The 55,968-nt window shown below is 70.0% G+C and carries 52 protein-coding genes, 2 tRNA genes and 5 pseudogenes (1 of these 59 only partly in view); 29 read left to right on the forward strand and 30 right to left on the reverse strand.

All coding sequences use genetic code 11. From position 1 onward, the window contains the following. Nucleotides 1–71: 71 nt before the first annotated feature. Both ABZV38_RS12245 and ABZV38_RS12250 read right to left on the reverse strand, forming a co-directional pair. Nucleotides 72–284, reverse strand: coding sequence for a hypothetical protein (locus tag ABZV38_RS12245; RefSeq protein WP_356326713.1), 213 nt, complete (start codon nt 282–284; stop codon nt 72–74). Beyond that, nucleotides 281–505, reverse strand: a complete 225-nt coding sequence (locus tag ABZV38_RS12250) for a hypothetical protein (protein ID WP_356326714.1) — start codon at nt 503–505, stop codon at nt 281–283. Before ABZV38_RS12250 ends, ABZV38_RS12245 begins: the two co-directional genes overlap by 4 nt. A gap of 224 nt (nt 506–729) precedes the next feature. On the opposite strand from ABZV38_RS12250, the gene ABZV38_RS12255 reads away from it, so the two are divergent. Both ABZV38_RS12255 and ABZV38_RS12260 read left to right on the forward strand, forming a co-directional pair. Next, nucleotides 730–1,296, forward strand: coding sequence for a SigE family RNA polymerase sigma factor (locus ABZV38_RS12255; RefSeq protein WP_356326715.1), 567 nt, complete (start codon nt 730–732; stop codon nt 1,294–1,296). Continuing rightward, entirely contained in the window at nt 1,293–2,507 is a 1,215-nt protein-coding gene (locus ABZV38_RS12260; protein ID WP_356326717.1) for a WD40 repeat domain-containing protein, read from the forward strand. Before ABZV38_RS12255 ends, ABZV38_RS12260 begins: the two co-directional genes overlap by 4 nt. Here ABZV38_RS12260 and ABZV38_RS12265 read toward each other — a convergent pair. Together ABZV38_RS12265 and ABZV38_RS12270 are read right to left on the reverse strand one after the other, a co-directional pair. Further along, a pseudogene (locus tag ABZV38_RS12265) lies at nt 2,508–2,723 on the reverse strand (4-hydroxy-tetrahydrodipicolinate synthase); the annotation flags it as partial. Beyond that, nucleotides 2,716–2,850 carry a hypothetical protein gene (locus tag ABZV38_RS12270; RefSeq protein ID WP_356326718.1) on the reverse strand — a complete coding sequence of 45 codons (135 nt, stop codon included), beginning with the start codon at nt 2,848–2,850 and terminating at the stop codon, nt 2,716–2,718. The pseudogene ABZV38_RS12265 and the gene ABZV38_RS12270, both read right to left, overlap by 8 nt. Nucleotides 2,851–3,143: 293 nt before the next feature. On the opposite strand from ABZV38_RS12270, the gene ABZV38_RS12275 reads away from it, so the two are divergent. The 5 genes from ABZV38_RS12275 (at nt 3,144) to ABZV38_RS12295 (ending at nt 4,977) form a co-directional block, all read left to right on the forward strand. Then, a complete protein-coding gene (locus ABZV38_RS12275) occupies nt 3,144–3,428 on the forward strand; it encodes a hypothetical protein (RefSeq protein WP_356326719.1) in 285 nt (94 codons plus the stop codon). 292 nt (nt 3,429–3,720) lie between these two features. Further along, a complete protein-coding gene (locus tag ABZV38_RS12280; RefSeq protein ID WP_356326720.1) occupies nt 3,721–3,918 on the forward strand; it encodes a DUF6233 domain-containing protein in 198 nt (65 codons plus the stop codon). Between the two features lie 63 nt (nt 3,919–3,981). Beyond that, entirely contained in the window at nt 3,982–4,206 is a 225-nt protein-coding gene (locus ABZV38_RS12285; RefSeq protein WP_356326721.1) for a hypothetical protein, read from the forward strand. Nucleotides 4,207–4,368: 162 nt separating this feature from the next. Beyond that, nucleotides 4,369–4,581, forward strand: a complete 213-nt coding sequence (locus ABZV38_RS12290; RefSeq protein ID WP_356326723.1) for a hypothetical protein — start codon at nt 4,369–4,371, stop codon at nt 4,579–4,581. Nucleotides 4,582–4,894: 313 nt separating this feature from the next. Continuing rightward, a tRNA-Arg gene (locus ABZV38_RS12295) sits at nt 4,895–4,977 on the forward strand. Between the two features lie 198 nt (nt 4,978–5,175). Here the strand turns inward: ABZV38_RS12295 and ABZV38_RS12300 are convergent. After that, nucleotides 5,176–5,502, reverse strand: a pseudogene (locus tag ABZV38_RS12300) (site-specific integrase); the annotation flags it as partial. Between the two features lie 88 nt (nt 5,503–5,590). Here ABZV38_RS12300 and ABZV38_RS12305 point away from each other — a divergent pair. After that, on the forward strand, nt 5,591–6,070 hold the full coding sequence (locus ABZV38_RS12305) for a hypothetical protein (protein WP_356326724.1): 480 nt from the start codon (nt 5,591–5,593) through the stop codon (nt 6,068–6,070). A 146-nt stretch (nt 6,071–6,216) separates the two neighbouring features. On the opposite strand, the gene ABZV38_RS12310 is transcribed toward ABZV38_RS12305, so the two are convergent. Then, a complete protein-coding gene (locus ABZV38_RS12310) occupies nt 6,217–6,465 on the reverse strand; it encodes a hypothetical protein (protein WP_356326726.1) in 249 nt (82 codons plus the stop codon). Between the two features lie 515 nt (nt 6,466–6,980). Here ABZV38_RS12310 and ABZV38_RS12315 point away from each other — a divergent pair. Beyond that, nucleotides 6,981–7,193 (forward strand): hypothetical protein, encoded by a 213-nt coding sequence (locus ABZV38_RS12315; protein WP_356326727.1) that lies wholly within the window; start codon nt 6,981–6,983, stop codon nt 7,191–7,193. 79 nt (nt 7,194–7,272) lie between these two features. Here ABZV38_RS12315 and ABZV38_RS12320 read toward each other — a convergent pair whose 3' ends face one another. Next, nucleotides 7,273–7,698, reverse strand: a complete 426-nt coding sequence (locus ABZV38_RS12320) for a hypothetical protein (protein ID WP_356326728.1) — start codon at nt 7,696–7,698, stop codon at nt 7,273–7,275. A 673-nt stretch (nt 7,699–8,371) separates the two neighbouring features. Further along, nucleotides 8,372–8,812 carry a PPOX class F420-dependent oxidoreductase gene (locus ABZV38_RS12325; RefSeq protein WP_356326825.1) on the reverse strand — a complete coding sequence of 147 codons (441 nt, stop codon included), beginning with the start codon at nt 8,810–8,812 and terminating at the stop codon, nt 8,372–8,374. 1,139 nt (nt 8,813–9,951) lie between these two features. On the opposite strand from ABZV38_RS12325, the gene ABZV38_RS12330 reads away from it, so the two are divergent. Next, a complete protein-coding gene (locus tag ABZV38_RS12330; RefSeq protein WP_356326729.1) occupies nt 9,952–10,347 on the forward strand; it encodes a helix-turn-helix transcriptional regulator in 396 nt (131 codons plus the stop codon). A gap of 30 nt (nt 10,348–10,377) precedes the next feature. Here the strand turns inward: ABZV38_RS12330 and ABZV38_RS12335 are convergent. Further along, a pseudogene (locus ABZV38_RS12335) lies at nt 10,378–10,931 on the reverse strand (molybdopterin-dependent oxidoreductase). Nucleotides 10,932–11,235: 304 nt separating this feature from the next. Between ABZV38_RS12335 and modA the strand changes: the two are divergent. The 4 genes from modA (at nt 11,236) to ABZV38_RS12355 (ending at nt 14,356) form a co-directional block, all read left to right on the forward strand. Further along, the gene (gene modA, locus ABZV38_RS12340; RefSeq protein ID WP_356326826.1) at nt 11,236–12,066 is read left to right on the forward strand and encodes a molybdate ABC transporter substrate-binding protein; all 831 of its coding nucleotides are present in this window, start codon (nt 11,236–11,238) and stop codon (nt 12,064–12,066) included. Next, on the forward strand, nt 12,063–12,920 hold the full coding sequence (gene modB, locus ABZV38_RS12345) for a molybdate ABC transporter permease subunit (protein ID WP_356326730.1): 858 nt from the start codon (nt 12,063–12,065) through the stop codon (nt 12,918–12,920). The genes modA and modB overlap by 4 nt, the downstream gene beginning before the upstream one ends. Beyond that, the gene (locus ABZV38_RS12350) at nt 12,917–14,008 is read left to right on the forward strand and encodes an ABC transporter ATP-binding protein (protein WP_356326731.1); all 1,092 of its coding nucleotides are present in this window, start codon (nt 12,917–12,919) and stop codon (nt 14,006–14,008) included. The genes modB and ABZV38_RS12350 overlap by 4 nt, the downstream gene beginning before the upstream one ends. A 174-nt stretch (nt 14,009–14,182) precedes the next feature. Beyond that, complete coding sequence (locus ABZV38_RS12355) at nt 14,183–14,356, forward strand: hypothetical protein (protein WP_356326732.1); 174 nt, start codon at nt 14,183–14,185, stop codon at nt 14,354–14,356. 121 nt (nt 14,357–14,477) lie between these two features. Here the strand turns inward: ABZV38_RS12355 and ABZV38_RS12360 are convergent, their stop codons facing one another. The 8 genes and pseudogenes from ABZV38_RS12360 to ABZV38_RS12395 form a co-directional block, all read right to left on the reverse strand. Then, nucleotides 14,478–17,507 carry a SpoIIE family protein phosphatase gene (locus tag ABZV38_RS12360; protein WP_356326733.1) on the reverse strand — a complete coding sequence of 1,010 codons (3,030 nt, stop codon included), beginning with the start codon at nt 17,505–17,507 and terminating at the stop codon, nt 14,478–14,480. A gap of 183 nt (nt 17,508–17,690) precedes the next feature. After that, nucleotides 17,691–18,893 carry a sensor domain-containing protein gene (locus ABZV38_RS12365; RefSeq protein ID WP_356326734.1) on the reverse strand — a complete coding sequence of 401 codons (1,203 nt, stop codon included), beginning with the start codon at nt 18,891–18,893 and terminating at the stop codon, nt 17,691–17,693. A gap of 169 nt (nt 18,894–19,062) precedes the next feature. Further along, on the reverse strand, nt 19,063–19,521 hold the full coding sequence (locus tag ABZV38_RS12370; RefSeq protein WP_356326735.1) for a DUF1772 domain-containing protein: 459 nt from the start codon (nt 19,519–19,521) through the stop codon (nt 19,063–19,065). Nucleotides 19,522–19,621: 100 nt separating this feature from the next. Continuing rightward, entirely contained in the window at nt 19,622–21,235 is a 1,614-nt protein-coding gene (locus tag ABZV38_RS12375; RefSeq protein ID WP_356326736.1) for a von Willebrand factor type A domain-containing protein, read from the reverse strand. A gap of 139 nt (nt 21,236–21,374) precedes the next feature. After that, nucleotides 21,375–22,250: an ABC transporter permease gene (locus ABZV38_RS12380; protein WP_356326737.1), complete on the reverse strand. Its 876-nt coding sequence runs from the start codon at nt 22,248–22,250 to the stop codon at nt 21,375–21,377. Continuing rightward, nucleotides 22,247–25,003: an alpha/beta fold hydrolase gene (locus ABZV38_RS12385; protein WP_356326738.1), complete on the reverse strand. Its 2,757-nt coding sequence runs from the start codon at nt 25,001–25,003 to the stop codon at nt 22,247–22,249. Before ABZV38_RS12385 ends, ABZV38_RS12380 begins: the two co-directional genes overlap by 4 nt. A gap of 123 nt (nt 25,004–25,126) precedes the next feature. Next, entirely contained in the window at nt 25,127–25,945 is an 819-nt protein-coding gene (locus ABZV38_RS12390; RefSeq protein ID WP_356326739.1) for a maleylpyruvate isomerase family mycothiol-dependent enzyme, read from the reverse strand. Between the two features lie 130 nt (nt 25,946–26,075). Continuing rightward, nucleotides 26,076–26,510, reverse strand: a pseudogene (locus tag ABZV38_RS12395) (DUF4291 domain-containing protein); the annotation flags it as partial. Here ABZV38_RS12395 and ABZV38_RS12400 point away from each other — a divergent pair. Further along, on the forward strand, nt 26,507–27,289 hold the full coding sequence (locus tag ABZV38_RS12400; RefSeq protein ID WP_356326740.1) for a helix-turn-helix transcriptional regulator: 783 nt from the start codon (nt 26,507–26,509) through the stop codon (nt 27,287–27,289). The pseudogene ABZV38_RS12395 and the gene ABZV38_RS12400 overlap by 4 nt on opposite strands. A gap of 296 nt (nt 27,290–27,585) precedes the next feature. On the opposite strand, the gene ABZV38_RS12405 is transcribed toward ABZV38_RS12400, so the two are convergent. Then, on the reverse strand, nt 27,586–28,215 hold the full coding sequence (locus tag ABZV38_RS12405; RefSeq protein WP_356326741.1) for a cysteine hydrolase: 630 nt from the start codon (nt 28,213–28,215) through the stop codon (nt 27,586–27,588). A 36-nt stretch (nt 28,216–28,251) separates the two neighbouring features. Between ABZV38_RS12405 and ABZV38_RS12410 the strand changes: the two genes are divergently transcribed. From ABZV38_RS12410 to ABZV38_RS12425, 4 genes are all read left to right on the forward strand, one after another. After that, nucleotides 28,252–28,410 carry a hypothetical protein gene (locus tag ABZV38_RS12410; RefSeq protein WP_356326742.1) on the forward strand — a complete coding sequence of 53 codons (159 nt, stop codon included), beginning with the start codon at nt 28,252–28,254 and terminating at the stop codon, nt 28,408–28,410. A gap of 216 nt (nt 28,411–28,626) precedes the next feature. After that, nucleotides 28,627–28,721, forward strand: a tRNA-OTHER gene (locus ABZV38_RS12415). 641 nt (nt 28,722–29,362) lie between these two features. Continuing rightward, nucleotides 29,363–30,082 (forward strand): RNA polymerase sigma factor, encoded by a 720-nt coding sequence (locus ABZV38_RS12420; protein WP_356326743.1) that lies wholly within the window; start codon nt 29,363–29,365, stop codon nt 30,080–30,082. Continuing rightward, nucleotides 30,043–30,642 carry a CU044_5270 family protein gene (locus ABZV38_RS12425; protein ID WP_356326744.1) on the forward strand — a complete coding sequence of 200 codons (600 nt, stop codon included), beginning with the start codon at nt 30,043–30,045 and terminating at the stop codon, nt 30,640–30,642. The genes ABZV38_RS12420 and ABZV38_RS12425 overlap by 40 nt, the downstream gene beginning before the upstream one ends. Before the next feature lie 67 nt (nt 30,643–30,709). On the opposite strand, the gene mmsA is transcribed toward ABZV38_RS12425, so the two are convergent. The 5 genes from mmsA to iolC are packed head-to-tail and all read right to left on the reverse strand — an operon-like array spanning nt 30,710 to nt 37,048. Further along, nucleotides 30,710–32,209: a CoA-acylating methylmalonate-semialdehyde dehydrogenase gene (gene mmsA / locus ABZV38_RS12430; RefSeq protein ID WP_356326745.1), complete on the reverse strand. Its 1,500-nt coding sequence runs from the start codon at nt 32,207–32,209 to the stop codon at nt 30,710–30,712. A gap of 19 nt (nt 32,210–32,228) precedes the next feature. Then, nucleotides 32,229–34,139, reverse strand: a complete 1,911-nt coding sequence (iolD, locus tag ABZV38_RS12435) for a 3D-(3,5/4)-trihydroxycyclohexane-1,2-dione acylhydrolase (decyclizing) (RefSeq protein ID WP_356326746.1) — start codon at nt 34,137–34,139, stop codon at nt 32,229–32,231. Beyond that, nucleotides 34,136–35,080 carry a 5-deoxy-glucuronate isomerase gene (gene iolB, locus ABZV38_RS12440; protein WP_356326747.1) on the reverse strand — a complete coding sequence of 315 codons (945 nt, stop codon included), beginning with the start codon at nt 35,078–35,080 and terminating at the stop codon, nt 34,136–34,138. The genes iolD and iolB overlap by 4 nt, the downstream gene beginning before the upstream one ends. A 31-nt stretch (nt 35,081–35,111) precedes the next feature. After that, nucleotides 35,112–35,999 (reverse strand): deoxyribose-phosphate aldolase, encoded by an 888-nt coding sequence (locus ABZV38_RS12445; protein ID WP_356326748.1) that lies wholly within the window; start codon nt 35,997–35,999, stop codon nt 35,112–35,114. After that, the gene (gene iolC, locus ABZV38_RS12450; protein ID WP_356326749.1) at nt 35,996–37,048 is read right to left on the reverse strand and encodes a 5-dehydro-2-deoxygluconokinase; all 1,053 of its coding nucleotides are present in this window, start codon (nt 37,046–37,048) and stop codon (nt 35,996–35,998) included. Before iolC ends, ABZV38_RS12445 begins: the two co-directional genes overlap by 4 nt. A gap of 134 nt (nt 37,049–37,182) precedes the next feature. Between iolC and ABZV38_RS12455 the strand changes: the two genes are divergently transcribed. From ABZV38_RS12455 to ABZV38_RS12465, 3 genes are all read left to right on the forward strand, one after another. Further along, on the forward strand, nt 37,183–38,133 hold the full coding sequence (locus tag ABZV38_RS12455) for a sugar phosphate isomerase/epimerase (protein ID WP_356326750.1): 951 nt from the start codon (nt 37,183–37,185) through the stop codon (nt 38,131–38,133). Nucleotides 38,134–38,218: 85 nt separating this feature from the next. After that, nucleotides 38,219–38,602, forward strand: coding sequence for a peptidoglycan-binding protein (locus ABZV38_RS12460; RefSeq protein ID WP_356326751.1), 384 nt, complete (start codon nt 38,219–38,221; stop codon nt 38,600–38,602). 215 nt (nt 38,603–38,817) lie between these two features. Continuing rightward, nucleotides 38,818–39,015: a MarR family transcriptional regulator gene (locus ABZV38_RS12465; RefSeq protein ID WP_030935124.1), complete on the forward strand. Its 198-nt coding sequence runs from the start codon at nt 38,818–38,820 to the stop codon at nt 39,013–39,015. Nucleotides 39,016–39,127: 112 nt separating this feature from the next. Here ABZV38_RS12465 and ABZV38_RS12470 read toward each other — a convergent pair. Beyond that, nucleotides 39,128–39,499: pseudogene (locus ABZV38_RS12470) on the reverse strand (zinc-binding dehydrogenase); the annotation flags it as partial. A 285-nt stretch (nt 39,500–39,784) separates the two neighbouring features. Here ABZV38_RS12470 and ABZV38_RS12475 point away from each other — a divergent pair. After that, nucleotides 39,785–40,093 carry a heavy-metal-associated domain-containing protein gene (locus ABZV38_RS12475; RefSeq protein WP_356326752.1) on the forward strand — a complete coding sequence of 103 codons (309 nt, stop codon included), beginning with the start codon at nt 39,785–39,787 and terminating at the stop codon, nt 40,091–40,093. A gap of 145 nt (nt 40,094–40,238) precedes the next feature. After that, entirely contained in the window at nt 40,239–42,638 is a 2,400-nt protein-coding gene (locus ABZV38_RS12480; protein ID WP_356326754.1) for a heavy metal translocating P-type ATPase, read from the forward strand. A 521-nt stretch (nt 42,639–43,159) separates the two neighbouring features. Here the strand turns inward: ABZV38_RS12480 and ABZV38_RS12485 are convergent. Together ABZV38_RS12485 and ABZV38_RS12490 are read right to left on the reverse strand one after the other, a co-directional pair. Next, nucleotides 43,160–44,449, reverse strand: a complete 1,290-nt coding sequence (locus tag ABZV38_RS12485) for a citrate synthase (protein ID WP_356326755.1) — start codon at nt 44,447–44,449, stop codon at nt 43,160–43,162. 129 nt (nt 44,450–44,578) lie between these two features. Next, a complete protein-coding gene (locus ABZV38_RS12490; RefSeq protein ID WP_356326756.1) occupies nt 44,579–46,879 on the reverse strand; it encodes an ATP-dependent RecD-like DNA helicase in 2,301 nt (766 codons plus the stop codon). Between the two features lie 503 nt (nt 46,880–47,382). Here ABZV38_RS12490 and ABZV38_RS12495 point away from each other — a divergent pair. Then, entirely contained in the window at nt 47,383–47,835 is a 453-nt protein-coding gene (locus ABZV38_RS12495; protein ID WP_356326757.1) for a transglycosylase SLT domain-containing protein, read from the forward strand. Between the two features lie 259 nt (nt 47,836–48,094). Here ABZV38_RS12495 and ABZV38_RS12500 read toward each other — a convergent pair whose 3' ends face one another. From ABZV38_RS12500 to ABZV38_RS12510, 3 genes are read right to left on the reverse strand one after another with little or no spacing between them, the layout of a single operon-like run. Continuing rightward, on the reverse strand, nt 48,095–48,925 hold the full coding sequence (locus tag ABZV38_RS12500; RefSeq protein WP_356326758.1) for a sugar phosphate isomerase/epimerase family protein: 831 nt from the start codon (nt 48,923–48,925) through the stop codon (nt 48,095–48,097). Further along, nucleotides 48,922–50,067, reverse strand: coding sequence for a dihydrodipicolinate synthase family protein (locus tag ABZV38_RS12505; RefSeq protein WP_356326759.1), 1,146 nt, complete (start codon nt 50,065–50,067; stop codon nt 48,922–48,924). The genes ABZV38_RS12500 and ABZV38_RS12505 overlap by 4 nt, the downstream gene beginning before the upstream one ends. Next, on the reverse strand, nt 50,064–51,215 hold the full coding sequence (locus ABZV38_RS12510) for a Gfo/Idh/MocA family oxidoreductase (RefSeq protein ID WP_356326760.1): 1,152 nt from the start codon (nt 51,213–51,215) through the stop codon (nt 50,064–50,066). Before ABZV38_RS12510 ends, ABZV38_RS12505 begins: the two co-directional genes overlap by 4 nt. A gap of 108 nt (nt 51,216–51,323) precedes the next feature. Here ABZV38_RS12510 and ABZV38_RS12515 point away from each other — a divergent pair, with 108 nt between their 5' ends. Further along, nucleotides 51,324–52,388: a LacI family DNA-binding transcriptional regulator gene (locus tag ABZV38_RS12515; protein ID WP_356326761.1), complete on the forward strand. Its 1,065-nt coding sequence runs from the start codon at nt 51,324–51,326 to the stop codon at nt 52,386–52,388. Nucleotides 52,389–52,509: 121 nt separating this feature from the next. Continuing rightward, nucleotides 52,510–53,298, forward strand: coding sequence for a sugar phosphate isomerase/epimerase family protein (locus ABZV38_RS12520; protein WP_356326762.1), 789 nt, complete (start codon nt 52,510–52,512; stop codon nt 53,296–53,298). Between the two features lie 10 nt (nt 53,299–53,308). On the opposite strand, the gene ABZV38_RS12525 is transcribed toward ABZV38_RS12520, so the two are convergent. Continuing rightward, entirely contained in the window at nt 53,309–54,217 is a 909-nt protein-coding gene (locus ABZV38_RS12525; RefSeq protein ID WP_356326763.1) for an EamA family transporter, read from the reverse strand. Nucleotides 54,218–54,317: 100 nt separating this feature from the next. On the opposite strand from ABZV38_RS12525, the gene ABZV38_RS12530 reads away from it, so the two are divergent. Both ABZV38_RS12530 and ABZV38_RS12535 read left to right on the forward strand, forming a co-directional pair. Beyond that, a complete protein-coding gene (locus tag ABZV38_RS12530; protein WP_356326764.1) occupies nt 54,318–55,226 on the forward strand; it encodes a LysR family transcriptional regulator in 909 nt (302 codons plus the stop codon). 187 nt (nt 55,227–55,413) lie between these two features. Then, nucleotides 55,414–55,968, forward strand: partial view of a glycoside hydrolase family 3 protein gene (locus tag ABZV38_RS12535; protein ID WP_356326766.1) — the beginning only. The gene runs 1,275 nt beyond the window's last position; only the first 555 of its 1,830 coding nucleotides appear in the window; it begins with the start codon at nt 55,414–55,416; its stop codon lies beyond the right edge, outside the window.

Below are 55,968 nucleotides of genomic sequence, written 5' to 3' on the forward strand. Positions count from 1 at the left end.
ATCGGCACGTCGAACCCAACGAGCCACATCCCGCCGAGGTACCGGCCACATCATCAGTTCATCCGAACCGGTCATGTGCGGAGGATGGGACTAGCGAGGACAACGACCGCCTGCGGGTTCTTGAGCAGGGTGGTGGCGCGGCGGGTGAAGCCGTCGCGGGTGCGGAGCCCGGTGAGCGGGTCACGGCGGGCGGTGTGCAGGCGGCGGCGCATCCACACCGTGTGGACCGACCAACCAGCCGCAAGCGGACCAGCGGCGGCAATGGTGGCTAAGAGGCTGCTCATGCCGCCACCGCCTCGGTGCCGTCGTCGTTGTTGTCCCGCTCGGTGTCGGGGTCGACGCTGTTCGGGTCGTCACTCGGGAAGCTCCTGGGCATGCCCGGCACGTCGATGGTGCGCCGGTACACGCCGGCCAGGAACTCCACGGCACCGACCGGGAACTCCGACCAGTCGCCGTTGGCCCCACGCACCACCACCGGCCAGGTGTCCGGGTCGGGAGAGCTCATCCTTCAGTAGAACCCAGAAACACGACGACGGCCTGCACAACCCCAACGGGCTTGTGCAGGCCGTCGTCACGCAGGCCCCGGATTTACCAACAGCGTCCGGATCCCGGTGCGGGCCGCCCGCTTATTCTTTGCCTGCACACAGGCATAGCGGGGGGCCGCCGCGGACGTCATCAAGGACAGCAAGCCCGCCGAGGAAGATCCCAGAACAACAAGAGAAGGTGACGATGGATGCCGAGGGCCAGGAAAACTTCCGGGAGTTCGTGGAGAACAGGTCGTCCGCGCTGCTGAAGACCGCCGTCTTGCTCAGCGGCGGCGACCGGCACGCGGCCGAGGATCTGCTGCAGAACGCACTGATCAAGGCCGCGGGACGCTGGCACCGCATCGACGAGCCCGAGGCGTACGTACGGCAGATCCTCTACCGGCAGCAGGTGAACCGCTGGCGGCTGAAGTGGCCGCGGCGCGAACTGAGCGTCCCCGAGCCGCTGGAGAGCCCCGCGCACAAAGGCGCCGACGACGGGCCTGGCGCGGCCGACCTGCGCATCGTCATGCGCGCCGCACTGGCCCGGCTCACCGCCCGTCAGCGCACCGTCCTCGTCCTGCGCTACTTCGAGGACCTGCCCGAGGCCGACGTCGCCCGTCTCCTCGGCTGCTCGGTCGGCACGGTGCGGTCCACCACGCACCGCTCCCTCGCCCGGCTGCGGGGCCTCGCCCCCGAACTGGCCGCACTCGGCCCCGCGGACGCCGAGCAGCAGCCGTCCCGTGACTTCTCGCCTGTGGAGGTGCGTCCGTGAACGCCGACGAGCTGGTGCGCGACTCGCTGCGCGAACAGGCCGCCGAACAGCCGACACTGGGGCCGGGCTTCGCCGAGCGGGTGCTGACGGTCCGACGGCGCCGTCGGTCCCGGGCGCTCGCGTCCGCCGCCGCGGCCACCGCCGCCGTGGTCGCAGTCGCGGTGGCGGTCCCGCTCCTGGACTCCGGCAAGGACGACGTGCGCCTCGCGAGCGAGATGAACCCGAGCGACATCATCGCCCACCCGGACCAGACACCGCCGGGCGACCTGATCGCGGCGGGGGACGTCGCGCTGGTCGCGTACTACACCTGGAGCAACGTCAAGCAGACGGACGACCGCGCTGTCGCCGTCCGCACCTACCGGCTCCTCGACCAGAAGACCGGCAAGTACGTGAAGACGACCAAGTGGTCCTTCATCGACGTCGCTCCCGGCATGCGGACCGCCGCCGTCCTGGAAAAGGACCTGCCCGCCAAGCGGATCGGCCTGCTCAACCTGCTCACCGGCGAGGTCGAGCGCTGGATCCCGGTCGACCGCGGCGTCGCGGGCGTCGAGTTCTCGCCCGACGGCAGCAAGCTCGTCGCGACGACGTACAGCAAGAACCCCGACCTGCGGTACAAGGCGGACTACGACAGCGACGGCGACGGCAAGAAGAACGACTGGATGTCGCAGCTCGGCCAGTCGAGCCGGACCGGCTTCTACGTCCTCGACGTGGACTCCGGGAAGGGATCCTGGAGCGAGGTCACCGACGTCGACGAGCACAACGTCCGCCAGGACTTCGCCTTCAGCCACGACGGCAAGCTGGTCTACTCCGGGCTCAGTTCGGCTCCCCACATGCAGTACTACGACTTCGCGGGCAAGAAGGTCGCCAAGCCCGCGAACGAGGAGTACGTGCTCTGGTTCAACGACGCGGGGCTGTCCCCGGACGGCAAGCTCGTCGGGGGCGGCTACGCGGGCAACAACAAGCAGAGTGCCTCCGTGCTCCTCGACCCCTACACCGGCAAGTGGGTCACCAAGGTGCGCGGGCAGCAGTTGCTCGCCTGGGCCGACAACAAGCGGCTGATCGCCTGGGACATCACGCCGGGCTCGAACGAGTTCCACAACCGGCTCGTGCTCGTCACGGTCGGCAGCGACAAGGTCGTACCGCTGAGCGGCTTCCGCAAGGGAAACGACGGTGCGGCCGGGCGCTGGACGCCGATCTTCGCCGAACGCTGATCAGGCGGCCGCCAGCCGCTCGTACGGCGCCAGCATCCCGTCGGCCGCCTCCCGGCCGGCGGGCCGCAGCGGTGCGCGGACCGGGCCCGCGGGCAGCCCGAGCGACCCGAGCAGCGCCTTCGCTGTGACCGTGCCGGGCAGCCCGGACGTCATCATCAACTCGATGAGCGGGAGGGCCTGTTGCTGCCGCAGCGCGGCGCCCGCGGTGTCACCTGCCGCCGGCCACGAGCCGCTCGGCCAGCTGCTGGGCCCCGTCCAGGTCCAGGGCACCGGATTCGCTGAACGGCGTGATCATCGCGCACAGGGCGCGGCCGAAGGGAGCGGTATCGCGTGACGTCGTCATGGCTGAAGTGTCGGCTCCTGCTCGCCCTCCTGGAGGTGGGTGATCCTGAGTACCCGGCCTACCTGACGTTCAGGAGGGATCCGGAGCCAGGGATCGACACGTCTGCTTACCGGCGGCCGTAGCGCAGTCGGGCCGAGGAACTGACATCTACCGCTGACATCAACGGCGGTGGATCACAGCAGCCATGCACGCCCCCTCGCAGCACCGGCAGCCATGGGAGCGCCAGCAGCAGAGGACGTCCGGGCGAACTTGTAAAGCGGCGGCCGGCACCTGGCGGATGAGATCATCCTTGGGTGGCAGACGCACAGCTTCCTCCGGGGTGGACCCTTCAGCAGATCCGCGACGCATCCGGGGACCAAGAGGCTGTCGTCCTAGATCCAAACAGGGCGGTGAAGTGGGTCGCCTTCGTCGAAGCCGACGAGGTGCTGCAACCAGAAATCGTGCTCGGGTTCCACAGTCTGTGCCTCGTGAAGCCCGTCCGTGACGACGACTGGTACATGGGCAGCCTGTGCAAAGACGGCAGCGTCGACTGTTGGACAGCCTACGACGACCTATACGAAGCACTACGCGGCCTGTAGGGGCACGGGCTGAGTGTCTGACTGCGCTACACCGACCCCACACCGAGGCGGACGTCCACGGACTCTGGCGAACAGTCCTCACAGGTCAAGGACAGTTGAGCCGCAGGTCATGGGGTCGGTCGCATTGCTTCGGGACGAAGAAGTCAGGGAGGAGGGAGACGCTGTCTCGCCCCCCCGAACGGATGGGCGAGATTACGTGGCAGTCGGTGATTGCTCGGGGTGATCCTCGGGCCCTGCCGAGCCGCTCCCAGGGGGACCCGGCAGCCGAGCGCTCAGAGGCTCAGGGCGCCCGGTGGGACGCCGTACGCGACCCCGTACGACGTCAGCGCCAGCAGCCCGCTGCCCTGGCGTCTACATCGACGACTGCACGATGACCAGCAACAACACGCATCCCGTCTCGGCGCAGGATGCTCGGATGGCGCTCACGGACGCGCAATTGGAGGCGTGCGTGTTCTGCCGACCGGACACCGAGCTAGGGATCCTCGACTGAGCCCCCGCACGAGCGAGTGTGGGGGCTCGATCCATATTCGGATGGCCGGAGCACACTGGGAGTATGTCCGGACAAGCGCCCGTGATCGTTCACCCGCCGCAGCCGGACGGCGGACGGCGGGTGACGATCCGCGATGATTACGTCGGCACGGCGTACCACCTGCTCGACGTGGTGGAGTTCCTACGCCTCGCAGGCCTGCCCGAGGCTGATACGAAGATCGACGACCCGGAGCTGCTCGAATGGCACGGCGGGGGACCGTCCTACTGGGCTCCGGAGGCGCGCGGCTGAGGTTGTGCGGTTGGGTATACGTGAGCCCCCGCACGAGCGTGTGCGGGGGCTTCGCTGTGCCCCTGTACATGCCCGGACGAGCCGAGAGACCCTGGATGATAGGCAGGCCCATCCGGGCTGGGGGCTGTGCCGTGCAACGCTGCTCCTGCCATGGGGTGCGCAATGCGAGTGGAATTGATCAAACGCGCCGCCGACGTGCTGCTGGACGTCCCCGCCGACGCGCGCAAGGAGATCATCATGCTCATTAGCGCCGCAGCCGAGGCTCCGTTCCCGCCGCCAGGGGCGAAAGCGGCAGCGTTCGGCAATCAGTGCTGGGTCGAGTACATGGCCCGGGGCAACGTGATCGAAGTGATTGACGTCGGGTGTCTCTGCTGACGGAGCTACGCGGCGGCGCTCTGCTCGGTCCAGATGCGTCCGCACCTGGTGCAGCGGGCGACGGGGTCCGTGGACCGAGGTCTACCTCCTCAACCCCTGCGTGGTTACGCCAGACGGCGAGTGGGAAGCCTGGCCCGTCGCCCACTGGCTGCCCGGCGCACTCCGCTACCAGTCCTTCTGGGACTTGATGAACGACGAGTACCGACATTTCCGAGGCGAATGGTGACGCCCAGAGCGCTGCAACGCTGGTAACAGAGCGCTTGTCGAATGCGTGTCGACGTTCCCAGCCACACCTCCCTGAGCCTCCCTCCTTGCCCAGGTCAGAGGCCGATCACCCGTCGAAGCACCCAGCGCCTTCTAAGCGCTTGGCCGCAGGTTCGAGTCCTGCCGGGGGCACACAGTCCGCACGCCATCAGGCCCTCCCTCGGGAGGGCCATTTCTGCAGGTCACCGCACCGTAGCGAGGGTGACGTAGAGAACGCACAAGCGCCGGACCGCCCCCAGGTCTGGCGGGGAGAGTCCGGCGCTGTCCGGCTGTCACCGGGTTTCTACGGGTGGCCACGGTGGATACACGGTGGCGCTCCCGGAGCCGCGCTCAACGCTCTGGCAGATCGGGTAGGTCCCCTCCGGCCTCGATGCGCTTCTTGAGATCCGGCAGGTGACCGACGATGCACCGGGCGTAGATCGCGAGCAGTACCGGGACACTGTTGCCCGCCCACTCCGCCACTTGTGCCGGCGGGACGCCATCGTTGAGCCAGTTCGTCAAACAGGTGTGCCGAAGGTCGTACACCCGCTTGCCGAGCGGAGAGGCGCACTCCTGAGGGTCGAGGACCTCGCGCCGTGCGCTCCCCCAGGCGCGCCGGATGACAGACCCGGCGAGCATCTCCCCCTTCTCCCACGGGAAGAGAAGATCACCGGGCTTTGTCAGTGCCAGGACGTACCGTGTGCGTTCCTGTACGAGCGTCACCTGCGAGTGATCGCTGGGGACTAACTGTCCGAGGAGTCTGACCGTGAATCCTGCCGTGCCCGCCGACGGGCGCTCTGATTTCAACTTCATCTTCGCCCGCTGGCGGGTGCGCAACCGCAAGCTGGTGGACGTCACCGATCCGTCCTGCGAGGAGTGGATCGAGTTCGACGCTACCTCTGAGGCTGAACCGATCCTGGGCGGGCTGGGCCACATCGACCGGATATGGACCGACAACTTCGAAGGCTTCACACTTCGCCAGTTCGATCCCGAAGCCAAGGTCTGGCGGATCTGGTGGGCCTCCAGCACCAGGCCCGGACACCTTGACCCACCCGTCGAGGGACGCTTCACCGATGGCCGCGGCGAGTTCCTATGCGAAGACGTGCTGGGCGGGCACGCCGTGCAGGTCCGGTTCGTGTGGAGCTTCCCCGCCCCGGACACTCCCCGGTGGGAGCAGGCGTTCTCCTACGACGACGGAGCCACGTGGCGAACCAACTGGACCATGGACCTCATCCGGATCCCGTAGGGATGGCACACCAGAAACCACGCTGGGACGCTTGCCAGGCATCGCCATGACACTCAGTGACTGCTGACGGCCAGTTACCTCCCCAGTAACTGGCCGCCGGTGGAAAACTCCACATGGCCGCTGTCACGGTTGTCACCCGGTGCCTATCAGGGTGTGTGCTGCCGCTGCCGCGGCATGACTCGGACCTTGGCCGCGGCAGCATCTCGGCCCGAGAGGGCAGCGTAGAACGAGCTGCTCTGTACTCGACCTGGGTTCTCGGGGTCGGTGACGCGCCAGAAGAAGAACTCCTCCGCATCATCCTCGACGGCTTCCCACCGGTTGATCCCTGAGGGCAGAGGGTAGTTGAGCCAGACTCCGACCGAGTACGTGTAGTCACGGCTTGTGCGCTCGCGCATGTTTCGCCACTTCGGTGACCCGAGACACACGTTGATGCGGAGGTCCGGCCGGCCGTCAGGCCCGATGAAGAATCGTTGCCCGTCTCTACCGCGCAGGGCATGCGTCCACGACGCCAGGTCGGGAGCAACTGATGAGCTTCCGCTTACCCCCGTCAAGATCCGCCAAGTTGACGATCGGCGACACCTGAACGAAAGGTTTCAGTGGGAGCGATGCGTCAGCCTCGGCAAGGTCGCAGGTGCCAGAGGTGATCAGTGCCCACCTCGACATGTCCTCTGCATGGATCTGCATGGGGATGTCACCCGTGTATTCGACAGCATGGTCCCGGCCTGTCGTCGTGATGAGAGGCGCAGCTCCCGTGAAAGACAAGTTGAGGACAGGCGACTACGCCGCCCTGCGTGAACTCTTCGAGAGCATCCAACACTCCGGCGGGCCAGTGCTCGCGCGAAGGCGCCGGCCCATCATCGACGAAGCTGGTATCTGGTGGAGGGGCGCAAGCGCCTGCCATGATCACCCTGTGACCGACTCGACTGCCACGAGATTGAGCAGAGCCCTCGACTGGGCAGGGCTGATCCCGTCCGCCCTCCTCCTTGCGGGCGGCATCAGGGACTACCGCGACGACGGGTCCGTGGGCTGGCCGATCAGCGGAGCGTTGTTGGTTCTGGTCAGCCTCTGGGTGATCTATCGCGGGAGTCCTCGCCGGGTCGACAAGACCGCCGAGTTGCCCTAGACGTACAGCACAGTCGTACCGCAACCCCAGCAACCGTCCAGCAGCGTCCTTCCAGGCCGTGACGCCACCGGTATGACCGTCACTGACCGATCCGGCCAGAGCTACGGATCAGAAGGTGCCCGTGCCCGACGTATTCGGGCGTTCCGACAACGCAGCCGCCCGTGGTGATCGGCGCGGCGGCCACCGCAAAGTCGTAAGGCAGTACGAGCGCGGGCTTCGGGAAGCGCTGGGCCATCTCTTCCCGGCTACCGACCCATACCAGGCGCCGCTCGCGTACAGCCTCGGCCACCGGGATCCGGGCCGCCAGTCCCACCTGCGCCCAGGGGGCGGCGATCTGCAGCGGAATCCCCGTCAGCAACGCCAGCCGCAGTACCGTCTCGCCTGACGGCAGCAGGTACACGACACCCACAGACGCACCGGCCTCCAGCATCACCCGGACCAGAGCAGGGTCCAGCAGCTCCAGGCCGGAGCCCGCAGCAGGGAAAGGAGCTCCAGCTTCCCGCACGTTCTCACCCTCCCTGGGTGACACCGGGCCGGGGTCCCCTCACGCGCCCGTAGCGATTCCGGGCGGCTGCAGCGCCGATGTCGCGAGCAGCGTCGATCCGTGCCCGGCCGACCCCGCCTCGCCCCGTAGGCCGGCACCGCCCCGTGCACCGGAGCCCGGGCGGCCCAGGCACCTCCGGCACAGCGGCGCAAGGGCGGTTTCGCGCCGAGGGAAGGTCACCCACCTGCTGCGCGACTTCCCGTACCCGTTCCAGCAGCTCCGCGCCGAGGACCAGCGTCACCTACCGCACCTTCGCGGCCTCCCGCCAACGGCGCCGGGTCCGCCAGGCCACTTGCCGGGGTACCGGATGGCAGTGCCGTCGGCCACGACTCGCCGGCGCCGGTGCGTCGCACCAGCCACACCGAACGTCGCGCATATAGGGACAATACGCTCGCCTTGTCGTAAGGGCACTCGACGTCGGCACGTCACGGACGGTCGCCGCCCAAGTTCGCAGAGTCCCCAGGATCAGCTCAGCCGGCCGGGGAATGCGCTTGCTCGTGCTCGGGGCCGGCGAGGCGGCAGGCGTCGGTGACGGTCTTGGTCCAGCCGCCCCGGAGGAGTCCAGGGCGACACGCGGCTGCACCGGACGTAGGCCACCGGACCCTCGTGTCAACAGCGCTCGTGATCAATACAGCTAGTCCGCGATGCCGGTGAAGGCGGTCACCCGGTCGACCGTGGCACGGATCAGGTACTCCCCCGGGACCGAGTTTCGCTGTCCGTACCGGTCGGCCCGGTCGGCGCCCATGTAGCGGGCGCCGATCCTGGTGGCCCAGTGGCGGAGGTCGGCCGGGTCCTCGGTGAAGGTGGCGGTGCATTCGAGCATGACGTACGCATAGGGCGGCTCCTGATCGTCGATGCAGAGCGCGAACCGGGGGTTCCTGCGCAGGGACTTCGCCTTGAGGGATTCGTGCCACGTGGTGAAGAGAACCTGCGGCCGGCCGGCCTCGGCACCCTCGGTCTCGTCGAGTAGGAACCACACCGGTGTGACATGGGGGCGGCCGTCCTTGCGGTGGGTCGCCAGCTTCGCCGTTCGGGTGCCGGAGAGAGCGAAGGCACGCCACTCGGCCTCGGACATGGGCTGCATGGATGGGACGCTCCTCTGCTGTCCTGCGCTGTTCGTTCCGGCGCTCTCCTCGGGGGTGGCGCAGAACTTGACGCCGTCATTGCCCGCGCTCTTGAGCGGCTTGACCACGACGCGGGTGCCCAGCTCCTGGTGCCACTGCGCAAGTTCGTCGGCGCTTGTGGCGAGCAGTTGCCTGGCGCCGCGCACCCCGGCGGACTTGATCGTCTCGATCATCGTGAACTTGTCGCGGCGGGCGGCGCTGAGCTCCGTGCCGTTGGTCGGCAGGCCCATGGCCTCGCTGAGCCGGTCGGCGAAATGAAGGAGAGAAGGAGGTGCCCGCCGTCAGGCGGCGGCGTCGGCGAGGACCGGCGCGCTCTGCGGCTCGGCGGCCGTCCTGCGAGCAACGGCGGCTCAGTTGGAGAGATACTCGGTGTCCTAAGCTGGCCGGACCGGAAGAGGATCTCGACATATGGCGTGTTCAGGGACACAACGCGGCGCCTCGGCGCTCATTCTCGAGCCAGTCCCGCTGTCCGTCCATGAATGGGCGCTACGGAACGGCTCGCTCCGCAACGCCAACGATGCTGCGACCGAATTGGGCCTGTCTGTGGGCGAGTTGGCTCATGCGCGGGACAACCTGGTGGAACTCGGGTTGCTTGTATCCAGTACCGACGGCGGCGGGGGTCGAGAGCCGCTTCCAAGCAGGCTATCGCGCTTGGCAATTGGGGATTCCGCTGGGAGAGAGCGACGAGCCCGGCGCATCCGGGACGGATTGACGCACCAGCGGTTCCGGGCGGGCCGACGCGATCGCGGCCTCGCCCCCGGACCGGGCATCGGACGGTTATTGACATATCTGTGAATCAGGCGCGTTCTGTTCACCACCCGGCGGGCGAACAAGGCACAATGCCCAGGCAGCAGGCGCACAACCCTGCCCTGTCGGCGACGGATTCGGCTTACTATCGGCAACCGGGCCATGGGGCTGGACGCCGCCTCCTTCTGCGTCACCTCCGACCGAGGCGGACCCTTCACGAACCGGGAGGAACCCATGGCGGAGCAGAGGGTGACGCTCACCCCGCGCCGCAGATCCGGCGCGCGACCGGGCCTCCCCGGGGCCTGTTTGGGTACCGCAGGTGAGTGCACCTATCTTGGCGCACATGCAGTCCTACACAATCGGCCAGGCCGCCCGGCTGCTGGGCGTGAGCCCGGACACCGCGCGGCGATGGGCAGATGCCGGCCGGATGGCGACCCACCGTGACGAGGGTGGACGGCGGCTCATCGACGGCCAGGATCTGGCCGCCTTCTCCGTGGAGCTTGCCAGGACCGGCAGTGGCGAGGAGGACGCCTCGTACACCTCGGTCCGCAACGCCTTCCCTGGCATCGTCACCGCCGTGAAGCTCGGCGATGTCGCGGCGCAGGTGGAGATCCAGGCCGGTCCGCACCGACTGGTCTCGCTGCTGACCCGGGAGGCCGTGGAGGAACTGGGCCTGGAGGTCGGCATGGAGGCAACTGCCCGCGTGAAGTCGACGAACGTGCACATCGACCGCACCTGACCCGGCGCTCATGGGCGGCGGCCCCGTGGATCACGCTCCTGCGGGATGTGCTCCGCGACCGGGGCGCCCATCGGATCCGCCGGGCTCACCGAGTTCCTTTCCGCGGTGTGCCGTCCACGAGGTGTATCCACCGTCCACGCGTATCTCGCTGATGCCGCTGATGTGGCGGGCACCGCAGCGGTCCTGGGGCAGCACGACCTGAGGTCCGGCGCGGTCGAGCGGGCTGTCGTCGATGCTGACCGCGAGCAGGACGGCGGCACGGCCGAAGTCCGGGTCGATCTCCGCCCAGGAGAGGAGGGCGTGGTGGCCGTCCGCGCCCGTCACGGCGACCAGGAAGCGAAGCCGGTCCTTGCGCCGAGCGGGGTCGAAGGCGGGCCGGCGGCGGACAGGACGTCGTGCAGCAGCGGTCCCGTGAACCCGTGGTGCTGGACGCCGCTGGTGGCGCACTCGAAGCTGACCCGCACGCGATGCTGGGGCCAGGCGAGCAGGTCGGACGCGGTCAGCCGGCCCGGGCGCGCGAGGTCCCCGGTCAGGGCGAGCTCCGCCACCGGATCGGCAGCCCGTTCCGTCAAGGGCCGGCTCACTGGCAACCACCTCCCGGATGACGCTACCCGGACCGCAGCCCCGTACAAACGCACATGCCCACCTTGCCCAACAACTGTCCAGCTCATGCAATGCAACAGAAGACTTCCCCCTTGCATCTGCGGCAGTATCATCCCCGTGGTGCATACCCACCGGACCGGGGAGGCGGCTGCATTGACGGGCGTCGGTGTCGACGCGCTTGGGCGCCGGGTCGGCGGCGGCAGGCTGCACGCCGAGCGCGACGAGCCGGACCGCCGGGTCGTCCTCGGACCGGACAGAGAAGAATTCAGAGGGAGTAGACCCGTGATGACCCGTTCCGCACGCCGGACCCGCCGGACTCTGCAGGTGGCCGTTGCAGGTACTGCTGCGCTGCTGGCACTGAGCGCCTGTTCCTCGTCCGACGACTCGTCGTCCAAGTCGGACTCGCCCGCCTCGGCGCCCACGGACTCGCCGAAGAAGCTGTCCGGCACGGTGACCGTGTTCGCGGCCGCCTCGCTCAAGGAGAGCTTCACGGCCCTGGGCAAGGAGTTCGAGAAGGAACACCCCGGTACGAAGGTCACCTTCAACTTCGGCGGCAGCGACACCCTCGCCGCCGGCATCACCGGTGGCGCCCCGGCAGACGTCTTCGCCGCGGCCAGCCCCAAGACCATGGCGATCGTCACCGACGCGAAGGACGCGTCCGGCACCCCCTCCACCTTCGTGCGCAACCAGCTGGAGATCGCCACCCTGCCGGGCAACCCCGACAAGGTTTCCTCCCTCAAGGACCTCACCAAGTCCGGTCTCAAGGTCGTCCTGTGCGACAAGACCGTGCCGTGCGGCGCCGCCGCGCAGAAGGCCCTCGATGCCAGCAGCCTGAAGCTCACCCCCGTCTCGTACGAGCAGGACGTCAAGAGCGCCCTGACCAAGGTCGAGCTGAAGGAGGCCGACGCCGCGGTCGTCTACAAGACGGACGTGAAGGCGGCAGGTGACAAGGTGGAGGGCGTGGAGTTCCCCGAGTCGGCCGACGCCATCAACGATTACCCGATCGCCCTGCTCAAGGATGCGCCCAACGCGGACGCGGCAAAGGCCTTCATCGAACTGGTGCAGTCCACCGAGGGCCAGAAGGTCCTGACCGAGGCCGGGTTCCTCAAGCCGTGACCTCGCTCGACAAGTCCGACGCCGCGACCGAGCCCGTCCCGGGCAGGCCGCGGCGCGAGCGCGTCCGGGGCCGCCGCGCGGGGGTTCCGCTCCCGCTGCTGGTGCCCGCGCTGATCGGCCTGGTGTTCCTGCTGCTGCCCCTGGTCGCGTTGCTCGTACGGGCGCCGTGGCGCAGCCTGCCGGACCAGCTGACCAGCACGGAGGTCTGGCAGTCGCTGCAGCTGTCGCTGGTCTGCGCCACCGCGGCCACCGCGGTGAGCCTGGTCATCGGTGTGCCGCTGGCCTGGTTGCTGGCCCGTACGGACTTCCCCGGACGCGGCCTCGTACGCGCCCTGGTGACCCTGCCGCTCGTTCTGCCTCCGGTGGTGGGCGGTGTGGCACTGCTGATGGCTCTCGGCCGCAACGGCGTCGTGGGACAGTGGCTGGACTCCTGGTTCGGGATCACGCTGCCGTTCACCACGGCGGGGGTCGTGGTCGCGGAGGCGTTCGTTGCCATGCCGTTCCTCGTCATCAGCGTGGAGGGCACGCTGCGGGCCGCCGATCCTCGCTACGAGGAGGCCGCCATGACCCTGGGCGCCTCCCGTTTCACCGCTTTCCGCCGGGTCACTCTGCCGCTGATCGCCCCCGGCATCGCGGCCGGCTCCGTGCTGGCATGGGCACGCGCCCTGGGCGAGTTCGGCGCGACGATCACCTTCGCGGGCAACTTCCCGGGACGTACGCAGACGATGCCGCTGGCCGTCTACCTGGCGCTGCAGAGCGACCCGGCCGCGGCGATCGCGCTCAGTCTGGTGCTGCTGGCCGTGTCGATCGCGGTGCTGGCCGGGCTGCGGGACCGTTGGATGACAGTGTCATGACCCACATCGACAGCAGCGCCGCCACCACCGTCTCCGCAGCCGCACGCGGCGACGGCCTCGACGCCCGTCTCGTCGTGGAGCGCGGTTCCTTCCGACTCGACGTGGCACTGACCGCCGCGCCCGGTGACGTCGTCGCGCTGCTCGGGCCCAACGGCGCCGGAAAGACCACCGCGCTGCGCGCGCTGGCCGGGCTCACCCCGCTCACCGGCGGTCATCTGAGCCTCGACGGCGCCTCGTTGGACCGTACGCCGCCCGAGTCCCGTCCGGTCGGCGTCGTCTTCCAGGACTATCTGCTCTTCCCGCACCTGTCCGCCCTGGACAACGTCGCCTTCGGCCCCCGCTGCCAGGGCGCGTCCAAGGCCGAGTCCCGCGCGCAGGCCGCACAGTGGCTGGACCGCATGGGCCTCGCCGACCACGCCGCCGTCAGACCCCGCCGTCTCTCCGGCGGCCAGGCACAGCGCGTCGCCCTCGCTCGCGCCCTGGCCACCCACCCCCGGCTGCTGCTGCTCGACGAACCGCTCGCCGCCCTGGACGCCCGCACCCGTCTGGAGGTGCGCGCCCAACTGCGCCGCCACCTTGCCGAGTTCGAGGCGGTCGCCGTGCTGGTCACGCACGACCCGCTGGACGCCATGGTCCTCGCCGACCGCCTCGTCGTCATCGAGCACGGCCGCATCGTCCAGGAGGGCGCCCCCTCCGACATCGCCCGTCATCCGCGTACGGACTACATCGCCCAGCTGGTCGGCCTGAACCTCTACCAGGGGCGGGCCGAAGGCCACACCGTACGACTCGACGCGGGACCCGCGATCACCACCACCGAGGACCTCACCGGCCCTGTCTTCGTCGCCTTCCCGCCGGGCGCCGTGACCCTGTACCGCGACCGCCCCACCGGCTCCAGCGCGCGCAACCTGTGGCGGTGCGAGGTGGCCGGTCTGGAAACCCACGGTGATCAGATCCGCACGGACCTCACCGGCGAACTCCCCCTCGCCGCCGACCTGACCACGGCCGCCGCGGCCGAGCTCGACCTCTACCCGGGCGCCACGGTCTGGGCAACGGTCAAAGCGACCCAGACGCACGCCTACCCCGCCTGATCGGAGGGGCGCCTTGAGCGTTCCGCCATTCAGCGGCGGCGGGCGGCGCCGACGGCACTGCGGTGCCGCCACCGACCTGGGCCGTCATGCCCGAAATGCGACGTTCGTACTCACATGCGAATCTGATAGTGGCCCATTTTCCGAGAGCGACAGCCGCTAACAGGAGGCACGATCGTGAGCAAGAAACAGAGCCGGCAGAACCGTGGTGCCCGCACTGGCGGCCATGAACGCAGTGCCGCTGTGGAGACGAAGGAGCAGCAGCCGCAGACGACGGACGCGCCTGGACCGGTGCGCTCGATATCGGAGCCGGTGTCCCACAAGAAGCAGCGAAAATTCGGCCACAACTGATCTCCGGCGGTCGACCGTCACACGGAGACCGCAGTGTCGGCGCACCCCTGAGGGGCCATCACATGGGCCCCCTCAGGGGCGTCTTGCGTCCGCGGACGGGCAGCCGTCGACCGAACGACGGTCAAGTCACCGACTGCTCGGTCCAGATGCACTTGCCGGTGGCGGTGTAGCGGGCGCCCCAGCGCTGGGCGAGCGCAGCGACCAGTTGCAGCCCGCGGCCGCCCTCGTCGGTCTCGGCCGCGTGCCGGATGCGGGGGGTGGTCAGGCTGCCGTCGGAGACCTCGCAGATCAGGCCCTCCGCGCGTAGCAGCCGGAGTCCGATGGGGCTTCGCCCGTACCGGACGGCGTTCCCGACCAGCTCGCTGACCAGGAGTTCCGCGGTCATGGCCAGATCGTCGAGCTGCCAGTCGGCCAGCTGGTCCCGGACGTGATGGCGGGCCTCCTGTGCGGCGATCGGACCGTCGGAGAGGACCCAGCCGGCGATCGACTCGGCAGGTATCGCGCGGGTGCGGGCGACGAGCAGCGCGGCGTCGTCCGTGAGCTGCTGGCCCGGCAGCAGCTCGGCCAGGATGTTGTCACAGAGCCGCTCCAGTGCTGCCGCCTCGTCCTGGTCCTGTACGGCGGCAGCGGCCGTGGCCAGCGCCTTCGTCAGGTGGGTCATGCCCCGGTCGATGTCCCGGGTGGCGGATTCGATCAGCCCGTCCGTGTAGAGCACGAGCAGGCTGCCCTCCTCCAGGACGGCTTCGGTGGTCTCGAACGGCGGGAGAGCGGCGCCCAGCGGCGGGTCCGGTGGGCGGGTGAGGAACTCGGTGGTGCCGTCCGGGTGCACGATCGCCGGCGGGGGGTGCCCGGCGGAGCCGAACGTGCACGTGCGGGTGACGGGGTCGTACACGGCGTACAGGCACGTTGCGTAGAAGTCGTCACCGAGGTCGTTGACCACGTCGTTGAGGCGGTTGAGGAGCTCGTCGGGCGCGAAGTCGAGATCGGCGAGCGTGTGCACGGCGGTGCGCAGCCGGCCCATGGTGGCCGCCTGGGACAGACCGTGTCCCATCACATCGCCGATGACCAGCGCCACCCGGGCGCCGGACAAAGGGATCACGTCGTACCAGTCGCCGCCGACCTCGACGCCCTCGTTGGCGGGCAGATAGCGGGCGGCGGCAGCGACGGCCGGCAGCGTGGGCAGGACGTCCGGCAGCAGACCGCGCTGGAGCTCCTGGGCCCTGGTGTGCTCGGCGTCGAACAGCCGGGCGCGTTCGATGGCCTGTGCCATCAGCCCGCTGAGCGTGATGAGCAGCGCCCGCTCCTCCCCGCTGAGGTGGCGCGGTTCGGTGAAGGAGATGACGCAGCACCCGGTGAAACGTCCGGAGACGATCAGCGGCAGGAAGGCCCAGGCGGACTTGTTGATCGCCGCGGGGGAGTCGACCCGGTCGGGATAGCGCTCGGCGTAGTCCTCCGCCGAGTCGATGAAGGTCGGCGTCCTGGTGCGGTGCACCTCCTCGACCGGGGTGATGTCGTTGACCGGCACCCCGTCGACCCGGTCGAGAAACGATTGTGGGTATCCGACCGCCCCGGCGACCCGTACCGTCTCGTCCTCGATGAGATGGAAGACGAGGCCGGAGGCGCCGAACGGTGCCATGACCCTCTCGGCGGTGGCGTTCACGACGTCCTGCATGGTCAGGGCCTCGGCGAGCGCGCCGGTCAGCTCGGTGATACGGGCGGTGCGGTCGGCCGTGACGCGTTCCGCCGTGGCGGACTCCGCCTCCTGCGACCGGATCTCGGTGACATCGGTGGCGTACACCGTCAGGCCGTCCGGCACCGGGACCAGCCGCATGTGGTACCAGCGCCGGTTGGTCGGCCACCGCACGTCGAACCCGCCCGGTGTGCCGCTTTCCGCGGCCCGCCGGAAGGCCGCCTCCAGGCCGAGTTCCACGGCGTCGACGCCGATCTCGGCGAGGGCGTCCCACAGGATCCGGCCGAGGAGGTCGTGCGAGGCGCCGAGGAACCGCTCCGCCTCCACATTGACGAAGGTGATCCGCCACCCGCTGTCGACCGCGAAGAACGCTTCACTCATGTGCAGCAGCGCGCGGCTCACCGAGTCCCGGGCGATCCGGCTCTCGGTGGTGTCCCACACCGTGCCGACCATGCGGGCAGGCCGACCGTCCTCCCCCGGCAGGACCCGGCCCCGCGCGCTGACCCAGCCCGCGGTCCCGTCCGGGCGGCAGATCCGGTACTCCACAGCGGACACCCGACGGTTGCGGATCGCCTGCTCGATCTCGACGAGCAGCCAGGGCAGGTCGTCGGCGTGGACCAGTTGGGTCCACGTCTCGAAAGTCTGTTTTGAGGACTCCCCCTCCATGCCGAGGATGGCGAGGGTCGACTCGTCCCACACTTGCTCCCCGGTGGCCAGGTCCCACTCCCAGGAACCCATCTTGAGAGCTTCCAGCGCCTGCCGCAGCAGGGTGGCGGACGGCTCTTTCGGCAGCCGGGAGACGGGCGGCTTCTCGCGCAGCCGACCGGCTTCGGTCCGGTCCGACCCCGTCCACTGGTCCCGCAGGCGCAGGGCGGCCCAGGCGGCCAGCACCTCGACGGCCCCGCGCTGCCACGGCGTGGGCTGGCCCTTGCCGACAGTGAGCACGGACAGCGCGCCGGCCGTTCCGCCCGGGGTGAGCAGCGGAACGGCCAGCAGCCCGCTGCCGTCGGGCAGCGCGGAGGTGGGCGACCACGGGGCTGAACCGTGGGGGTGGTTACCGACAGTGTCTCCGGGGGCCGATCCGTGTGTGCTGTCCGGTGAGTCACCCTGTGTGCCGGGCTCCTCGGAGACCTCCGCGGCACGGGCCCGGTCGTCATCGGCTGCGGGCATCCATACCGATGCGTCGCCGCTCACCGCCCGGGCGGGCGCGGTCTCGCTGTGCTCCTCGATCTCTTCCCAGTCCTGGGCCACGGTGCGGACCAGCCCGCTGCTCGCCATCAGAAGCAGCCCCCGGCCGCCGGGGCCCCGCACATGCACCATTCCGCCCAGGCCACCCGCCTCCGTCACCGCGTGCTCCAGCGCGAAATTGAGCAGATCGGCACCCCTGAGTTCCGCACCTGCTTCAATGATCATCCGAAGTCGCGCCGCGCCGGCCTCGTCCATGAGGAGCTGTTCAGCCATCGCTCACTTCCCTCCGCGAACCCGCGTAGGGCAGGACACCCGGAATGAGTGGTATTTCCTTTTCAGTGTACTGACGAGTCGCCCATGCGTAACGCTGGGACAACGCCCCACCGAAGCCGTCGAAGGACGGCACCGCGTGCTTCCCGGCGGTGCCGCCCGCCACCGGGACGACCGCCGCGAGTGTTACCCGGCGTCACGGCCGCCGGGCAGCCGAACTTGTCGACCGCCGCCACCCGTGCGCGCACCGCCGCGGCCGTCGTCGCGGATCTCCAGGAACAGCCGGCCCGCCGCGTGGCGGCCGGTCACCCCCGCGCGGCTCGCACCGCTGTGCCTGGCGACGTTCGCCAGGGCCTCGCAGACCACGAAGTACGCGGCCGCCTCGACGGCTTCCGGGTACCGGCCGGGCAGTGCCAGGTCCAGGTCGACGGGTATCGCCGAGCGGTCGGCCGCGTCGGCGACGGCCGCCTCAAGGCCGTAGTCGGCCAGCACCTTGGGGTGAATGCCGTGGATCAGCTCGCGCAGCTCGGCGAGCGCCCGGCCTGCCTCCTGATGGGCCTTGGCCAGCTGGTCGGCGAGGGGGCCGGGCGGGGCGTCGAGGCGGGCCAGTCCGAGGGTCATGGTGAGTGCGACGATGCGCTGCTGGGCCCCGTCGTGGAGGTCGCGTTCGATACGGCGGCGTTCCGCCTCGAAGGCGTCGACCAACCGGACACGGGAACGGGTGAGTTCGGTGACCCTGTCCCCCAACTCGCTTCTCTTCTCAGTGATCAGAAGACGGGTCAGTTCGGCCTGCGCTCCGGCCAGCAGACCGAGGACGCAGCAGCCGAGCACCAGGAGTACGAAACCGGCGGCCGCAGTGGCGAAGGCTTCGGGCCAGCCGGTGACCGTCCACTGCTTCACCACGCGGGCCTCCTCGCCGTTCCCGTACAGCTGCATCACCGCGGGGGTGGACATCAGCGACAGCGGGACGGCCGCACAGGCCCCCAGCACAAGGGCGTCGAGCGGCCACAGGACCACGGCGAGCAGCAGCGCGTACCCGAGCTCCCGCCAGGTCGCCTGCTCCCGGTAGCGGTACGTCAGCCAGCTCCACAGGCCCGGCTCGGCCGGCCGGCGGTGCGGATCGGGCGCCTGGGACCGGTCGATCAGGCGGAGCCTGCCCCGCTCCATGGCTCCCACCGGGACGCCGGAGAGGGCCGTCAGGGCGAGCAGTGGCAGCCCGACCGCCACCACTGAGAGCGCGCCGCCGAGCACCATGCCGAGCGTGATCACGACGAGTACGACGATGCCTGCGAGGGCTCCGCTCAGCAGGTAGCCGGCCGACCGCCAGGGCCAGGACGACAGCAGATAGCGGGGGCTCGCCAGGGCCTGCCACACATTCCGGGGGCGCATGGCCTCACCGTAGAAGACGCCGATCCGCCCGGACCATCCGCGCTGCCGGAGTGCCGGAGGTGGGGCCGGCCCTACCTCCGGCGCTCACTGCGGGGGCGAAGCCGAGAACCTGGGGAGGTGCCGGGCGTCGCGGCCCCGGCATGATCCGCCGGACACTCCCTGGCCTGCTCTACACGGCCGCGGCGACCAGCAGCGCGAAGGCACCCGTCGACAGCACGGTGCGGATCCGGTGGAGGGTGTTCCAGCGGGACTCGAAGGCCCGGCGGGCCGCGCTGTCGTCACCGCCCTCGGATGCCGCGAGCGCCGAGTTGAGGGGGATATTGCCGCTCACGGTGACGAGATGGCTGAGCACCGCGCAGGCCAGGGCGCCCGCGACGAGACCGGACTCGACGGACGTCCGGCCGTCGGCCGGTACGACGAGGGCGGCGACCGGGAAGGCGATCACCCCGAGGAAGAGGACGAGGAACACCGGCCCCGGCACCTTCTCGTTGAAGCGGCGCATCGCGGCGGCGAACTGGTCGTCCGGCAGCAGCTTGAGGCCCGGCATGATCCCGATCAGGAAGCACACCAGGAAGCCGGCGTAGAGGCCGGCTGTGAGGGCGGCGAGCACGAGCAGGAGGGAGGCCATGGCGCACATCATGGCGTGGCGGGGCGGACTGTGCGGTGCCATTTCTGCAAGGCCGCCGCTCAGCCCGCCCCCGCTCCCCGCCCTCCGGGCTATCCGCCGGTCAGTCCATCTCGCCCTCCTGCTGTCCCCCGCCGTCCGATCCGCTGCCGTCCCGCAGCCGGTCCGCCCGGGCGATCGCGGTCGCCAGCTTCCGCACCGAGCTGTCCTCCGTGTCGGTCGCCAACGCCGCCGCCCGCGTGGCGAGTTCGCCGAGTCCCGGCTGCCCCGGCAGCTTGCCGCCGCGCAGCTCCTCCGCGAAGTACGCAGCCACCGCGGCCACCTGGAGCCGCTTGCCGCTGTCGCCGCCCCACAGCCTGCCGTCGATCGCGCCGGTCTCGACCGATCCGGACTGCTCGTGCGGCGCCCGCGTCTTCGGGTCCAGCCAGCGCACCGTAGCGGTCGCCACATGCCCGGCGGCGCCGTCGCGGAGCCGTACGGCGTAGAGCGCCGTCACCGTGTGGCCGGGGCCGATCTCGCCGCCGTCCACGCTGTCGTCGCGGAAGTCGTCGTCGGCGACCTTCCGGTCCTCGTAACCGATGAGCTTGAACTGCTGGACGGTCTTCGGGTCGAAGGCGACCTGGGCCTTGGCGTCACGCGCCCGCAGCTCGATGTGGGCGGGGAGCTGGTCGACGAAGACCTTGCGCGCCTGGGTCTCGTCGGCGATGTACGTGGTGTGGCCGTCGCCCTTGTTGGTGAGGCGTTCCATCAGCTCGTCGCCGTAGTCGCTGCCTACACCGACGCCGAAGAGGGTGATGCCGTAGTCGCGGCGGGCGGCATCGATCCGTTCGAGGATGGCGTCGGCGTCGGTCTCGCCGGTGTTGGCGAGGGCGTCGGAGAGCAGGACGACCCGGTTGTTGGCGCCTTCGCGGTGGCCGTCGACCGCCTCCTCGTAGCCGCGCCGGATGCCTGCTTCCACATTGGTGGAGTCGGTGGGTTCCATGGAGTCGACGGCGTCGTGGATCCTTCCGCGGTGGTCCCGCAGCCGGGTCATCGGCAGCAGCGTCTTCGCCTCGTCGCTGAAGGTGACCAGGGAGACGGAGTCGTCGTCGCGGAGTTCGTCGGTGAGGAGGGAGAGGGACTTCTTGACCAGGTCGAGGCGGCCGGGTTCGGCCATCGAGCCGGAGATGTCGACCACGAAGGTGAGCGCGGCGGCCGGGCGTTCGCCGTGCTCGGCCGCGACGCGGGTGGCCAGACCGACCCGTACGAGCGACCAGTCACCGGCCTGCGCACCGTCTCCCTCGCCGGTGTCCGTCCGGGCCCCGTCGACCGTCACCGAGAAGCCGTTGCCGGCCGGCCGCCGGTAGTCCTGGCGGAAGCTGTTGACGAACTCCTCGGGCCGTACGGTCTCCGCTCCCGGCAGGTCGCCGTCGGCGAGCTTGCGGCGCGCGTACCCGTAACTGGCGGTGTCCACGTCCAGTGCGAACGTGGACAGATAGTCCGGCGCCACGGGCTTCTGCCGCCCGTCCTCCGCGTTCTGCGCACCGTCGTCCGACGCACCGGAGGCCGGCGCGGGAGCGACCTGGCCGCCCCCGCTCGTCTCTTGCGCACCGCTCTTGCGGTGGGCCGCCGAGTCGTTCGCGCTCCCCCCGCCCCCGCAGCCGGTGAGCAGCACCCCGCCCACCAGCAACAGACCCAGCGTCCTTGCGTATGTCCCTGTGTACGTCCGGCGTTCCATTCCCTGCCCCCAACGTCGTGTCAGCACTTGTGAATGTGACGTCCGGGGCGGCGTCGAAGAGCAGACGAAGACGTTGCGGATGAATCTCGATGCGGCAACGGCGGGCGCGAAGGCCGCGAATCGCCGCGGAACATCAAGGTCAGGACACGATGTCCTTACGACTGAACCCCCGGAAGGCGAACGCGAACAGGATCAGGGCGTACGTCACCGAGATCGCCGCCCCCTTGGCCATGCCGCCCCACTCCAGGTCGGGCTGGAGTGCGTCCGCCCAGGCGAACTGCCAGTGCGCGGGCAGGAATTCACGCCAGGAGCCGAGTGCGGTGACGGCGTCGAGCACATTGCCGACGATGGTCAGCCCGACTGCGCCGCCGACTGCGCCCAGCGGGGCGTCGGTCTTCGTCGACAGCCAGAACGCCAGCCCGGCGGTAACCAGTTGGGAAACGAAGATGAACGCGACGACGAGCGCGAGCCGGGGCACGGTGTCGCCGGTCGCGAGCGCGCCGCCGGTGGGGAGCTGGAGCGGCCCCCAACCGTACGCGGCGGCTCCCGCGGCCAGTGCGACAAGGGGCAGCAGCACCATCGCGGCCAGGCTGAAGCCGAGCGCCACGACGAGTTTGCTCCACAGCAGCCTGGCCCGGGGGACGGGCGCCGCCAGCAGATAACGCAGCGACGACCAGCTGGCCTCCGAGGCGACGGTGTCCCCGCAGAACAGCGCCACCGGCACGACGAGCAGGAACCCGGCGGAGACGAACAGGCAGGTCGCGGCGAAGTTCGCGGCGGACGCGGTCGCCGTGTCCATCAGCGTGATCCGGTCGCCGCCACCCCGGGAGTCCGGGGTGCCGCCGATCGCGAACGCGATGATCAGGATGAACGGGAGGGCCGCCAGCACCCCGCCCATCAGCAGGGTGCGGCGCCTGCGTAGCTGCCGTACGGCCTCGACGCGCAGCGGCAGGGTGTGCCGCGCCCGGTATCCGCGCGCCTCGGCGGCCTCGGTGACATCGACTGCGGCACTCATGCGGAGCCTCCGGAGATCAGGGTGAGGAACGCGTCCTCCAGGCGGCGGTGCGGTCCGACACCGGTCAACGGCACGTCGAGCCGGACGAGTTCGGCGATCAGCGCGGAGGACGAGGTGGCACCGTCGAGCCGCACGAGCAGCCCGCGCCCGTCGTCCGTACGGACCGCGGAGCCGACGCCCGGCAGCGCGGCGACCTTGTCCACCAGCGGTTCGGCCACCTCCGCCGCGGTACTGATCAGCAGCGTGTCGCCGGAGCCGGTGATGTCGGCGACCGGGCCCGCCTGGACGAGCCGGCCGCGGTCCATGACCACCAGGTGGGTGCAGGACTGTTCGACCTCGGAGAGGAGATGGCTGGAGACGATGACGGTCCGGCCCCCGGCGGCGTACCGGATCATCACCTCCCGCATCTCGCGGATCTGGGGCGGATCGAGGCCGTTGGTCGGCTCGTCGAGGATGAGGAGGTCCGGCATGCCCAGCATGGCCTGGGCGATGGCGAGCCGCTGCCGCATGCCTTGCGAGTACGTCCGCACCGCGCGGGCCAGCGCGTCGCCGAGCCCGGCGATCTCCAGGGCCTCCTCGATGTGCGAGTCCTCGGCGGGACGGCCGGTGGCCTGCCAGTAGAGCTCCAGGTTGGCCTGCCCGGACAGATGCGGCAGGAAGCCCGCCCCTTCGACGAATGCCCCGACCCGGGACAGCACGGGTGCGCCCGGCCGGATGGCGTGCCCGAAGACGCGGATCTCGCCGCCGTCGGGGCCGATGAGCCCCATCAGCATCCGCAGGGTGGTGGTCTTGCCCGCCCCGTTCGGCCCGAGGAGCCCGAGGACCTGACCCTTCTCGACCCGGAAGGACAGGTCCTTGACCGCGTACCGGTCGGCGGACCTGGCGTACTTCTTCGACAGGTCGGTGATCTGGAGGGGGACGTCGGCGAGCGCCGGGTCCGGGGCCGGGGTCGCGGTGCGGCGGCGTGCGGTGAGCAGCAGCGTGAGAGCGATGACTGCGGCCGCGGCCGGAAGTCCCCAGGTCCACCACGGCAGTCCGGCCGACGCGGTCTTCACCGCGGGTGCGGTGGGAACGGTCAGCGGGCCGTCGAGGGAGACGGTGTACGTGGTCGGCTCGGCCGGTGAGGCGTAGCCGAGGTCGGTGGCGGAGAGGACGAGACGGAGCCGGTGTCCGGCGTCGAGCGCGTGGTCGACGGCGGGCAGGGTCAGCTCGACGGTCTTGTTCTGCTGCGCGGGCGTGATCCGGTAGGGGGTGACGAGCTGGGCGGGCAGCACCTGCTGCCGCCCGTCCGGCGCCACGTCGTACACCTTGCCGAACAGCACCGCGTCACCCTGCCCTGCCGTCACCTTCACGCGGACGGTGGGTGAGCCGGTGATACGCAGCGGGCTGCCGAGCGGTGCGGAGTCGAAGCGGGCGTACTGGCCGGGGAAGTCGAGCGAGAGCCCGACGCCGAGGGTGGAGAGCTGGGCGAGTCCGCCGCCGACGCCCGGGACGGCGGAGATGGCGGGCGGGTTGGCGCCGGCCGGGTTCCGGAAGGTCTGCGTCCGCCGGCCGGCCGGGGCGCCGTCCTGTGCGCCGCCGTTTGCCTCGTCCCGGGTGCCGTCCTGACCGCCGCTCCCGCCCAGGCCCTGGATCTCCTGCCGGCCTCCCGCGCCCGTGAGCGCGATCTGCCGGTCGCCGCTCGACAGCCCGGGGTAGTGGTCGCTGCCGGCGCCGCGCAGGAGGACGGCCCCATCGGTGGAGTCGATGCCTCCGGTACGGGTGACGCGGAAGCCGGGCCCGGTGTCGGCGCCCTTGTCCTCCTTCAGATACCGGTCGAACCATTTCCCGATGCGGTTCTCGACCCGCCCGCTCTCCAGGTCCCCGCCGTCGTGCCCGCCCGCGATCCAGTCGACGGAGACGGGCGCGCCGTTCGCGCTGATGGTGTGTGCCATGGCGTCTGCCTGGCCGAGCGGGAAGAGGGAGTCGGTCTGTCCCTGCACGATGAGCGCGGGCACCTTGATGCGGTCGCCTACGGCGGCCGGGGAGCGCTCGGCCAGCAGGGCACGGGCGGCGGCGTCCGGCTTCCCGGAGACGGCGACCCGTTCGTACATGGCGCACAGCTGCTTCTCGAACCTGTCGCAGCCGCCGCCCGAGGTGATGAAGATCCCCGCCCAGAGCTTCTTGAAGACCCCATTGGGGAACAGCGCGTCGGCGAGGTTCCAGTAGGTGATCACCGGTGCGATGGCGTCGACTCGCTTGTCGTGCCCGGCGGCGAGGAGCGAGACCGCGCCCCCGTACGAGGCACCGGTGACGCCGACGCGCGGGTCGCCCTTGCCGTCCAGCTGTACCTCGGGCCTGCGGGCCAGCCAGTCGATCAGCCCGGACACGTCCTTGACCTCGCGACCGGGTGCGTTGAGCGAGATCTCCCCGCCGGACTTCCCGAACCCGCGGGCCGACCAGGTCAGGGCGGCGTAACCGGCACCGGCCAACTTCTCGGCCTGCGCCCGCACATCGTTCTTGGAGCCGCCGAAGCCGTGCCCGATCAGCACGGCGGGCCGGCGCTCCGAACCCCCGGACGTGAAGTACGAGGTGTCGATCGACACCCCGTCCATCCGCATCATCCGGTCCTCGCGGTGCACCAGGGGCGCACTGTCGTCGGCCGCCGCGGTCCAGGTGCCGGCGCCCGCCAGCACGACGAGCGCGGCCAGGGCCGCCGCCCACCGGCCGCGTCCGCGGGTCCATCGGCGCCGGCGGGAGTCAGAGGTCTGCATGTCTCGACCCTAAGCGCCCGCCCCGCGCTCCCGGGCTGCCGGAAGGGGGAACTGCCGGGCCTCCTTGAGACGTACGGTCCTCCCCCGCCGTACTCCGTACGCGGTATGCCGGACGCGTGTTTCTCAGGGTGCCGTGAACAGGGTCGGGAAGCGGGGGGCCATCCAGGGCTTGCGGCCCCAGGCGAGCACGCGGCCGCGGGCCATGGCGCCCCACGGATCGCAGCGGCCGAGTGCGATCAGCAGGAAGGTGACCGGTTCGATGAGGATGGTGCAGTCCGGGCGGCTCAACGGCCCCGGGCTGACGGTCAGCGCTCCGTCGGTGAAGGTCGCACCGAAGCGCTGTCCACCCCGCAGGCGGATCGCGAAGCGCGCGTTCAGCCCGGCAGCGGCGGCGGCGACCACCCGCGGCATGCTCGTGATCATGAAGGGGATGGACAGCTCGGCCCGGGCACGGTCGAGCATGTGCGGACGGCCCACCGCGCGGGCGAGATCGTAGCCGTGGCCGAGCATGTGCGTGAGCAGGTAGGAGCCGAGGGTGGCCACATCCATCGGGCCCAGAGGGGTCATCACGGTCTCGCCCAACGGGCGCTGGTCCGCCACCTCGAGGAAGGCGTCGGCCTGCGCCACGATCATCTCGGCGAGCGCATCGGCCCCACGCTCGTCGAACCCGGCGAGGGCGCGCTCGTTGGCCGCCGCCAGGCTCTGCGGCGTACCGTCCCCGTACGGGCGGTCATGGCCGGCCGCGACCTCGGCCATCAGCTCATTGGCCTGCGCCAGGTGGGCTGCTGCCTCGCCGAGGGTCCAGGTGGATCCGGGGACCGGGATGCCCGTGTCCGTACGGCCGCGCAGCAGCGCCGCTATCTCCTCGGCGGTGTCGTGTACCGCCTCGGCAAGTCCCTCGGGGAGCGCGTCTCGCCGCTCCTGGGCAGGCGTTGGTTCCACGGCTGTCTCCCTCTGTCCCGCTGCCATGAACCGGCCTTCACGGTCGAAGGTCCGGCGGGTCCGTGCAGAATGCCAGCCCGCGTCGGCGAGGGTAGCCACCGGGGCAGCAATCCGGGGAGTTCGGGGTGGTTCAGCCGGTCGGAGGCATGACGTCCGTGCGGTAGGGCGACTCGGCCGGGAGCAGCGCCGTCGCCTCGTCGAGCCGGCCGGCCCGCACATGGGTGTGGATCTCCCGGACGAGGGGGGTGACGTCGAGGATCGACACCGTCCACTCGTCCGCGTACCGCCGTGCCGCTTCGCCGCCGAGCCCGAGTTGGAGCGATCGGTGCGGGAGCGGGGTGAGGTGAAGGTCGCGTTCGGGGTCCCACTGGACGCGGGCCGGGGACCTGCGCAGGTTGCGCTGCCAGGTCGCCCGGTCCGGGTGAACTCCTCTGACGTAGCACGAGAGTTCGGCGTTGTTCAGCGCCCAGTCGAAGCCCTCACGGCTGATCTCGACGGCCAGGACCGTCTCCTGTCCCTCTTTCGTGGCCCAGCCGCAGCGGTACATCATCCACAGGAAAAGTGGGCCTGCCGCCAGGCCCTCGCCGCCGCACACCAGGCCTGCGGCCCGAGGAGGTGGCACAGCTCGCGGGGCTGGGAGTCAGTTGGTACACCTGGCAGGAGCAGGGACTGCCGATCAACGCCAGCGAACAGGTGCTCGAGGCGATCGCACGCACCCTCCGGCTGGACCGGGCCGAGCGCGAGCACCTCTTCCAGCTCGCCGGCGCGTCGGCGGACGGCGCGGACGAATCCCTCGCCTCTTCGCTGATCCGAGAAGTGCAGACGATCCTGCACGCGCTCGCCGCGCTGCCTGCTGCCCTGTACAGCGGCCGCTGCGACGTAGCAATGCATGCGGCGTTCGGAGTGATGTTCCCCGATTTGCTACGCGACCCGGCGAGCCGGCGGAACGCGCTATGGTCCCTCTTCGCCGCGCCGGGCACCTGCGACCAGGTCACCGACCGGCACCGGGAGCTCACGGAGATGGTGGCGATGCTGCTGGCCAATTACGGGCGGCACGTGGGCGCGCCAACGTGGGAGCAGTTCATCCGGGAGCTGAGCTCGGCCAGCCCCGAGTTCGTCGAGGTGCGGGGACGCCACGACGTCGCCGACCCCGAGGCCGCCTGGATCAAGGTCTTCCATTACCCGTCGGTCGGCGACATACGGGTGACCACTAACTACCTCGCGGTGACCGGCGCTCCCCAGCACAGAATGATCGTCTTCACGCCGACGGACCAAGAGAGTGCCGATCGGATCGGCCGGCTGATGGCGCACCCCGACGCGACGACGACCAAGCGCACGCACTAGCTTCGCGCTTTCACGACCGAGGGTCTGATGAGGGCCCTGAACGCGGCGGAATGCCCCTGTGAGCTGGTGCGATGGGGCTTGTCGAAGGCGCATTTGCCGCAGGAAAGAAGCCGCCTGTCCGTTTCCAAGGCCACGGCGGCGTCGCTGCGCAGGTCGGTGGGCTGCTGCTGGTGGAGACGGCTCGCCGGATCGGACTGGACGCCGAACTGTCGGCCGACCCCGGCGCCAGGTGCGCCTCACGTCGTCACCGAGAGCGGGATGCGGCAGCGATGCGCCTCCGACCGACCGTTTCGCACTCAGCCTTCCGCCTTGCCCGCGGCAGCGAGGAAATCGTTGACGGTGAGCGTGGCGTGGGAGATGGCCGGATAGCGCAGCACCATCGCGTCATAGGCCGCCCGGCCACCAGCCGCCGCGGTCGCGTCGGTGAAGGTGGTCACGTGATAGCCGTGTTCCATGCAGCTGCGGGCGGTCGACTCCACGCATAGCGTGCCGATCATGCCGGCGATGGCGATGTACTCGACATCGTGTTGGCGCAGCTGAACCTCCAGGTCCGTGTTGGCCAGGACGTCGATGTTCTTGTGCGGGGTTATAACAACCTCGCCCTTGGCGGGTGAGAGCTCGGGGTGGAATTCGGCGCCCCAGCTCCCCGCCTCGAACAGGCGGTTGTCGAACATCTCGCGGTGGATGCCGGACAGGTGCTTCCAGGAGGTGTAGTCCTCCTCGGTGTAGGACATCGGCGCGAAGAACACCGGCAACCCCTGCTCCCGGGCACCCGCCAGAAGAAGCTTGACGTTTTCGAAAGTGCCGATCCTGTCGAACTCTTCCTTGAAGTTCGCGTACGCCTTGCCCTTCTCGGCGAATATGTCGTTGACGGTGTCGATCAGGAGTAGTCCGACCCGTCCTGGTTCGTAGGGCGTCTTGGTCACGGAAGCCTCCATCAGATCGCCCCCTGGGTCGATGCTATGCCCGCCGTCCACTACCCGCACGCCGCCGCAGCTGGCCGCAACCGTGACCTGCTGGAGCGTGCCGAGCACATCGTCGAGCTGGCGTGTGACCTGCGGATTCCCTACCTTGGGCAGAGTCCGGCCGAACTCGCCCCTGCGCACCCCGGTTCCCCGTGAGTCCCCGTCGGTTCTGGCACGAGAGTGGCACCGCCCGGGTACCGTGGCTTGGGCTCTCGAGGCGAGCTACGGGCCGGGCGTTCGCGGAGCTGTTCTGCTGGTCAGTCGGACGACGGGGACTGGTGGCGGTCGGCTGTCGTCTCAACGGTTGCTGTGTTTCGCTGCTATACCGCAGCTGCAAGGCAGTCACCGGTGGAGCGGGGCCACTGACTGCAGGGCGGCGAAGTCTCAATGGGCGAGTCAAGCTGCTATCGACCTTGAAAAACGTCGTGGCAGTGATGTCACCGTGGGTTCAAAACCCACCGCCTCCGCAGGTACAGCGATGAAGTTGGCCCCTGACCAGCCAAGTTGGTCAGGGGCCGTTCACGTTCGTGCTCGCCGTGATCGACCGCTGCTCCCCGTGGTTCCCCGATCCATCGGGCACGCAGCGCGGTCTGTCACCTGCGGTGGAGTCGACTCTTGCTCGCTCACTGGCCTGCTTGAATTCGCGATCAATCGGGGCTGTTCGCTCACGTTGCTGTCAACCAGTGATGCCAGTTGATCTTGTGACCACCTGAGGTCAGGCCCTGGAAAGCGTGACCTCTGACTCCTGCTGCCCAGCTAGGTAAGTCGGTCAGGGGCCGTTCTCGTGAGCGTTGTCCGCCAGCGACCGCTGTTCCCCGCTGTTTCCCGACCGGCTCCCTGTGCACACCACCGTTTTCCTGCTGCGGAGCGCGCTGGGCCTTGGTGGCGGCCTGGTGGGCATCTGGGAGCTGACCGAGCGTCAAAGCCGCCACCGCAGAGAAGACCCAAACGGGCACGGGAGGGGCACGTCAACTGGCCATCTCTAGACGGCGAGCAGCCCGGCCGGGTTTCCGCGAGCCGCCTCACGCGTCCATGACCCAGGCCACAGGAACTCCGCAGGGTCCGCGGAGAGGTAGAGAGTGTGAGACATACAGAACAAAGGGACTCCATGCGTCCGCGCATCCGGGCGGGCGACCGCCAGGCGTTCGCCGACCTGTACGAGGAGTACGCGCGCACGGTCTACAACCACGCACTCCGGCTGACCAGTGACTGGTCGACCGCCGAGGAAGTCATGTCCGAAACCTTCCTGGCCGCGTGGCGTACCCGGGAACAGCTGGCGCCGGACGGCGGATCCCTCAAACCATGGCTGTTGGGCATCGCGACCCACAAGTCGCACAACGCCAACCGCAGCCTGCGCCGGCGGCTCACCTTCCTCGCCAGCCGGCCGGCCCCGCCGCCGGTGGCAGACTTCGCGGAGGAGACCGCCGGCCGGATCGACGACACCCGCCGGCTCGCCGCGGTCCACGGCACCTTGAGCAGGCTGCGCCGACAGGAGCAGGAGGTGCTCGCACTGTGCGTCTGGTCCGGGCTGGACTATGCGCAGACCGCCGAGGCCCTCGGCGTCGCCGTCGCCGTCGCCGTCGGCACAGTGCGTTCCCGCCTGTCGCGTGCCCGCGCCAGGCTCAGCCGACTCAGCGAGGAGAACCGGATCGCCGAGGCGTCCATGAAGACCGGTACGACTGCGGTCAAGGACGGTCAGTTCGTTTACGTCAGGAGCCTTGTGCGCGCGAACGAGGGCACCTTCGGGGGCCCGTGGAGTTCGGGTCCCCGCACAAGCGGGAAGTCTGGATGTCGCAGGACCCGACCGCCGTCACCAATATCGGCATGATCCGGGAGTCCGGTAAGGGCGTTCCCATGTCCGGGCAGGACCTCGCCATCGAGACCGCCGGTGCGGACGGTTCGGACGACACCGGCGCCATCGGTCCGGGCATCCAGCGGCCCACGTACAAGTGGCTGGCCTCCCTGCCCACCGACCCCGACGCCCTGCTCGAACTGCTCTACGCCCAGACCCGGGTGGACCGGGGGGAGTCGAAGGACCAGGCCGTCTTCGAGCAGATCGGCACCCTGCTGGACGAAACGATCATGCCGCCCCGGAATTCCGCTGCCCTCTACAAGGCCGTGGCAAAGATCCCCGGCGTGATCCAGAGCCCCGACGCGGTCGACGCCGCCGGGCGCCACGGGATCGGCATCACCCGCGAGGACGCCGCCTCGGCGACCCGCAGCGAATGGATCTTCGACAGCCGCAGCTTCGAATACCTCGGCTCACGGTCCTACATCACCAAGGCCGGAAAGGGGACCAGGCCCACCACCCTGTTCGGCAGCAACGCGATCCTGCGGCGTGCCGTCGTCGACCAGCGCGGCCTGGAACTCACCGACGCGGCCCGCTGACCCGCCGGATGGGGGAACCACCGAGGCCCCGGCTGCGGGTGCGGCCGGGGCCTCGGTGCGGTACGGATCAGTGGTTGCGGGGGAAGCCCAGGTCCACACCGGCGGGGGCGTCGGCCGGGTCCGGCCAGCGGGTGGTGACGACCTTGCCGCGGGTGTAGAAGTGCACACCGTCGTTGCCGTAGATGTGGTGGTCGCCGAAGAGCGAGTCCTTCCAGCCACCGAAGGAGTGGTAGCCCACCGGCACCGGGATCGGCACGTTGACGCCGACCATGCCGGCCTCGATCTCCAGCTGGAAGCGGCGGGCCGCGCCGCCGTCGCGGGTGAAGATCGCGGTGCCGTTGCCGAACGGCGAGGCGTTCATGAGGGCGACGCCCTCCTCGTACGTCTCGGTGCGCAGGACGCACAGCACCGGGCCGAAGATCTCGTCCTTGTACGCGTCCGAGTCGGTGGACACGTGGTCGAGGAGGGAGAGGCCGATCCAGTGGCCGTCCTCGAACCCTTCGACGGTGTAGCCGGTGCCGTCGAGGACGACATCGGCGCCCTGGGCCGCCGCGCCCGTGACGTACGAGGCGACCTTGTCGCGGTGGGCCGCGGTGATCAGCGGGCCCATCTCGGACGCCGGGTCGTTGCCGGGGCCGATCTTGATCTTCTCGGCGCGCTCCTTGATCCTGGCGACGAGCTCGTCACCGATGGCGCCCACCGCGACGACCGCGGAGATGGCCATGCAGCGCTCCCCGGCGGAGCCGTACGCGGCGGAGACCGCGGCGTCGGCGGCGGCGTCGAGGTCCGCGTCCGGCAGGACCAGCATGTGGTTCTTCGCACCGCCGAGCGCCTGGACGCGCTTGCCGTTGGCGGAGGCGGTGGCGTGGATGTAGCGGGCGATCGGGGTGGAGCCGACGAAGGAGACCGCGGCGACGTCCGGGTGGTTCAGCAGTCCGTCGACGGCGACCTTGTCGCCGTGCAGCACGTTCAGCACGCCGTCCGGCAGTCCGGCCTCGGCGGCCAGCTCGGCCAGCAGGTTGGCGGCCGACGGGTCCTTCTCGCTCGGCTTCAGCACGAACGTGTTGCCGCAGGCGATGGCCAGCGGGAACATCCACATCGGCACCATCGCCGGGAAGTTGAACGGCGTGATGCCCGCGACGACACCGAGCGACTGACGGATCGACGAGACGTCGACCCGGCTGGAGACCTGGGTGGACAGCTCGCCCTTGAGCTGGGTGGTGATGCCGCAGGCCAGCTCGACGATCTCCAGACCGCGGGCGACCTCACCGAGGGCGTCGGAGTGCACCTTGCCGTGCTCGGCGGTGATCAGCGCGGCGATGTCGTCGCGGCGGGCGTCGAGCAGGGCGCGGTAGCGGAACAGGACGGCGGTGCGGGCGGCCAGCGAGGACGTGCCCCACGTCACGTACGCGTCCTTCGCGGCGGCGACCGCGGCGTCGACCTCTTCGAGGGAGGCGAGTGCGACCTGGGTGGTGACGGCGCCGGTGGCCGGGTCGGTGACCGGGCCGTAGTTGCCCGACGTGCCCTCGACGGTCTTGCCACCGATCCAGTGGTTGACAGTCTTCATTACGTACTCCTTCAGGCCTTCAGAGGTGGCGGCGTCGGGCTGCGACTTGCCGGTCGTAGTCTTCCCGGGCTTTGACCGCCGACGGGCGGGTGGCCGTTTCGGCTACAGGAACATCCCACCACGCCTGCGCCGGAGGGGGGCCCGACACTGTGTCTGCCGTTTCGGTCTCGACGTAGACACAAGTGGGACGGTCCGAGGTCCGCGCGACGGTGAGGGCTTCGCGCAGGTCACGCACGGTCTTGGCGCGCAGCACCCGCATGCCGAGGGAGCCGGCGTTGGCCGCGAGATCCACGGGCAGCGGGGGGCCGGTGAAGCTGCCGTCGGCGGCGCGCTGCCGGTAGGCCGTACCGAAGCGTTCGCCGCCGACCGACTCGGAGAGGCCGCCGATCGAGGCGTAGCCGTGGTTCTGCAGGACGATGACCTTGACCGGCAGGTTCTCCTGCACGGCGGTGACGATTTCGGTGGGGTTCATGAGGTAGGTGCCGTCGCCGACGAGCGCCCAGACGGGCCGGCCGGGGGCGGCCAGCTGTACGCCGATCGCAGCCGGGATCTCGTATCCCATGCAGGAGTAGCCGTACTCGACGTGGTACTGGCTGCGGGAGCGGGTCCGCCACAGCTGGTGCAGGTCGCCGGGGAGCGAGCCCGCGGCGTTGATCAGGATGTCGTCGTCGGTGACGAGGGTGTCGAGGAGGCCGAGGACCTGGGCCTGGGTGGGCCGCGCCGCCGGGTCGTCCGCGGCGAATGCCGTGTCGACGCGCTGCTCCCAGCACTCCTTGGCGTCGGTGTACTCGGTCTCGTAGGCCGGGTCGACACGGTAGTTGCGCTCGTTCAGGGCCTCGGTCAGCGCTTCGAGAGCGGTGCGGGCATCGGCGACGAGCGGGAGCGCGGCGAGCTTGTGGGCGTCGAAGCCGGTGATGTTGAGATTGAGGAAGCGGACCGCCGGGTTCGAGAAGAGGGTGGCGGAGGCGGTGGTGAAGTCGGAATAGCGGGTGCCGATGCCGATGATCAGGTCGGCGGTACGGGCCAGTTCGTCGGCGGTCGCGGTGCCGGTGTGGCCGATGCCACCGACGTCGGCGGGGTGGTCGTGGCGCAGCGAACCCTTGCCGGACTGGGTGGAGGCGACGGGAATCCGGGTGGCGGCGGCCAGCGCGGCGAGAGTCTCCTCGGCCGCGCTGTGATGGACCCCGCCGCCTGCGATGATCAGCGGCCGGCGGGCGGTGCGCACGGCCCGTACCGCCCGTTCCAGTTCGTGGGCATCGGGTGCGGGGCGGCGTACGTGCCAGACGCGCTCGGCGAAGAACTCCTCCGGCCAGTCGTACGCCTCCGCCTGCACGTCCTGCGGCAGCGCGAGGGTGACGGCGCCGGTCTCCGCCGGGTCCGCGAGGGTCCGCATGGCCTGGAGTGCGGCCGGAACGAGCGCTTCGGGGCGGGTGATCCGGTCGAAGTAGCGGGAGACGGGGCGCAGGCAGTCGTTGACGGAGAGGTCGCCCGCGGACGGGACTTCGAGCTGCTGGAGCACGGGGTCGGCGGGGCGGGTCGCGAAGATGTCGCCGGGGAGGAGGAGGACGGGGAGGTGGTTGATGGTGGCGAGGGCGGCGCCGGTGACGAGGTTGGTGGCACCGGGGCCGATGGAGGTGGTGACGGCGTGCGCGGAGAGGCGGCCGGACTGGCGGGCGTAGCCGACGGCGGCGTGCACCATGGACTGCTCGTTGCGGCCCTGGAAGTAGGGCATGGCGGACCGGGGGGACACGGCTCCGGGCGCGGCGGCCCCGGTCTCCATGAGCGCCTGGCCGATTCCGGCGACGTTGCCGTGGCCGAAGATGCCCCACGTGGCGCTGATCAGTCGCTGCCGCAGGCCGTCGCGCTCGGTGTACTGGCGGGCGAGGAAGGACACCAGGGCCTGGGCGGTGGTGAGCCTGCGGGTGCTCATCGAGGTGCCTCCTGACCGGAGAGTCCGGACGTGCCGGAGAGTCCGTGGAGCGGAAGCCGGGGGTCGACCGGCTGGGCGGGCCAGGTGTCGCGGATCCAGCCGTGGTCGGGGTGGTCGCTGATCAGCCACTCCCGCTTCTCCCCCGGGCCCGCCATCACATTGAGGTAGTAGAGGGTGTGGCCGGGAGCGGCGATGGACGGTCCGTGCCAGCCGTCGGGGATCAGGACGGCGTCGCCGCTGCGGACTTCGGCGAGGACATCCGTACCGCCGGGCCGGGACGGGGACACGCGGTGGTAGGCGAGGCCGGGCCTGCCCCGGTTCTCCTCGATCTCGAAGTAGTAGATCTCTTCGAGGACGGACTCGGCGCCGGGGCGGTACTCGTCGTGCTTGTGCGGCGGGTACGAGGACCAGTTGCCGCCGGGTGTGAGGACCTCGACGGCGATCAGCCGGTCGCAGTCGAAGGTGTCGGCGGCGGCGAAATTGTTGACCTGTCGCGAGCAGTTCCCGGAGCCGCGCAGCTCGACGGGTACCTCCGGCGCGGGGCTGTAGCGAGCGGGGAGTCGTCGCTCGCACTTCGCTCCTGCCAGGGCGAAGCGGCCTCCGGCGCCGGAGGAGATCTGGGCATGGGCGTCACGCGGTACGTAGGCGAAATCGGAAACTCCACTGAACACGCTTTCCCGGCCCAGCAGTTCAAAGATCTCACCTGAGGTGTGCACCGTACAGCCACCGGTCAACGGCAGGACGATCCATTCGCTCTCCCCGGTGACGAGTGTGTGAACACCACCTGGCCGCAGCTCCAGCACGCGCAGGCTCGACCGGTCCCATCCGGCCCGCTTCGGGTCGATGTCCAGGGCATACGGTCCGTCCGCCGCGCTGCCGGCGGGCAGATGCCGCTCGTGCGACGGCCGGTCCCGTACATGTTCGTCGTTGTCCGTAGTCATGTCCTCTCCCCTACCCGTCCCTGCTCCTTCGCTACAGCAGCGCCACGGCCGTGTCGACAGCTCCGGCCACATCGCCGTCGACCGGATAGAGCAACGACCGCCCTACCACCAGCCCCTGGACGGTGGGGAGTCGGAGCGCCCTGCGCCATTTCTCGTACGCACCCTCCTGGTCGCCGCCCACCTCGCCGCCCAGCAGCACGGCAGGCAGCGTCGATGTCTCCATCACGCGCGCCATGTCGTCGGGGTTCTCGGTGACGGGGACCTTGAGCCAGGTGTACGCGGAGGTGCCGGCCAGCCCCGAGGCGATGGCGATCGACGTGGTCACCGCCGCCGCACCGAGGTCGTTGCGGACCTTGCCGTCGACACGGCGGCAGAGGAACGGCTCGACGAAGACCGGCAGCCGGTGCGCGGCCATGGCGTCGATCGCCCGGGCGGTGGCATGCATCGTGTCGAGGGAACCGGGGTCGTCGTAGTCGATACGCAGCAGCAGCTTGCCCGCGTCGAAGCCGAGCCGGGCGAGGTCGTCGGGGCGGTGGCCGGTGAAGCGGTCGTCGAGTTCGAAGGAGGCGCCCGCGAGTCCGCCGCGGTTCATCGAGCCGACGACGACCTTGTTCTCCAACGCGCCGAGAAGCAGCAGGTCGTCGAGGATGTCGGCGGTGGCGAGGACGCCGTCGACGCCGGGGCGGGAGAGGGCGAGGCAGAGCCGCTCCAGGAGCTCGAACCGGTTGGCCATGGCCAGTTCGTGTCCGCCGACGGCGAAGGAGCCGCGGGCCGGATGGTCCGCCGCGATGATCATCAGGCGGCCGCTGTCACCGACGAGGGGCCGCCGTCGGCGCCGGGCGGCGGCCTCGGCGACGGCCTCGGGGTGGCGCACGCGCAGCCGGACGAGGTCGGAGACGCAGGAGGCGGCGGGCGTCATGGGCCCGCTCCGGGTTCACCTGCGGTGACGGCGCCCCGTACGAGGGCCTCCTCCACCTCGTACGGGAACGGCATGGCCGGCGAACAGGCGAGCCGGGACGCGACGATGGCACCGGCGGCGTTGGCGTACCGCATCACGCGCTCCGTCTCCCAGCCGGCGAGCAGCCCGTGGCAGAGCGCACCGCCGAACGCGTCTCCGGCGCCGAGACCGTTCACGACCTCGACGGGCAGGGGCGGGACGTCGGCGACGGTGCCGTCGCGGTGGACGGCGAGGACGCCCTTGGGGCCCTGCTTGACGACGGCGAGTTCGGCCCCGGCGGCGAGCAGGGCGCGGGCGGCCGCGTACGGCTCGCGCTCTCCCGTGGCGATCTCGCACTCGTCGAGATTGCCGACGGCAACGGTGGCGTGCGCGAGGGCCTCGCGGTAGCGGGCGGAGGCGGTGGGGTGGACGGGGTGGTCCGCACCGAGGCGCCCGGGGTCGTCGGCCCAGAACATCGGACGCCAGTCCAGGTCGAAGACCGTGAGGGGGCCGGGGCCGGGTCCCTGCTCACTGCGGGACCGCTCCTGGGCCTCGCTCCGGGCGCGCAGCGCCGCCAGCGTCGCCGTGCGGCTCGGTTCCGCGCACAGGCCGGTGCCCGTCATCCAGAAGACCCGGGCCGCGCGGATCGCGTCGAGGTCGAGTTCCGCTTCATGGATCTCCAGATCGGGCGCCTTGGGCTGCCGGTAGAAGTAGAGCGGGAAGTCGTCCGGCGGGAAGATCTCGCAGAAGGTCACCGGCGTCGGGTACGCGTCCACGGGTGTCACCCACCGGTCGTCCACCCCGAACTCCCGCAGCTGCTGGTGGAGATAGTCCCCGAACGCGTCCCGGCCGGTGCGCGTCACCACCGCCGTCCGCCTGCCGAGCCGGGCCGCCGCGACGGCCACATTGGCCGGTGAGCCGCCGAGAAACTTTCCGAATGTGTCGACCTGAGCCAGCGGCAGACCGGTCTGAAGCGGGTAGAGATCGACCCCGATCCGCCCCATGGTGATCACGTCGTACATCTCAGGCATACGCATCCCTTCGACCGGCGACCGGAGCGGCTGCCCCCAGGTCTAGCCCTCTCTCCGGAACGCTGTCAACATTTTGTCCGGACATAAGGACGAAGCCTTGACACCCGTCTCCCGAGGCCGGGAGTGTGGGCGATATGACCTCTTCAGCATCTGCTCCGGCCCGCATCCGTATCGGCTCGGCACCTGACTCCTGGGGGGTCTGGTTTCCCGACGATCCACAGCAGGTGCCGTGGCAGCGCTTCCTCGACGAGGTCTCCGGGGCCGGTTACGAGTGGATCGAACTGGGCCCCTACGGCTATCTCCCGACCGACCCGGCCCGTCTCGCGGACGAAACCCGACGCCGCGGTCTCACCGTGTCCGCGGGCACCGTTTTTACCGGATTGCACCACGGACCGGACGTCTGGGACCGGACCTGGGCGCATGTCGCCGACATCGCGGCGCTCACCCGGGCGATGGGCGCGGAGCATCTGGTGGTCATCCCGTCGTTCTGGCGCGACGACAAGACCGGCGAGGTCCTGGAGGACCGCACGCTCACCGCGGAGCAGTGGCGCGACCTCACCGCCCAGACGGAGCGGCTGGGCCGCGAGGTGCAGGACCGGTACGGGCTGCGGATCGTCGTCCACCCTCATGCCGATACCCATATCGACAGCGAGGAGAACGTCAGCCGGTTCCTCGACGCCACGGACCCCGACCTGGTCTCGCTCTGTCTCGACACCGGTCACTACGCCTACTGCGGCGGGGACAGCGTCAAGCTGATCGAGACCTACGGCGAGCGGATCGGCTATCTGCACCTCAAGCAGGTCGACCCGGAGATCCTGGCCCAAGTCGTGGCGGACGAGGTGCCGTTCGGGCCCGCCGTGGCGCGCGGTGTGATGTGCGAGCCGCCGAACGGCGTACCCGCCCTGGGGCCCGTGCTCGACGCCGCTCGCCGGCTCGACGCCGATCTGTTCGCGATCGTCGAACAGGACATGTATCCGTGCCCGCCCGACAAGCCCCTCCCGATCGCCCGCCGCACCCGTGACTTCCTCCGCTCCTGCGGCACCCCGGTGCCGGCCCCCGACACGCCGAACCGTCCGGGGAAGTGACGCGAGGGCGGTATGCGGTGTTGTTCTCGGCGAGAAGAGGGTGCGGCCCCACCGCACCCCTCGACCGGACAAGGAGCAACTCACCGTGGCACGAAAAGCGTTCCCCACCCCCAGGTCTGCCGGAGCCCCGGCCCTGGCCGCACTCGCCCTGGCCGCCGCCCTCATCGCCGCCCCGGCCGCCTCGGCCGCCGACCACGAACCGGCACCGCCGCTCGCACCGCCGGGCGCCGGCGCGGTCTGCGCGTTCTACTTCGGCAACGAGCCCACCCTCTACGGCGAGCAGGGCGACCGGGTCTCCGAGGTGCAGTGCCTGCTGGCCAACCGCCGCTATCTGCCGTGGAGCGAGGTCAACGGCACCTTCGGACCGACGACCCTCGCGGCCGTTCAGCGCTTCCAGGCGGACCACCCACCGCTCATTCCGAGCGGCCTGGTCGGCCCGCGGACCTGGTCGGCGCTCTGGAACGCATAGCCGATTTTGGCCCCAATGCGCGCGTTCTGTCACAGAGATCACCCCCTCGTCACACATATCTCCGTTACGCGGGTCTTCCGTCACAGGCGCTCGACAGCCCCTCTCCGCCGCTCACTCCGCGTCGTTCACCGGGCACAGGCTGAGTGATCGTCGGCGTGCGCACCGCACCCCCGACGGCCCCCCGGCTGCCGCTGCGGTGCAGAGAGGTGTCACCTATGACGGACAGAAGGCTCTGGTCCTACAAGGACATTGCAGCGCACATCCGGGTGCAGCCGGACACCGTCCGCTCGTACCGCAAACACGGTCTGCTTCCCGCGCCGGACCATGTGGAGGGCGGTAAGCCCTACTGGTACGCGGACACCGTCCGCGCCTGGGTCGCTTCACGCCCGGGTAACCGGGGCCGCAGGGACTGACGCCTCCTTCTTCGCCACCCCCTTTCCGTTCCGGCCCCGTCCGGCGATCGGCCTCTGCATACCGCCGGCGCCGTACGGGGCCTCGGCCTTCGCCGGACCCGGGCGGGCGGGGCTACTTCGCCGGTTCGATGATCGTCACTCCCGCGCCGGGGGTCGTTCCCATCGCGGCGAGCGCCGCCGGGGCCGCGTCCAGCGCGATGGTGGAGGTCACCAGCAGGTCCGGGCGCAGGGTGTCGGCCCGCACCATGTCCATCATCGGCGGGTAGTCGTGCGCGGCCATTCCGTGGCTGCCGAGAATCTCCAGCTCCAGGCCTGTCACCCGCGCCATGGGGACGACGGGGTCGCCGGCCGCCGTGGGCAGCAGGCCCACCTGCACATGGCGGCCCTGCCACCGCAGGCTCCGGACCGAGGCGGCGCAGGTGACCGGAGAGCCCAGCGCGTCGAGCGACAGATGGGCTCCGCCACCCGTCAGTTCGCGCACCGCGTCGCCCGCGCCGCCCAGATGGGCGGACGCGTTTTGACGTCGGCCTGTCCCAGCGCCACGTACTGGGCGAACGAACCGTTCCTGGGCAGTGAGCAGGAGTGAGTCCTGACTCACTGGCACGCCCCGAACGGATTCCGCCGGTTGGCCGATAACCCTCGACCGAAAGCGCGCCCCGCCTCGCATTTATACCCCCTAGGGGTATAAAGTGTGAGTGTTGGGGCGCACCATCAATCCCGGGGGGCCCTGGCGTCACACCGAGACGTAGGCGTCGAAGAGGAGAACACCATGACCGCCGAGATCCAGCTCACCCAGGCCACCGGTTCCTGCTGCTCGCCGAGCGGCTCCTGCCACGACGATGCGGACGCCCGGGCCACGATGGGCGGGGTCACGGCCGTCTACCACGTGACCGGCATGACCTGCGGGCACTGCGAAGGCGCCGTCTCCGAGGAGATCTCCGGTATCGAGGGCGTCACTTCGGTGAAGGCCGTGGCCGCCACCGGCCAGGTGACCGTGGTCTCCGCGGCGCCGCTGACCGAGGACGCCGTGCGCGCCGCGGTCGACGAGGCGGGTTACGAGCTCGTCGGCCAGGCCTGAATACCGTCCGGCCCACCTGGACACAGCTGCGCAGACCCGCGTACCCCGCATCATTCGCACCACCCGCACCACTCTTCTCCGCCGGGCCGGACCGACCAGCAGATACTGGTAGGCACGGCCCGGTCGGCATTTCAGGAGTTCGGACATGTACAGCGCAACAGAGGCCGAGGCCCCGGCAGCCGCGAGTTCGGCGGCCGAGCTCGTGATCGGCGGGATGACCTGCGCCTCGTGCGCGGCCCGCGTCGAGAAGAAGCTCAACCGGATGGACGGCGTCACCGCCACCGTCAACTACGCGACCGAGAAGGCTCGCGTCGAGTTCGGTGCCGGAACCCGGCTCGACGACGTGATCGCCACGGTCGAGCGGACCGGCTACACGGCGCAGCCGGTGCAGCGGCCCGCGCCGACGCCGCCCACCTCGCTCGCCCCGTCCGTACCGCCGCCCGCGACCGAGCCCACGACTCCGGCCGGCGTCACGAGCCCCACCGAAGCCGCAGACACCGACGACGCCGTGAACGCCGGACCCCTCGCACGCCCCACAGACGCCGCGGACGCTGCGGACACCGGCGCCGCCGGCACCCTCGCCGCCCTGCGTCAGCGCCTCATCGTCTCGGCCGTCCTCGCCGCCCCCGTCGTCCTGCTGGCCATGGTCCCCGCCTTCCAGTTCGACAACTGGCAGTGGCTCTCCCTCACCCTCGCCGCCCCCGTGGTCGTCTGGGGCGGCCTGCCCTTCCACCGCGCCACCTGGACCAACCTCCGGCACGGCGCGGCCACCATGGACACCCTGGTCTCGATCGGCACTCTCGCCGCCTTCGGCTGGTCGCTCTGGGCGCTGTTCTTGGGTGACGCCGGCATGACCGGTATGCGGCACGGCTTCGACTTCACCGTCTCGCGCGCCGAGGGCTCCTCCACCATCTATCTGGAGGTCGCCGCCGGGGTCATCACCTTCATCCTGCTGGGCCGCTATCTGGAGGCGAAGTCCAAGCGGAAGGCCGGTTCCGCCCTCCGCGCGCTGATGCATCTCGGCGTCAAGGACGTCTCCGTCCTCCGGGGCGGCACGGAGGTGCGCGTCCCTGTCGGCCGGCTGACCGTCGGCGACCGTTTCGTCGTCCGTCCCGGCGAGAAGATCGCCACCGACGGCGCCGTCACCGAGGGCGCCTCGGCCGTGGACGCGTCCATGCTCACCGGCGAGTCCGTCCCGGTCGATGTGAAGGCCGGCGACACCGTCACCGGCGCCACCGTCAATGTCTCGGGCCGCCTCGTCGTACGGGCCACCCGGGTCGGCGCCGACACCCAGCTGTCCCGGATGGCCAGGCTGGTCGAGGACGCCCAGAGCGGGAAGGCCGAGGTGCAGCGCCTCGCCGACCGGATCTCGGCGGTCTTCGTCCCGGTCGTCCTGCTGATCGCGCTGGTCACCCTGGTCGTCTGGCTGCTTCTCACGAACGACGTGACGGCCTCGTTCACCGCCGCCGTCGCCGTACTGATCATCGCCTGCCCGTGCGCCCTCGGCCTCGCCACCCCCACCGCCCTCATGGTCGGCACGGGGCGCGGCGCGCAGCTCGGCATCCTGATCAAGGGCCCGGAAGTCCTGGAGACCACGCGCCGTATCGACACGATCGTCCTCGACAAGACCGGTACGGTCACCACCGGCCGGATGACCCTCCAGGACGTCCACGTGGCGGCCGAGGCGGCGGACGAGCTGCAGCTGCTTCGGCTGGCAGGTGCCCTGGAGCACGCCTCAGAGCACCCCATCGCCCAGGCCGTGGCCGCCGGCGCCCGCGAGCGGACCGCGGCCGTCCTTCCCGCCGTCCAGGACTTCACCAACGTCCCGGGGCTCGGGGTACGCGGCACCGTCGACGGCCATCAGGTACTCGTCGGACGCCCGCAGCTGCTCACCGATGCCGGAATCGGCGTCCCCGAGGCGCTGTCCGCCGCCCTCGCGGACGCGGCGGCCCAGGGTCGTACAGCCATCGCCGTCGCCTGGGACGGTGAGGCGCGCGGCGTCCTCGGGGTCGCAGACGCGATCAAGGACTCCAGTGCGGCAGCAGTGGCCGACCTGCGCGCGCTCGGCCTGCGGCCGGTGCTGCTGACCGGTGACAACCGGGCCGTGGCGGACGCCGTGGCCCGCGCCGTCTCCATCGACGAGGTCTACGCCGAGGTGCTGCCCGAGGACAAGGTGAATGTCATCGAGCGGCTGCGGGCCGAGGGGCGCTCGGTCGCGATGGTCGGCGACGGCGTAAACGACGCAGCCGCCCTCGCCACGGCGGATCTCGGTCTGGCGATGGGTACCGGCACGGACGCCGCGATCGAGGCGAGCGACCTCACCCTCGTTCGTGGAGATCTGAAGGTGGCTGCCGATGCCATCCGACTCTCGCGGCGCACGCTGGCCACCATCAGGGGCAACCTCTTCTGGGCCTTCGGCTACAACGTGGCTGCCCTGCCCCTTGCGGCATTTGGCCTGCTCAACCCTATGATTGCCGGAGCGGCGATGGCGTTCTCATCGGTCTTCGTCGTGACGAACAGCCTGCGACTGCGTACCTTCACATGATTTCCACAAAGAGATTTAGATCACATCGGTTTTGGGGTAACCATTCAGCGGGTTCGCAAGTCTTAGAGTGCGATGCCAAGGATGTCTTGGGGGACGTCCGATGAAGTGTCTTGGGGGACGCTTCAGGCAAGCGTTGGCCGGGGCACGTGCACCGGGGAGCTTTGAGCGGCCCTCCCGTGCGTACGTACCCCGGCGGACCGCCGTGAGGTACAGAGCGGTACAACGCAGTGGTACGAGGAACACCCAGGAGCTTCGGCTCCCACAGATGCCCGGCCGGATCCCGTGGGGGGAATCCGCTCCGGGATATGGGAAGCGCCTCGCTGTCGACCCGTGGGGGGATCGATGGCGGGGCGCTTCTCGCGTTCCATGCGGATGCTCACCGAACGAGACCGGGACCGGACCCCGTTCCTGTCCCGGGCAAGCAAATCGCCCCGGACACCGCGCTCTGTGCGAAAGCGCGGTACGCGGGGCGAAGGCAACCGGCCACCGGGGCCGGGGTGGTGCTGGGGGTGCTACGAAGCTCAGCGACCCTCGACCGGGACGAAGTCGCGCAGGACCTCGCCGGTGTAGATCTGGCGCGGGCGGCCGATGCGCGAACCCGGCTCCTTGATCATCTCGTGCCACTGGGCGATCCAGCCGGGGAGCCGGCCGAGCGCGAAGAGCACGGTGAACATCTCGGTCGGGAAGCCCATGGCCCGGTAGATCAGACCGGTGTAGAAGTCCACGTTGGGGTAGAGGTTGCGCGAGACGAAGTACTCGTCGGAGAGCGCGTGCTCCTCCAGCTTGAGCGCGATGTCGAGCAGCTCGTCGGACTTGCCGAGCGCGGACAGCACGTCGTGGGCCGCGGCCTTGATGATCTTGGCGCGCGGGTCGAAGGACTTGTAGACGCGGTGGCCGAAGCCCATCAGCCGGACGCCGTCCTCCTTGTTCTTCACCTTGCGGATGAAGGAGTCGACATCGCCACCGTTGGCCTGGATGCCCTCGAGCATCTCCAGCACCGACTGGTTGGCGCCACCGTGCAGCGGGCCCCACAGCGCGGAGATACCGGCAGAGATCGAGGCGAACATGTTCGCCTGCGAGGAGCCGACCAGACGCACGGTGGAGGTCGAACAGTTCTGCTCGTGGTCCGCGTGCAGGATGAGCAGCTTGTCGAGCGCGGAGACGACGACCGGGTCCGGCTCGTACTCCTGGGCGGGGACCGAGAAGGTCATGCGCAGGAAGTTCTCGACGTACCCGAGGTCGTTGCGCGGGTAGACGAAGGGGTGCCCGATCGACTTCTTGTACGCGTACGCGGCGATCGTCGGCAGCTTGGCCAGCAGACGGATCGTCGAGAGGTGGCGCTGCTCCTCGTCGAACGGGTTGTGGCTGTCCTGGTAGAACGTGGACAGTGCGCTGACGACCGAGGACAGCATGGCCATCGGGTGGGCGTCGCGCGGGAAGCCGTCGAAGAACCGCTTGACGTCCTCGTGCAGCAGCGTGTGCTGGGTGATCTCGTTCTTGAAGGCCGACAGCTCGTCGACCTTGGGAAGCTCGCCGTTGATGAGCGTGTACGCGACCTCGAGGAACGTCGAGCGCTCGGCGAGCTGCTCGATGGGGTAGCCGCGGTACCGCAGGATGCCCTGCTCACCGTCGAGGTAGGTGATGGCGGATTTATACGCGGCGGTGTTGCCGTATCCGCTGTCCAGCGTCACCAGGCCGGTATGTGCCCGGAGCTTCCCGATGTCGAAGCCCTTGTCGCCGACGGTGCTGTCGATCACCGGGTAGGTGTACTCGTCATCGCCGTACCGCAGTACTACAGAGTTGTCGCTCACGTCATCCCTCACCGACGTAGTGCCTCTTCTTCGAGGTTCCCTGACTGTCTCCACCCTCCCCCATTTGGCTCAGGAGAGTGCACTCGGGGTCGTCCATTGGACCTACTCGCGGCACTGAGTGCCGCGAACTTACTCATCCTGCCCCCTCGACTCGGGTTCCGGAAGGCCTCCGTGATGTTTCCCACCGATTTGATCGATCATTTTTTTCGGGGATCCTCCGCCAGACTCTCCGCGCAGCCGGTAATCCAGCGCCGTACAGCGCCTGCCTGCGGAAACTGTCCGGACCGCCTGCCCGATCGCCTGCCGTGAGCCGACCAGCACGACGAGCTTCTTGGCTCTCGTCACGGCCGTGTACAGCAGGTTTCGCTGGAGCATCATCCAGGCGCTCTTGGTGACGGGGACGACGACGGCCGGGTATTCGCTGCCCTGGGAACGGTGGATCGTCATGGCGTACGCGTGGGCCAGCTCGTCCAGCTCGTCGAAGTCGTACGGGATCTCCTCGTCCTCGTCCGTGAGGACCGTCAGTTTCTGCTCGTCCAGGTCGAGCGAAGTGACGACGCCGACCGTGCCGTTGAAGACGCCGCTCTCCCCCTTGTCATAGTTGTTTCTGATTTGGGTCACCTTGTCGCCGACGCGGAAGACCCGGCCGCCGAACCGCTTCTCGGGCAGGTCGGGGCGGCCCGGGGTGATGACCTGTTGCAGCAGGCCGTTGAGGTGGCCGGCACCGGCCGGGCCGCGGTGCATGGGGGCGAGGACCTGCACGTCACGCCTGGGGTCGAGGCCGAATCTGGCCGGGATACGGCGGGCCGCGACGTCCACCGCGAGCACACCCGCCTCCTCCGTCTCGTCCTCGACGAAGAGGAAGAAGTCATCGAGGCCCTGAGTGAGGGGCGGCACTCCGGAGTTGATCCGGTGCGCGTTGGTGACGACGCCGGACTTCTGCGCCTGGCGGAAGATCGTCGTCAGCCGGACCGCCGGGACGGGTCCGCCCTCGGCGAGCAGATCGCGCAGCACCTCCCCCGCGCCGACCGACGGCAGCTGGTCGACGTCCCCGACCAGCAGCAGATGGGCACCGGGTGCCACGGCCTTCAGGAGCTTGTTGGCCAGCAGCAGATCGAGCATCGACGCCTCGTCGACGACGACCAGATCGGCGTCCAGCGGACGGTCCCGGTCGTATGCCGCGTCCCCGCCCGGTTTGAGCTCCAGCAGCCGGTGCACGGTGGACGCCTCGGCGCCGGTCAGCTCCGACAGCCGCTTCGCCGCCCGCCCGGTGGGCGCGGCCAGAACGACCTTTGCGCGCTTGGCACGGGCCAGCTCGACGATGGAGCGAACGGTGAACGACTTCCCGCAGCCGGGTCCGCCGGTCAGCACGGCAACCTTCCGGCTGAGCGCGAGCCGGACGGCGGATTCCTGCTCGGGGGCGAGCGTCGCCCCTGTGCGGCCCGCGAGCCACGTCAGCGCCTTGCCCCAGTCGACGTCCTGGAAGGCCGGCATCCGGTCCTCGGGCGTCCGCAGCAGCCGCTGCACCTGGGCGGCGAGGGCGACTTCGGCGCGGTGGAACGGCACGAGGTAGATGGCGGTGACCGGCTCGCCGCCCTCGGGCGACGGCACCTTCTCCCGTACGACACCCTCCGGATCCTCGGCCAGTTCGGCGAGGCACTCGATGACCAGTCCCGTATCGACCTGGAGCAGCTTGACCGCGTCGGCGATCAGCCGCTCCTCCGGGAGGAAGCAGTGGCCCTGGTCGGTGGACTGCGACAGCGCGTACTGCAGACCGGCCTTGACCCGCTCCGGGCTGTCGTGCGGGATGCCGACCGCCTGCGCGATCTTGTCCGCGGTGAGAAAGCCGATGCCCCAGACGTCGGCAGCCAGCCGGTAGGGCTGGTTCTTCACGACGGAGATCGACGCGTCCTCGTATTTCTTGTAGATGCGGACAGCGATGGAGGTGGAGACGCCCACCCCCTGGAGGAAGACCATCACTTCCTTGATCGCCTTCTGTTCCTCCCAGGCCGCGGCGATCATCTTCGTCCGCTTCGGACCGAGCCCCGGGACCTCGACCAGCCGCTTCGGCTGCTGCTCGATGATGTCGAGCGTGTCGACGCCGAAGTGGGTGGTGATCCGGTCGGCCATGACCGGGCCGATGCCCTTGATCAGACCGGAGCCCAGATAGCGGCGGATGCCCTGGATGGTGGCGGGCAGCACGGTCGTGTAGTTCTCCACGGTGAACTGCTTGCCGTACTGGGAGTGCGAGCCCCAGCGCCCCTCCATCCGCAGGGACTCCCCCACCTGGGCACCGAGCAGCGAGCCGACGACCGTCAGCAGATCACCCGCGCCGCGACCCGTGTCGACGCGGGCGACCGTGTACCCGTTCTCCTCGTTGGCGTAGGTGATCCGCTCCAGGACCCCTTCGAGGACGGCCATGTTGGACATGAACCGACGGTATCGGGCACCGCTGACACTCCACACGCGCAGTCACCGACTTCTGACGGCGGAACCGCGGACGAGGCGGCGGGACGGTGCCCGCCGATCGACTCGTCGAGCACGCCGGCCGGCAGATCAAAGGTGCGGCGCAGAACGTGAGCATCGCGCTTTGAATAGCCGTCCGCGTTTTCATTGCACCGCTCTCCTCATTCATTGCGCGGGGCGGATAGAAGGCTTTTATTTGCGTGGCGCAAGGAAATATATCCGTGTCCAGTTTTGCCCGATTTGCGACTTCTGTCGTGTGACGTGGGCGATATGGCGTGCGTCACTATGATACGACTTAGTAGAGCAAAGAACCTGTTCTATCGCCCGTTTGCGGCGATTTCGGACACTGTTGCTCCCTATCTGTACGTAACCCGGTAGTAAAGAGGGGCATTGACCGAATGTTGAACCCGTTTAACAATTCTTGGCATCCCCACGGGAAGAGGTAATTTCCGATGAAGATCTCGGCGATGTCCAAGAAATTTGCTCACACGACTCAGGCCAAGAAGATCTCGCTCGGCATGGTCGCCGCCGGAGTCGCGGTCGTCGCCGGTTCTCTCGTAGGCGTTCCGGCTGCCTCGGCCGCTGCCCCCGCCCAGGCCGGCGGCAGCGTCAGCACCTGGATCAACCAGTCGCTGGAGATCATGCACGCCAAGGGCATCCCGGGCTCCTACAACGGCATCTACCGCAACCTGATGCGCGAGTCCTCGGGCAACCCCAACGCCATCAACAACTGGGACTCCAACGCCGCCAAGGGCATCCCGTCCAAGGGGCTGCTCCAGGTCATCGACCCGACCTTCAAGGCGTACCACGTCCCCGGGACCTCGTGGAACATCTACGATCCGGTCGCCAACATCACCGCCGCCTGCAACTACGCGGCCCACCGCTACGGCTCGATCGACAACGTCAACTCGGCCTACTGATCTGCTTGCACCGAAGCCGATCTCGACGGCCACCGGCCCTGTCCCGGCCGGCTGCAAGAGGCGTACGGGACAGGCCCGGTAAGGCGAAATGGGGCCCGGTCGAAGACCGGGCCCCTCTCGCTTTCCCCCACCCTCATCAGGGCTTCCCGATCCCCCCGGATCCCTCCCCGGAAGCGCCCGACGCAAGATACGACCCGGCAGGCCGCCAAAGGGTTGTACGCCTTTGCGATCTCTTTGCCCGGCCGCCCCGCACCCGCTCTCAGCAGGCGTGCTCGGCGTACCGGGCCGCCACCTCCGCGAGGACTTCGGCGCCGTCCCGCGCCCACAGGTCCTCGTTGAAGATCTCCACCTCGATCGGCCCGGTGAAGCCGGTGGCCCCGACCATCTCGCGGAACGCGCGGAAGTCGATGCTTCCGTCGCCGAGTTGGCCCCGTCCGACCAGCACACCCGCGGGGAGCGGGGTGATCCAGTCCGCCAGCTGGAACGAGTGGATGCGCCCGCCCGCACCGGCGCGGGCGATCTGTGCGGCCACCTGGTCGTCCCACCAGATGTGGTACGTGTCGACGACCACCCCGACCTGCTCCGCCGGGAAGCGCTCGGCGATGTCCAGGGCCTGGGACAGGGTGGAGACGACACAGCGGTCCGAGGCGAACATCGGGTGCAGCGGTTCGATCGCGAGGCGGACGCCGCGCTCCTGCGCGTACGGGCCCAGCTCGGCGAGCGCTTCCGCGATACGTTCGCGGGCACCGTGGAGGTCACGGCTGCCGGCCGGGAGGCCGCCGGAGACCAGGACCAGGGTGTCGGTGGACAGGGCTGCCGCCTCGTCGATCGCGGCACGGTTGTCGTCCAGGGCGCGGGCCCGTTCGGCCGGGTCGAGTGCGGTGAAGAAGCCACCCCGGCACAGGCTGGTGACGGTCAGGCCCGCGTCCTTCAGAAGCCGCGCGGTGCGCTCGACCCCGTACTCCTGGACAGGGGCCCGCCACAGGCCGACCTTGTCGATGCCCTCCTCGACACAGCCCTCGGCCAGCTCGGGCAGCGACCACTGCTTGATGGTCTCCTGGTTGATGCTCAGACGCGACAAGTCCGTCACCGGACACCTCCGTTGACCGTGAGCAGGGCGCGCATCCTGGATTCGGCCAGCTCCGGGTCGGGAAACAGCCCCAGCCGGTCGGCGAGTTCGTACGCCTTCGCCAGGTGCGGCAGCGAGCGGGCGGACTGGAGACCGCCGACCATCGTGAAGTGGTCCTGGTGGCCGGCCAGCCAGGCGAGGAGGACCACGCCCGTCTTGTAGAAGCGGGTGGGCGCCCGGAAGAGGTGCCGGGACAACTCGACTGTGGGGTCGAGAAGTTCACGGAACCCCTTGACGTCCCCGGTGTCCAGGACGCGTACCGCGTGGGCGGCCAGCGGACCGAGCGGGTCGAAGATGCCGAGCAGCGCGTGGCTGAAGCCACGGTCGTCGCCCGCGATCAGCTCGGGGTAGTTGAAGTCGTCGCCGGTGTAGCAGCGCACCCCACTGGGCAGACGACGGCGTACGTCGATCTCGCGCTCGGCATCGAGGAGCGAGATCTTGATGCCGTCGACCTTGTCCGGGTGTTCGGCGATGACCTTCAGGAACGTGCCGGTGGCGGCGTCGAGGTCCGGCGAACCCCAGTATCCCTCCAGCGCCGGATCGAACATCGGGCCGAGCCAGTGCAGGACGACCGGTTCCGAGGCCTGGCGGAGCAGGTGTGCGTACGTTTCCAGGTAGTCCTCGGGGCCGTTCGCCGCGGCGGCGAGGGCGCGGGACGCCATCAGGATGGCCTGGGCGCCGCTCTCCTCGACGAGGGCGAGCTGTTCCTCGTACGCGGCCTTCACCTCGGCGAGCGTGGCCGGGCCGGCGGGGAGCTGGTCGGTGCCGACGCCGCAGGCGATCCGGCCGCCGACCGCCTTCGCCTCGGCGGCGGAGCGGCGGATCAGCTCGGCGGCGCCCGCCCAGTCCAGACCCATGCCGCGCTGGGCGGTGTCCATGGCTTCGGCGACGCCGAGGCCGTGCGACCAGAGGTGGCGGCGGAAGGCGAGGGTGGCGTCCCAGTCGACGGCCGCGGGGCCGTCGGGGCTGACGTCGGCGTACGGGTCCGCGACGACATGGGCGGCGGAGAAGACCGTACGGGAGGCGAGCGGTGACCCGCCCGGGGCGAGGTCGAGCGGGGTGGTGCGGGGTTCGTACGGGCCCTGCGGGAGGTGGATCGTCACAGCGTCAGCTCCGGTACGTCGAGACGCCGGCCCTCGGCGGAGGACTTGAGCCCGAGCTCGGCGAGCTGCACGCCGCGGGCGCCGGCCATCAGGTCCCAGGTGTAGGGCTCGTCGAGCACGATGTGGCGCAGGAAGAGCTCCCACTGGGCCTTGAAGCCGTTGTCGAAGACGGCGTTGTCGGGGACTTCCTGCCACTGGTCGCGGAACGGCTCGGTGACCGGGAGGTCGGGGTTCCAGACCGGCTTGGGGGTGGCCGAGCGGTGCTGGACGCGGCAGTTGCGCAGACCGGCGACGGCGGAGCCATGGGTTCCGTCGACCTGGAACTCGACGAGCTCGTCGCGGTTGACGCGCACGGCCCAGGAGGAGTTGATCTGGGCGACGGCGCCGCCCGCCAGCTGGAAGATGCCGTAGGCAGCGTCGTCCGCGGTGGCGGCGTACGGCTTCCCCTGCTCGTCCCAGCGCTGCGGGATGTGCGTCTGGACGTGCGCCTGGACGGTCGTGACCTGACCGAACAGCTCGTGGAGCACGTACTCCCAGTGCGGGAACATGTCGACGACGATGCCGCCGCCGTCCTCCGCGCGGTAGTTCCAGGACGGGCGCTGGGCCTCCTGCCAGTCGCCCTCGAAGACCCAGTAGCCGAACTCACCGCGTACGGAGAGGATCTCGCCGAAGAAGCCGCCGTCGATGAGGCGCTTCAGCTTCAGCAGGCCCGGCAGGAAGATCTTGTCCTGGACGACGCCGTGCTTTATCCCGGCGTCACGGGCGAGGCGGGCCAGCTCCAGGGCGCCCTCGACGTCCGTGGCGGTGGGCTTCTCGGTGTAGACGTGCTTGCCCGCGGCGATGGCCGTCTTGATCGCTTCGACGCGGGCCGAGGTGACCTGGGCGTCGAAGTAGATGTCGATCGACTCGTCCGCGAGGACCGCGTCGAGGTCGGTCGACCACTCGGTCAGACCGTGCCGGTCGGCGAGTTCCTCCAGCGCGTGGGCGCGGCGGCCGACGAGGACGGGTTCGGGCCACAGCACCTCGCCGTCACCGAGGTCGAGGCCTCCCTGCTCACGGATCGCGAGGATCGAGCGCACCAGGTGCTGCCGGTATCCCATGCGACCCGTGACGCCGTTCATGGCGATGCGCACTGTCCTGCGTGTCACGAAGTTCCCTCCATACGGCCGCAGCAAGCGCTTTCTATGCGGTATGACGCTAGCCTGCCGACAGCGGCCCGGACAAGAGGGCCCGGTCCAAAACCCTCGGAGGAAGCGATGACAGTCACCCTGGCGGATGTGGCGGCTCGCGCCCGGGTGTCGCCCGCCACCGTGTCCCGCGTGCTCAACGGCAACTACCCGGTCGCGGCGTCCACCCGGGAGCGGGTACTGCGCGCGGTGGACGACCTGGACTACGTGCTGAACGGCCCGGCCAGCTCGCTCGCCGCCGCCACGTCCGACCTGGTCGGCATCCTGGTCAACGACATCGCCGACCCGTTCTTCGGAATCATGGCCGGGGCGGCGCAGACCGAGATCGGCGGGCCGGGCGACGGCTCCGGGCGGGCCGGGGGCGAGAAGCTCGCCGTCATCTGCAACACCGGCGGCTCCCCCGAACGCGAACTCACCTACCTCACCCTGCTCCAGCGCCAGCGCGCCGCAGCCGTCATCCTCACCGGCGGCGCCGTGGAGGACCCGGCGCACCAGGCTGCGATGAACGCGAAGCTGGCGAAACTCGCGGACGCGGGGACCCGGGTGGTGCTGTGCGGGCGGCCCCCGCTGCCGGAGGGCGAGGCGATCGTGGCGGCGCTCGCCTTCGACAACCGTGGTGGCGGCCGGCGCCTCACCGAGCATCTGCTCTCGCTCGGCCACCGGCGGATCGGCTATGTCGCGGGCCCCCTGGAGCGGACGACGACCCGCCACCGGCTGGAAGGTCACCGCGAGGCGATGCAGAATGCCGGGCTGCACGGCGACGAGGAACGCCTCACCGTGCACGGCCCGTACGACCGCCGGTCCGGTTACGACGCGACGCTCGAACTCCTGCGCCGCGAACCGGAGGTGACGGCGATCGTCGCCGCCAACGACACGGTGGCCCTGGGCGCGAGCGCAGCGATCCGGGACCGCGGCTTCCGCATCCCCGCGGACATCTCCGTGGCCGGCTTCGACGACCTGCCGTTCTCGGTGGACGCGGTCCCGGCCCTGACGACCGTGCGCCTGCCTCTGTTCGAGGCGGGCGCACGGGCGGGCCGGCTGGCGATGGGCAAGGAGACACCGCCACCGGGGGGCATCGCGACCATCGCGGCGGAGCTGATGGTCCGGGGGTCGACGGCGCCGCCGCGGAAGTGACCCGGCCGGGTTCCGCCGCCGGGTCGGGGGTACGGGTACTGCGTGCCGTGGGCCGATGATGTGCGGGCCGCTGTCCGGCCCGTACGGCGCAGGGGCACGTACCGACGGAAGGACAACGCACGTGAAGCTCGCTTTCTCGACCCTCGGAGTGCCGGGGATGCCGATCGCCGACGTCATCCGGCTTGCCGTCGAACACGGCTATCAGGGGGTGGAGCTGCGTGCCCACCCCGAGGAGCCGGTGCACCCGGGGCTCTCCCCGGCCGAACGCGCCGATGTGGCCGATGAGTTCAAGCGGGGCGGCGTCGAGATCCTGACCGTCGCCGGGTACGTCCGGGTCGCCGCCGAGGGGGACGACCAGCCGGTGCTGGACGAGCTCGCCGGCCTGGTGGAGCTGGCCCGGGATCTCGGCGCGTCGCATGTCCGGGTCTTCCCCGGCGGTGGCGCGCTGGACCCGGACACGGCCGACGCGAACGCCGTCCGCCGACTGGGCGCCGCCGCTCCGTACGCCGGCGATCTGGGTGTACGGATCCTCCTGGAGACCCACGACTCGCACCGGGCCGGTGCCGCCGTGGCCCGTGTCGTGGGGACGGTAGGGCACCGGCAGATCGGTGCGCTGTGGGACATCATGCACACCTGGCTGGCCGGCGAGGAGCCGGCCGCGAGCCATGCGGTGCTCGCCCCGCACCTGGGATACGTACAGGTGAAGGACATCGCGTCGGCGGACGATGTCACTCCGCTGCCCCTCGGCGCCGGGGTGCTGCCGCTCGGGGCGTGCCTGGACACCCTGGACCCGGACACCTGGGTCTGCTGGGAGTACGAAAAGCGCTGGCACCCGGACGCGGCCGACCTGCCCGGGCTGCTGAGCGCGGGACGCGACCATCTGCTGCGGTTGGGCGCGCCGAAGCAGTAGGCGCCCGGGTTCAGCCACGCGTCGGCTGCGGTTCCGCGGTCCCCGTCGTCGCGGGACGCGGCCGGCGCGTCCCCGCCAGCGATGTCAGCGCCACCCCGCCCACCAGCAGCGCCGCCGCGCACCACCGCAGCGGGCTCACCGACTCGTCGAGCAGCAGCACCGCCGACGACATCCCGAAGACCGGCACGAGCAGGGTGAACGGCGCCACGGACGACGCCGGGTAGTGACGCAGCAGGAAGCCCCACGCCCCGAAACCGAAGACCGTCGTGATCCAGGCGACGTACACGATGATGCCGACGCCGCTCCAGTCCAGCGCGGCGAGCGCGTCGGCGTCGCGGTCCCAGCCTTCGAAGAGGAGGGAGAGGGCGAGCAGCGGCAGTACGGGCACGGTCGAGACCCAGACCATGAAGTTGAGGGCGTCCGGCGGGGCGGCCTTGCGGGTCAGGACGTTGGACACGCCCCAGCAGGCCGCCGCCGCGATCACCAGGACGAAGGCGAGCACGGGGCCGCTCGCCCCCTCGTCGACCGCCGCCACCCCGATGCCCGCGAGCGCCACCGCCATCCCCAGCACCCTGACCCTGCCCGGCCGTTCGCCGAGCACCAGCGCCGCGAACAGGGCCGTGAAGACCGCCTGGACCTGAAGCACCAGGGAGGAGAGCCCGGCGGGCATCCCCCGGTCCATGCCGATGAAGAGCAGTCCGAACTTCGCCACTCCGAGGACGAGTCCGACGCCCACGATCCACTTCCAGGCGACCTTGGGGCGTCCGACGAAGAACACCGCGGGCAGGGCGGCGACCAGAAAGCGCAGGGCGGAGAAGAGCAGCGGCGGGAAGTGACCGAGGCCGACCTCGATGACGACGAAATTGACACCCCAGACTGCAGCCACCAGGGCGGCCAGGGCTATGTGGAGGGGACGCATGGACCGAGGATCACCTGCCCCGACCATGTAGCACCAGCGCGGAATTCTTCATGGTGGAATTGAGCATCGCTAATGAATCGGCAAGGTCCGGGAGGTTCCGGTGCTCGATCTGTCCCGACTGCGCGCCCTGCACGCCATCTCCGTCCACGGCTCCGTAGCGGGCGCCGCGGCAGCTCTCGGCTACACCCCGTCCGCGGTCTCCCAGCAGATCACCAAGCTGGAGCGGGAGACCCGCACCACACTGCTGGAACGGCGCGGTCGCGGTGTCGCGCTCACCGAGGAGGCGCTCCATCTCGCCGCCACCGCACAGCAGTTGCTGGCCATCGTGGAGCGTGCCGAGACGACGCTGGAGGAGCGCCGGGGGCTGCCCACCGGACGGCTGTCGATCGGCGCCTTCGCCTCTGCGGCGCGCGGTCTGCTGCCCGGTGTGCTCACCGAGCTGGAGCGGGACCACCCGGCCCTGGACGCCCGGCTGACCGAGGTCGATCCGCATCTGTCCGTCGATCTGGTGGCCAAGGGCGTGATCGACCTGGCGGTGGTGCACGACTGGGACATCGCCCCGCTGCCCGCCCCGGAGAGTGTGGCGCAGGCGGTGATCGGCGACGACCGGTGCGATCTGCTGGTGCCCGAGGGCCACCGGCTCGCCGGGCGGGACGCGGTGCGGCGCGAGGAGTTGGCGAAGGAGCGGTGGATCTGCCAGCCGCCGGGGACGGTTTGCCACGACTGGCTCGTTCGGACGCTGCGGGCGGCGGGTTACGAGCCGGACATCCGGCACCAGGCGGAGGAGAACCACACCCAGTTGGCGCTGCTCGCCGCCGGCCTCGGCGTCGCGATGATCCCGCGGCTGGGGCGCGGGCCGCTGCCGGCCGGGGTGGTGGCGGTGCGGCTCGATCCCGTGCCGGTGCGGAGGCTGTACGCGCTGTGGCGGACGGAGGCGGCCCGGCGGCCGGCGATCACGGCGGCGGTGACGGCGCTTCAGGGGCAGGGAGCGAGGGCGGGGCTGGTGTAGGGGGCGGGCCTGTGCAGGGGTGCGGGCGGGGTAACGGGGCGCGCGGGCTGCGAGCGCTTGTCCACGGTCTCCGGACGGGCCCAGTTTGGGCCGCGCTCTTGACCGGAAGTTACTTTCTGGATATCCGTGACCATTGGAAGTTACTTTCACCACCCCCTCGTCACCGAGAACGGCCGAAGGAGCTCACGTGCACCACCGCACCTCCAGACGCACCCTCCTCACCGCCACCGCCGCGACGGTCGCAGCGGCCGCGACCGGCGCGGTCTCCGCCCCCGGAGCCGCCGCCGCCTCCGCTTCCTCCTCCGCCTCCACCACCAAGCGCCTCAAGCAGCTCATCTCCCGGATGAGCCTGGAGGAGAAGGTCGGCCAGCTCTTCGTGATGCGGGTGTACGGGCACTCCGCCACCGAGCCCGACCAGGCCGACATCGACGCCAACCTGGCCGAGATCGGGGTCCGTACCGCCGCCGAGATGATCGCCAAGTACCACGTCGGCGGCATCATCTACTTCGCCTGGGCGCACAACACCCGCGACCCGCACCAGATCGCCGATCTCTCCAACGGCATCCAGCGCGCCGGTCTCGCCGGTCCCACTCCCCTGCCGCTTCTCATCTCCACCGACCAGGAGCACGGCATCGTCTGCCGCGTCGGCGAGCCCGCCACGCTGATGCCGGGCGCGATGGCGCTGGGTGCGGGCGGTTCGCCCTCCGACGCCCGCCGGGCCGGGCAGATCGCGGGCGCCGAG

Origin of the sequence: Streptomyces sp. NPDC005181 (assembly GCF_040608395.1) — a bacterium.
Taxonomy (GTDB): domain Bacteria; phylum Actinomycetota; class Actinomycetes; order Streptomycetales; family Streptomycetaceae; genus Streptomyces.

Excerpts from the sequence above, each read along its gene's own strand:
- ABZV38_RS12245 (WP_356326713.1), bottom strand. The coding sequence starts at position 284 with ATGAGCAGCCTCTTAGCCACCATTGCCGCCGCTGGTCCGCTTGCGGCT.
- ABZV38_RS12250 (WP_356326714.1), bottom strand. The coding sequence starts at position 505 with ATGAGCTCTCCCGACCCGGACACCTGGCCGGTGGTGGTGCGTGGGGCC.
- ABZV38_RS12255 (WP_356326715.1), top strand. The coding sequence starts at position 730 with ATGGATGCCGAGGGCCAGGAAAACTTCCGGGAGTTCGTGGAGAACAGG.
- ABZV38_RS12270 (WP_356326718.1), bottom strand. The coding sequence starts at position 2,850 with ATGACGACGTCACGCGATACCGCTCCCTTCGGCCGCGCCCTGTGCGCG.
- ABZV38_RS12285 (WP_356326721.1), top strand. The coding sequence starts at position 3,982 with ATGTCCGGACAAGCGCCCGTGATCGTTCACCCGCCGCAGCCGGACGGC.
- ABZV38_RS12290 (WP_356326723.1), top strand. The coding sequence starts at position 4,369 with ATGCGAGTGGAATTGATCAAACGCGCCGCCGACGTGCTGCTGGACGTC.
- ABZV38_RS12310 (WP_356326726.1), bottom strand. The coding sequence starts at position 6,465 with ATGCGCGAGCGCACAAGCCGTGACTACACGTACTCGGTCGGAGTCTGG.
- ABZV38_RS12325 (WP_356326825.1), bottom strand. The coding sequence starts at position 8,812 with ATGTCCGAGGCCGAGTGGCGTGCCTTCGCTCTCTCCGGCACCCGAACG.
- ABZV38_RS12330 (WP_356326729.1), top strand. The coding sequence starts at position 9,952 with ATGCAGTCCTACACAATCGGCCAGGCCGCCCGGCTGCTGGGCGTGAGC.
- modA (WP_356326826.1), top strand. The coding sequence starts at position 11,236 with ATGACCCGTTCCGCACGCCGGACCCGCCGGACTCTGCAGGTGGCCGTT.
- ABZV38_RS12350 (WP_356326731.1), top strand. The coding sequence starts at position 12,917 with ATGACCCACATCGACAGCAGCGCCGCCACCACCGTCTCCGCAGCCGCA.
- ABZV38_RS12360 (WP_356326733.1), bottom strand. The coding sequence starts at position 17,507 with ATGGCTGAACAGCTCCTCATGGACGAGGCCGGCGCGGCGCGACTTCGG.
- ABZV38_RS12365 (WP_356326734.1), bottom strand. The coding sequence starts at position 18,893 with ATGCGCCCCCGGAATGTGTGGCAGGCCCTGGCGAGCCCCCGCTATCTG.
- ABZV38_RS12370 (WP_356326735.1), bottom strand. The coding sequence starts at position 19,521 with ATGGCCTCCCTCCTGCTCGTGCTCGCCGCCCTCACAGCCGGCCTCTAC.
- ABZV38_RS12375 (WP_356326736.1), bottom strand. The coding sequence starts at position 21,235 with ATGGAACGCCGGACGTACACAGGGACATACGCAAGGACGCTGGGTCTG.
- ABZV38_RS12380 (WP_356326737.1), bottom strand. The coding sequence starts at position 22,250 with ATGAGTGCCGCAGTCGATGTCACCGAGGCCGCCGAGGCGCGCGGATAC.
- ABZV38_RS12385 (WP_356326738.1), bottom strand. The coding sequence starts at position 25,003 with ATGCAGACCTCTGACTCCCGCCGGCGCCGATGGACCCGCGGACGCGGC.
- ABZV38_RS12410 (WP_356326742.1), top strand. The coding sequence starts at position 28,252 with ATGCCCGCCGTCCACTACCCGCACGCCGCCGCAGCTGGCCGCAACCGT.
- ABZV38_RS12420 (WP_356326743.1), top strand. The coding sequence starts at position 29,363 with ATGCGTCCGCGCATCCGGGCGGGCGACCGCCAGGCGTTCGCCGACCTG.
- ABZV38_RS12425 (WP_356326744.1), top strand. The coding sequence starts at position 30,043 with ATGTCGCAGGACCCGACCGCCGTCACCAATATCGGCATGATCCGGGAG.
- mmsA (WP_356326745.1), bottom strand. The coding sequence starts at position 32,209 with ATGAAGACTGTCAACCACTGGATCGGTGGCAAGACCGTCGAGGGCACG.
- iolD (WP_356326746.1), bottom strand. The coding sequence starts at position 34,139 with ATGAGCACCCGCAGGCTCACCACCGCCCAGGCCCTGGTGTCCTTCCTC.
- iolB (WP_356326747.1), bottom strand. The coding sequence starts at position 35,080 with ATGACTACGGACAACGACGAACATGTACGGGACCGGCCGTCGCACGAG.
- ABZV38_RS12445 (WP_356326748.1), bottom strand. The coding sequence starts at position 35,999 with ATGACGCCCGCCGCCTCCTGCGTCTCCGACCTCGTCCGGCTGCGCGTG.
- iolC (WP_356326749.1), bottom strand. The coding sequence starts at position 37,048 with ATGCCTGAGATGTACGACGTGATCACCATGGGGCGGATCGGGGTCGAT.
- ABZV38_RS12455 (WP_356326750.1), top strand. The coding sequence starts at position 37,183 with ATGACCTCTTCAGCATCTGCTCCGGCCCGCATCCGTATCGGCTCGGCA.
- ABZV38_RS12465 (WP_030935124.1), top strand. The coding sequence starts at position 38,818 with ATGACGGACAGAAGGCTCTGGTCCTACAAGGACATTGCAGCGCACATC.
- ABZV38_RS12475 (WP_356326752.1), top strand. The coding sequence starts at position 39,785 with ATGACCGCCGAGATCCAGCTCACCCAGGCCACCGGTTCCTGCTGCTCG.
- ABZV38_RS12480 (WP_356326754.1), top strand. The coding sequence starts at position 40,239 with ATGTACAGCGCAACAGAGGCCGAGGCCCCGGCAGCCGCGAGTTCGGCG.
- ABZV38_RS12490 (WP_356326756.1), bottom strand. The coding sequence starts at position 46,879 with ATGTCCAACATGGCCGTCCTCGAAGGGGTCCTGGAGCGGATCACCTAC.
- ABZV38_RS12495 (WP_356326757.1), top strand. The coding sequence starts at position 47,383 with ATGTCCAAGAAATTTGCTCACACGACTCAGGCCAAGAAGATCTCGCTC.
- ABZV38_RS12515 (WP_356326761.1), top strand. The coding sequence starts at position 51,324 with ATGACAGTCACCCTGGCGGATGTGGCGGCTCGCGCCCGGGTGTCGCCC.
- ABZV38_RS12525 (WP_356326763.1), bottom strand. The coding sequence starts at position 54,217 with ATGCGTCCCCTCCACATAGCCCTGGCCGCCCTGGTGGCTGCAGTCTGG.